The sequence below is a fragment of the Cribrihabitans pelagius genome (assembly GCF_048820915.1).
GTDB lineage: Bacteria > Pseudomonadota > Alphaproteobacteria > Rhodobacterales > Rhodobacteraceae > Cribrihabitans_A > Cribrihabitans_A pelagius.
Genome location: NZ_JBMERR010000016.1, coordinates 1 through 55,235, shown reverse-complemented (window position 1 = coordinate 55,235; position 55,235 = coordinate 1). Strand labels below are relative to the sequence as shown.

Here is a 55,235-nt window from a genome sequence, read left to right as displayed (position 1 = left end):
CATCCGCCGCGCCGCCAAACGCGTCGGCGTCGAGGTGGCCAAGGGCTATGACGTGATCGTCATCGTCTCTGCCATGTCCGGCAAGACCAATGAACTGGTCGGCTGGGTGGACGAAACCTCCCCCTTGTATGACGCGCGCGAATATGATGCTGTGGTGTCCTCGGGCGAGAATGTGACCGCCGGCCTTATGGCGCTGACCTTGCAGGAAATGGATGTTCCGGCGCGCAGCTGGCAGGGCTGGCAGGTGCCGCTCAAGACCAATTCGGCCCATAGCCAGGCCCGCATCGAAGAGATCCCGCCGGAGAACATCACCCAGAAGTTTGCCGAAGGCATGAGGGTTGCGGTTGTGGCCGGCTTCCAGGGCATCAGCCCCGAGGGCCGTATCACCACCCTGGGCCGGGGCGGATCGGACACCACCGCGGTGGCCTTCGCCGCCTCCTTCGGGGCCGAGCGATGTGATATCTACACCGATGTCGACGGCGTTTACACCACCGACCCGCGCATCTGCGACAAGGCCCGCAAGCTGGACCGGATCGCGTTCGAGGAAATGCTGGAGCTGGCCAGTCTGGGCGCCAAGGTGCTGCAGACCCGGTCGGTCGAGCTGGCGATGCGCTACAAGGTGAAGCTGCGCGTGCTGTCCAGTTTCGAGGAACAAACCGACGAGGCCGGAACCCTGGTCTGCGACGAGGAGGAAATCATGGAATCCAATGTTGTGGCCGGTGTGGCCTATTCCCGTGACGAAGCCAAACTGACGGTGCAATCGGTGGCCGACCGCCCCGGCATCGCGGCCACCATCTTCACCACGCTCAGCGATGCGGGCGTGAACGTGGACATGATCGTGCAGGACATCTCCGAAGAAGGCCGCACCGACATGACCTTCTCCTGCCCGACCGATCAGGTCGCCCGCGCCGAACAGGCGCTCTTGGCAATCAAGGACAAGGGCGAGCTGAACTATGCCGAGCTGCTGGCCGACAATCACGTCGCCAAGGTGTCGGTCGTGGGGATCGGCATGCGTTCGCAGTCGGGTGTGGCGGCCAAGATGTTCAAGGTGCTGTCGGATGAAGGCATCAACATCAAGGTGATCACCACCTCGGAAATCAAGATCTCGGTGCTGATCGACCGCAAGTACATGGAACTGGCAGTGCAGGCGCTGCACGACGCTTTCGAGCTGGAAAAAGCGGGCTGAGCGCGTCCGCGCCAATTGACAGGTAACAGAGCAAAGGCGCCGTGACGGCGCCTTTCTTTTGCGGTGCAGAAAGCAGCCGCGCGGTTTCTGCGCTGCGGCGGCGATATTCGCCCAAGCGGGCGGCAGGGTTGCAAAAAATCTTGGACTTTTCCCGCCGGGGTGGGACAAGTGGGTGGAGGAGAGATGGCCGGCGCACTACTTTGGGCGGAGCCCGCACAGGCACGGATTGTGCAACAGGGGCGGGAGTGCGGCAGCCGGGGAAAGGGTGGCAATGGCTGAAACGACGGAATCCGAAAGCAGGAAGCTTCTGGTTCGCCTGCGCGAGGCTATGGCGGGCGATGACGCCGGCCAGGCCCGGCTGGACAAGATCACCCATCTGATCGCGGACAGCATGGGTTCCGAAGTCTGCTCGGTGTATCTGTTCCGCGATGATGAAACGCTGGAGCTTTGCGCGACCGAGGGCCTGAACCTCGAATCGGTGCACCAGACCCGGATGCGAATCGGCGAAGGCCTGGTCGGCCGGGTGGCGCGGTTCGGCAAGGTCATCAACACGCCCGATGCGCCGCACGCCAAGGGCTTCCGCTACATGCCCGAAACCGGGGAGGAGCGCTATTCCTCCTTCCTCGGCGTGCCGATCCAGCGTCTGGGCGAGATGCTGGGCGTCCTGGTGGTGCAGTCCAAGCAGGCGCGCGAGTTCTCCTCGGATGCGGTCTACGCGCTCGAAGTGGTGGCGATGGTGATCGCCGAGATGACCGAGCTGGGCGCCTTCGTCGGTGAGGGCGCGGCGCTGTCACCGTTGCACCAGCAGGCAGTGATGATCCACGCCACCTCGGCGCAGGAAGGCGCGGCGGAGGGCCATGTATGGCTGCACGAGCCCCGTGTCATCGTAACCAACCCGATCGCCGACGACCCCCAGCGCGAACTGGAACGGCTTACCGCCGCGGTCGAGGAACTGCGCGTCGGCGTCGACAAGATGCTGGAAGTCTCCCGCTCGGGCGATTCCGAGCAGTTGCAGGTGCTCGAGGCCTACCGGATGTTTGCCAATTCCAAGGGCTGGATGCGGCGCATGGAGGAAGACATCTCCCGCGGCCTCAGCGCCGAGGCGGCGGTGGAGAAGGAACAGTCGCAGGCACGCTCGCGCATGGGGCAGGTGCAGGATGCCTACCTGCGCGAACGGCTGAGCGATCTCGACGACCTCTCCAACCGGCTGCTGCGCATTCTGACAGGGCAGGGCTCCAACACCGGCGCCGAGCTGCCCGACGATCCGATCCTGATTGCCCGCAACATCGGCCCCGGCGAGCTCTTGGAATACGGCCGCTCCTTGCGCGGTATCGTGCTGGAGGAGGGCTCGGTCGGCTCCCACGCCGCCATCGTGGCCCGTGCGCTGGCGATCCCGCTGGTCGTGAATGCCAAGCGCATCACCACCGAGGCGCTGAACGGCGATTACGTGATGGTGGATGGCGATCAGGGTGTCGTGCATCTGCGTCCCGAGGACACCGTTGTCAGCGCCTTTCGCGACAAGATCGCGATGCAGGCCAAGGCGCAGGAGCGCTACGCCTCGGTCCGCGACTGCCCGGCCGTCACCCGCGACGGCCAGCGCATCAACCTGATGATGAACGCCGGGCTGATGGCGGATCTGCCGTCGCTGGACGGCTCCGGTGCCGAAGGGGTGGGGCTGTTCCGCACTGAGCTGCAGTTCCTGGTCCGCAACCAGATGCCGAAACGCTCGGAGCTGGTGGCGCTCTACCAGCGGGTGCTGGATGCCGCCCACGGCAAGCCGGTGGTGTTCCGCACGCTGGACATCGGCTCCGACAAGGTGCTGCCCTACATGAAGCCCACGGACGAGCCGAACCCCGCCCTGGGCTGGCGCGCGATCCGGGTCGGGCTGGACAAGCCGGGCATCATGCGGATGCAGCTGCAGGCGCTGATCCGCGCTGCCGACGGGCGGCCCCTGACGGTGATGTTCCCATTTGTCGCGCAGTTCGAGGAATACCGCGCCGCCCGCGCCGAGGTCGAAAAAACGCTGGAGCGCGAACGCATCCTGGGCCACCCGCTGCCGTCGGAGCTGAAGGTGGGGGCGATGCTGGAAACGCCCTCGCTCGCCTTTGCGCCGCAGAAATTCTTTGACGAGGTCGCCTTCCTGTCGATCGGAGGCAATGACCTCAAGCAGTTCTTCTTTGCCGCCGACCGCGAGAACGAGCGGGTGCGGCGGCGCTATGACACGCTGAACGTCAGCTTCCTCAGCCTGATCGAGCGCATCGTGGAGCGCTGCGGCATCTCCGGCACCCCGCTCAGCTTCTGCGGCGAGGATGCCGGCCGCCCGATCGAAGCGGTCTGCCTCGCCGCCATGGGTATCCGCACGCTGTCGATGCGCCCGGCCTCCATCGGGCCGGTGAAATCGCTGCTGCTGCGGGTCGACCTGGGCGAATTGCGCAAGATCATCTCCGACGCGCGCCACCGCGGCGACCAGGCGGTGCGCCCGGCGGTGATGCAATACCTGCGCGAACTCTGACCTTTTGGCCCCGGCCCGTGCGATCAGGGGGGGCATGGCATTGCAAGCGAATAAGCCGGGCCGTGGCGCTGCCGCGGGCCCGTTTCCCGCGTGCCCCTGCCCGCACATCCCGGGGGCGGGCTGTTTTGTTTCAAGCATGAAATTTTAAGCTTGAAGTTTTTTCCGGCCGTCCTATCCTGATCCACAAGCGAATTGCGGATTGCAGAGAGGGAGTGCCATGAAAATCGCCTGTCTAGGGGGAGGGCCCGCCGGGCTGTATTTTGCGATTTCCATAAAATTGCGCCAGCCCGATGCCGAAGTCACGGTGATCGAGCGCAACAAGGCTGACGACACCTTCGGCTGGGGCGTGGTGCTGTCGGACGATGCGCTGGAGAACCTCAGCACCAACGACCCCGTCAGCGCCGCAGCGATCCGCGAGAGCTTTGCCTATTGGGACGACATCGCCGTGGTGCGCAACCACGAGCGCGTGGTTTCGGGCGGGCATGGCTTTGCCGGCATCGGCCGCAAGAAGATGCTGCTGATCCTGCAAGAGCGCGCCCGCGAACTGGGTGTGGATCTGCGCTTCGAGACCGAAGCCCGGCCTGCCGCGGACTACCAGAAGGACTATGACGTGGTGGTCGGCTGCGACGGGCTCAATTCCCGCGTGCGCACCGAGTTTGCCGAGCACTTCAAGCCCGACATCGACGTGCGCCCGTGCAAGTTCATCTGGCTGGGCACCCAGCAGAAATTCGACGACGCCTTCACCTTCATCTTCGAGAAGACCCAGCATGGCTGGATGTGGATCCACGCCTACCAGTTCGACGACGACACCGCGACAGTGATCGTGGAATGCTCGGCCGAAACCTGGGAGAAGTGGGGCTTTGAGGGCATGTCCAAGGAGGAGATCATCCGCACCTGCGAGGAGATCTTTGCCGATCACCTGGGCGGCCATGCGCTGATTTCCAACGCCGCCCACCTGCGCGGCGCCGCGGTATGGATCAACTTCCCCCGTGTGCTTTGCGAAAAGTGGCACCACGAAAATGTCGTGCTGCTGGGCGACGCCTCGGCCACGGCGCATTTTTCGATCGGCTCGGGCACCCGGCTGGCCTTTGACAGCGCCATTGCACTGGCCGAGTTCCTGACCACCGAGCCAACCCTGGAACGCGCCTTCGAACGCTACCAGGAGGAGCGCCGCCTGGATGTGCTGCGCCTGCAATCGGCGGCGCGCAACTCGCTGGAATGGTTCGAGGAGGTGGAACGCTATCTTGGCATGGACATGGCGCAGTTCAACTACTCTCTGCTCACCCGCTCGCAGCGGATCAGCCACGAAAACCTGCGCCTGCGCGATGCGGACTGGCTGAAATCGGCGGAAGGCTGGTTTCAGCAGCGCAGCGGCGCGCCCGCCGATGCTCCGGTGCGCCCGCCGATGTTCGCCCCCTTCAAGCTGCGCGGCATGGCGCTGAAGAACCGTATCGTGGTCTCGCCCATGGCGCAGTACAAGGCCAAGGACGGCAGCCCCACCGACTGGCACCTGGTGCATCTGGGCGAGCGCGCCAAGGGCGGCGCCGGGCTGGTCTATACCGAGATGACCTGCGTCAGCGCCGAGGGCCGGATCACGCCGGGCTGCCCCGGGCTCTACGCGCCCGAACATGAAGCCGCCTGGAAGCGCATCACCAGCTTCGTGCATGATGAAAGCGACGCGAAGATCTGCTGCCAGATCGGCCATTCGGGCCGCAAGGGCTCGACCAACCTGGGCTGGGAGGGCATGGACAAGCCGCTGAATTCGGGCAACTGGGAGATCATTTCGGCCTCCGCAATTCCGTGGTCGGCGGAGAACGCCACGCCGCGCGCGATGACGCGGCAGGACATGGACCAGGTGACGGACGACTTCGCCTCGGCCGCGCTGATGGCCGAACGCGCGGGTTTCGACATGATCGAGCTGCACGCAGCACACGGCTACCTGATTTCCTCCTTCATTTCGCCGGTGTCCAACACGCGGCAGGACGAATACGGCGGCAGCCTGGAAAACCGTCTGCGCTACCCGCTGGAGGTTTTCGCTGCCATGCGCGCGGTCTGGCCCGTGGGCAAGCCGATGTCGGTGCGGATCTCCGCCAACGACTGGGTCGGCGAGGATGGCGTGACGCCGGAGGACGCGGTGGAGATTGCCCGCGCCTTCACCGGGGCAGGAGCCGACATCATCGACGTCTCCGCCGGGCAGACCACGACCGAGGCTAAGCCGGTCTATGGGCGCATGTTCCAGACGCCTTTCTCGGACCGCATCCGCAACGAGGCGGGCATCGCCACCATGGCGGTGGGCAACATCTACGAGGCCGATCACGCCAACTCGATCCTGATGGCGGGTCGGGCCGATCTGGTTGCCATCGCGCGGCCCCATCTGGCCGATCCCTACTGGACCCTGCATGAGGCCACCCGCATCGGCGACCGGCACGCCAGCTGGCCGCTGCCCTATGAAGCGGGGCGCGATCAGGCCTGGCGCCTGGCCGACCGCGACGCCGAGGTGATCCGCGCATGAGCAGCAGTAGCGATATCGCGGGCCGGCATGTGGTGATCTCCGGCGGCGGCTCCGGCGTCGGGGCCGAGCTTGCGGCGCAGTTTGCTGAAGGCGGCGCCAAGGTCACCATCCTTGGCCGCCGGCTGGACGCGCTGGAGGAAGTCGCAGGCCAGACCGGCGCCCATGCGGAGGTTTGCGACGTCACCGACCGCGCGAGCCTTGATGCGGCCATCGCCAGCGCGGCGGAGGCGCAGGGGCCGGTGCAGATCGCCATTGCCAATGCCGGCGCCGCGCCGTCGAAGCCTTTCGAGCGGATGAGTACGCAGGATTTCGAAGCGGCGCTTGGCGTGAACCTGGTGGGCGTCTTCAACTTGTGGCAAGCCTGCCTGCCGGGCATGAAGGACGCAGGCTGGGGGCGGCTCATCGCCATTGCCTCCACTGCGGGGCTGAAAGGCTACCCTTATGTCTCGGGCTATTGCGCCGCCAAGCACGGCGTGGTCGGCCTGACCCGCGCGCTCGCGGTGGAGCTTGCCCGCACCGGCGTTACGGTCAACGCGATCTGCCCCGGCTTCATCGAAACTCCCTTGCTGGAACGCTCGATCCGCAACATCGTTGAGAAGACGGGCATGAGCGAGGAAAAGGCCGCCAAATCCCTGCGCGCGGGCAACCCGCAGGGCCGCTTCATCCAGCCGGGCGAGGTCGCCTCGGCGGCGCTGTGGCTGGCAAGCGAGGGCGCGGGCTCGGTCAATGGCAGCGCGCTGCCGGTTACCGGAGGTGAGATTTGAGCAATACATCCAAGGACAGGCTCCGGCTGTGGCTGAAGGTGCTGAAGGCAACCCGCGCGGTGGAAAGCGAGATCCGCGAGAACCTGCGCAAGGACTTCGCCACCACACTGCCGCGCTTTGACGTAATGGCGGCGCTGATGCAGCACGAAGACGGGCTGAAGATGAGCGAACTCTCGGGCGTGCTGAAGGTCTCCAACGGCAATGTCACGGGCATCGTCGAGCGGCTGGTGGAGGACGGCCACGTGCTGCGGGAGAAGGTGGCGGGCGACCGCCGCGCCAGCCGCGTGAAGCTGACCGGGCAGGGTCGGGCGGAATTCACCCGCCAGGCCGCCGCGCATGAGGCCTGGATCGACCGGATGTTCCAGGACGTGAGCCTTGAGGACGCGCAGCGGGTGGCCGCTGCATTGGATGCGGTCGCACGCCAGACCGGCAAGGGGGAAAAGGACAGATGAGCAACACCGGCACCAAGCATTTCCTGTGCAGCATCGAGGACGGCATCGCCACCGTCGCGCTGGACCGGCCCGAGCGCAAGAACCCGCTGACTTTCGACAGCTACGCCGAAATGCGCGACTGGTTCCGCGACCTGCATTACGACGACAGCGTGAAGGCGGTTGTGTTTTCATCGAACGGCGGCAATTTCTCCTCGGGCGGCGATGTGCATGACATTATCGGCCCGCTCACGAAGATGAGCATGAAGGAGCTTCTTGCCTTCACCCGCATGACCGGCGATCTGGTCAAGGCGATGGTAAATTGCGGCAAGCCTATCATCGCCGCCATCGACGGCATCTGCGTCGGCGCGGGCGCGATCATCGCGATGGCGTCGGATATCCGGATTGCGACGCCGGAAGCGAAAACCGCCTTCCTGTTCACCCGCGTTGGCCTTGCGGGCTGCGACATGGGGGCTTGCGCGATCCTGCCCCGCATCATCGGCCAGGGCCGCGCGGCGGAGCTGCTCTATACCGGCCGCGCGATGAGCGCCGAAGAAGGCGCCGCCTGGGGCTTTCACAACAAGCTGGTGCCCGCGGCCGATCTGGCGGGCGAGGCGCGGCAATGGGCCGAGCGCATCGCGGCCGGTCCGAACTTCGGCCACATGATGACCAAGACCATGTTGGCGCAGGAATGGTCGATGTCGATCGAACAAGCGATCGAGGCCGAGGCCCAGGCGCAGGCGATCTGCATGCAGACCGCGGATTTCGAACGCGCCTACCATGCCTTTGTGAAGAAGGAAAAACCGCTCTTCGAGGGCGACTGAGGCGTGACATAAAGGGCTTTCGCGCCGGAGGAGGGCGCGGGAGCCTCCGGCGGGGATATTTTAGGCCAGAAGAAGACCCGGACGGGTCGCCTGGCCGGAAGGGGAGGAAGACGACATGGCGGACAAGAGCTTTCTGAGCTGGCCGTTCTTTGAAGACCGCCACCGAGCGCTGGCGGCGGAGCTGGACGAATGGGCCGCGGGCGCGCTTGCGGGGATCGATCATTCCGACACCGATGCCGCCTGCCGGTCGCTGGTGGCGGCATTGGGCGAGGCTGGCTGGACCCGGCACAGCGGTGCGGAGGCGGGCGAGAGCCTGGATGTGCGCACGCTTTGCCTGATCCGTGAAACGCTGGCGCGCCATGACGGGCTCGCGGATTTTGCCTTTGCCATGCAGGGGCTGGGTACCGGCGCGATTTCACTGTTTGGCACGCCTGACCAGCAGGCCGAATGGCTGCCGCTCACCCGCGCGGGCAAGGCGATTTCCGCCTTTGCGCTGACCGAGCCGCAGTCGGGCTCGGATGTCGCGAACTCGACCATGACGGCAGAGCTGGATGGTGAGCACTACCTGCTGAACGGCGAGAAGACCTGGATCTCCAACGGCGGAATTGCCGATGTCTACACGCTGTTTGCCCGCACCGGGGAGGCACCGGGCGCGCGCGGGCTGTCGGCCTTCATCGTGCCTGCCGGGCTGCCGGGATTCGAAGTGGCGGAGCGCCAGCAGGTGATCGCGCCGCATCCCCTGGCGACGCTGCGCTTCACCGATTGCCGGATCCCGAAATCTGCGCTCCTGGGCCAGCCCGGCGCGGGATTCAAGATCGCAATGTCGGTGCTGGATGTGTTCCGCTCCACCGTGGCCGCCGCGGCGCTGGGCTTTGCCCGCCGCGCGCTGGACGAGGCGCTGTTGCGTGTTTCCAGCCGCCAGGTGCAGGGCGCGCCGCTGTTCGACTTGCAGATGGTGCAGGGGCATATCGCCGACATGGCGCTGGATGTGGATGCCGCAGCGCTCTTGGTCTACCGCGCCGCCTGGGCCAAGGACACGGGTGCCGCCCGCGTCACCCGCGAGGCGGCAATGGCCAAGCTGTTCTCCACCGACCAGGCGCAGCAGGTGATCGACAAGGCGGTGCAGCTGCATGGCGGCGATGGCGTGCGTTCGGGCCAGAAGGTGGAGGAGTTGTACCGCGACATCCGCGCCTTGCGCATCTACGAAGGCGCTTCCGACGTGCAGCGGGTGGTAATAGCCCGGCAGACGCTGGGCGCCTTTCAGGGAGGGCAATGAGATGCTGGGACCATCGGCCCATGTGGATACCTTCACCCGCGACAACCTGCCGCCTTCGGATCAGTGGCCGGAGTTCCTGCTCGAAGGCTTCGACTACCCCGAGCGCCTCAATGCCGCGGTGGAACTCACCGACGCGATGGTTGCCAAGGGGTTCGGCGACCATACCGCGCTGATCGGCAACGGCCGCCGCCGCACCTACAAGGAGCTGAGCGACTGGACCAACCGGCTGGCGCGCACGCTGAGCGAGGATCTGGGCGTGAAGCCCGGCAACCGGGTGCTGATCCGCTCGGCCAACAATCCGGCGATGGTGGCCTGCTGGCTGGCGGCGACCAAGGCGGGCGCAGTGGTGGTCAACACCATGCCGATGCTGCGCGCGGGCGAGCTGGCGAAAATCGTCGACAAGGCGCAAATCAGCCATGCCCTTTGCGATACCCGCCTGAAGGACGAGCTGGTCGCCTGTGCCAAGACCTCCAAGTTTCTGAAGACCGTGGTGGGCTTTGACGGCACGTCCAACCACGATGCCGAACTGGACAGGCTGGCGCTGCAGAAGCCGGTGACCTACGAGGCAGTGCCGACGGGGCGGGACGATGTGGCGCTTCTGGGCTTCACCTCCGGCACCACCGGATCGCCCAAGGCGACGATGCATTTCCATCGCGACCTGCTGATCATCGCTGATGGCTACGCCCGCGAGGTGCTGGACGTGCAGCCGGAGGATGTCTTTGTCGGCTCGCCGCCCCTGGCCTTCACCTTCGGGCTCGGCGGGCTCGCCATCTTCCCCTTGCGCTTCGGGGCTGCGGCCACGCTGCTGGAAAGCGCCACTCCTCCCAACCTCATCGAGATCATCGAGACCTACCGTGCCACGGTCTGCTTCACCGCGCCTACCGCCTACCGGGTGATGCTGCGGGCGATGGAGGAGGGAGCGGACCTGTCCTCGCTGCGCGCCGCGGTCTCGGCCGGGGAGACGCTGCCCGCGCCAGTCTACGAGGATTGGATCGCCAAGACCGGCAAGCCGATGCTGGACGGAATCGGCGCGACCGAGATGCTGCATATCTTCATTACCAACCGCTTTGACGACCACCGCCCCGCCTGTACCGGCAAGCCGGTCAGCGGCTACCGGGTGAAGGTGCTGGATGCGGACGGCAAGGAGGCGCCGCGCGGCGAGGTGGGGCGGCTTGCCGTGCAGGGGCCGACCGGCTGCCGTTACCTCGCGGACATGCGCCAGGGGGAATATGTCCAGGACGGCTGGAACGTCACCGGCGACAGTTTTGTGATGGATGCGGATGGCTATCTGCATTTTGCCGCCCGCAACGACGACATGATCGTTTCGGCCGGCTACAACATCGCCGGTCCGGAGGTCGAGGCGGCGCTGCTCGCGCATGAGGCTGTCGCGGAATGCGCGGTGATTGGTGCGCCGGACGAGGCGCGGGGCGAGATCGTCGAAGCGCATGTGGTTCTGGCAGAGGGGCACAGGGGCTCGGACACACTCGTCAAGCTGCTGCAGGATCACGTGAAGGCCACCATCGCACCCTACAAATACCCGCGCTCGGTGGTCTTTGCCGAAGCGCTGCCAAAGACCGAGACCGGCAAGATCCAGCGCTTCCGCCTCAAGCATTGACGTGGCGGCAAGGGGGCAAGGCGGCGTTATCTGAAAATTGAAAAGGGCAGCGCGCTGGCGCTGCCCTTCTGTTGTCAGCCGCGTTAGCGGACGATGTGAACCACGGTGCGGTTCTCCGCGTCGACCAGGACGGGGAGGGTGTTCACATAGACGTAGCGGTACTCGGAGTCCGGGATCTCCTGCAGCTCCACGGTTTCCGGCAGCTGCACGCCGGTCACGACTTCGCCGTCCAGGTAGACCGGCTCGACCTTGTTGGTGCGCACGTAGCTCACCACTTCTTCGGCCGGTTCGGCCAGCGCACCCGCGGTTCCGCCAATGATGGCGCCCGCCGCGGCGCCAACCGGGCCGCCAACCAGAGCGCCTGCGACCGCGCCGAAGGTGCCGCTGCCGGCCACTGCGCCTGCGTGGTCTTCGTTCTCATAGGTCACGGTGCCCGTCTCGATGGTGGACTGGCTCGACACGACCGGCACGAAGGTATTGACTTCGGCCTCAACCTCAGCCTCAGCTGCGGCGCCGCCCAGGTATTCGCCATAAGCCCAGCCGGTAGTCCCTTCATAGGTCACCTTGCACCAATTGCTGTCTTCCAGGCAGCCCTCGATGTCGGTGCTGGCGTCCTTGGCGATCACGCCGATCACCTCGTGCTGGGGGCCGGGGCCTGCGCGCAGGTTCAGGTCGGTCACGGCCGTGGCGGAGGTAGCGGCCAGGCCCTGGCCCGCAATGAGGGCAAGAGCGGATGCGGCGAGGGTAAGGATCGGTTTTTGCATTGGTATTCTCCATTGGACATGCTCGGGACGGCGATTGCTGCGCCGTTACCGGGAGACAACTGCTCAAGGCCGGGAGAGTTCCAAAAGATGTGCCCGGGGCTGAGGGCAATGGGCGGGAAACGCCGCGTTTCCGCTTACTGCAAGCGGTATGCCGCCGGTCCCCTGGCTCCTGCATTGTTTTACCGGGCGGTTCCGGCCGCCTTGGGTCTCTTGCAGGCGGACGCAGGGGCCTCAGGGGCCTCAGGGGCCTATGGCGGACAGTAAGCTCGCCACCCGGCTTTTACGACAGTCGTGGCGCGGCGCAGGCGTGCGGGCGGGAGGCCGGGCGGCGAAGGCAGAACGCTGCGAAGCTGCGGCGGGTGGAAATACCGTGGGCCAGCCCGCAATTCAGCAGATGGCCTGGCCCGTGCGGGCGCCGGAAGGCGGGAAGCGGCTTGCCATTTCACGCATGAAGAAGGGACGGGCTTCGCCGGCCGGGCTGCGCCAAGGGCGCAGGCTGCGCGAGCTTAGGCCGGAGCCTGATGTGCGGCGTGGCGCACCACCCCGAGGATCGCGCGCGCGGTCAGCACCAGGAGGCCAAGCACCGCCAGCACCGTGACCGGCGCGTTGCTGCCGGCGCCCGCCTGACCTGCCAGGACGCCAAACAGTGCCCAGCAGACCGCCGCCGGATAGGTCCAGGCCACCGGCCGCAGCGTCTGCACGCTCAGCGCCACCGCCAGCACCAGGGCGAGGCACAGGATGGCAGCGGCCTCCGCGCTCAGCAGTCCGAAGCCGGACAGCACGATGCTGAGCGACACGCCCGAGGCCGCCGTCAGCCAGCCGGCATAAAGCCCCACCGGTCCGCGTTTCCAGACCCTGTCGCGGATGTCTGCCCGCAGCACCGCGGCAATCGCGCCCGCGGCCATCAGGAGGATCATCACCGTTGCAGGCACCGGCGCGGCATTGGCAACCGGCAGCCAGAACACCCCGAGCGCCAGGCTGACCGCCAAAGGCTGCCGCATGGCGTGCCAGTTGCTGCCGCGCGGTGCCTTCCATGCGCCGTAGCCTGCGCCGAGAACCAGCCAGAGGTAGATCAGCCCCCAGATCGAAAACGCCCAGCCGGCCGGCTGGATCGGCGGGTCGGGCTGCGGGTTGGGGAGCTTTTCGGTGGTGTAGCCAGTAAAGCCGCCGGTGAAGTAGGGCGCAAGCGCAAAGGCCAGCGCCAGCAAGAGAACGCCATAGGACAGGATCTTTCGCTTCATTGCCGTTCCTCTGCATGAGTGATTTCGCGCGCCGTCAGCTCTTTGCGTCCGAGCCTAGGCACGGTTTCCTAAAGCAATTCTTTCAGTTCAGCCAAAGTGCCGGCCTCGGCCGCGGGTTTATCGCTGCGTATACGGTTGATGCGGGGGAACCGCATGGCAACGCCGCTCTTGTGGCGGGAAGAGCGGTTCAGCCCCTCGAAAGCCACCTCCAGCACCAGCTCGGGCTTTACCGCGCGCACTGGGCCGAACCGGTCAGTGGTGTTGTTGCGCACGAAGCGGTCGAGCTCCTTCAGCTCGGCGTCGGTGAAGCCGAAATAGGCCTTGCCCACCGGCACCAGCGCCTCGCCGTCCCAGACCCCAAAGGTGAAATCCGAGTAATAGCCCGAGCGTTTGCCATGCCCGCGCTGCGCATAGAGCATCACCGCGTCGACCAGCATCGGGTCGCGCTTCCACTTGTACCAGTAGCCGCGCTTGCGCCCCGCAAGGTAAGTGCTGTCCCGGCGCTTGAGCATCACGCCTTCGATCACGGGAGCGGGCGGCGCGGCGCGCAAAGCTGCAAGGTCCCGCCAGCTGGCAAACTCCAGCGGCGGGGAAACATCGATGCGGGGGGTCTCCAGCTCCGCCACGCAGGCGTTGAGCGCTTCCTGCCGCGCCTTCAGCGGCTGGCCGCGCAGATCCTCGCCGTTCCAGAGCAGGAGGTCATAAGCCCGGAGCGCCGCCGGGTGGCTTTCCAGCAGCGCCTTGCCCACGCGCTTGCGGCCCAGCCGTTTCTGCAACTCGCCAAAAGCCGCGACCTCGCCGCCGCGCTTCACCAGCAATTCGCCGTCCAGTGTGCCGGAGAACTCCAGCGCCTCCAGGATGTCGGGGAAGGCGGCCGAGATATCCTCGCCCGTGCGGGTGTAGATCCGCCGCACGCCACCGTCGCATGTCGCCTGCACCCGGATGCCGTCCCACTTCCATTCCGCGGTGAACTCCGCAGGTTCCAGCGCCGTGAGCTCATCTTCGGTGACGGGGGTAGAGAGCATCACCGACCGGAATGGCGCGGCAGCGAGGCTCACGGGTTTTTCGCCGCCGTCGAGCCAGCCGAACAGCGGCCGGTAGGGCGGGGTGAGGGCGTGCCACAGCTCCTCGATCTCCTCCACCGCGACATTGCCGTAATCCGCCAGCGCCGTCCGAGCCAGCCGCCCCGAGACACCCACCCGCAACCCGCCGGTTGCCAGCTTCAGGTAGGCGTAGCGTTCGGTGGAGGGCATCGCGTCGAGCCGCTTCGTGATAAGTGAGGGCAGGGCGGCTTTGGGCGATGCCGACAGTTCCGCCACAGCCTTCGGAAGCGGCAGCGGCTCCAGTGTTCCCTGCTGCGGCCAGATCAGCGCGACGGTCTCGGCCAGGTCGCCGACAAATTCGTAAGACAGCCGGAACAGCTCAGGGTCGGTGCGCTCCGCCACCAGCGTGCGCAAGAGCGAGGGCGTCACCTGGCGCAGGTTCAGATCACCCGTGAAGGCCGCCAGCGCGTAACCCCGCGCCGGGTCGCCCATGGCGGAAAAGGCCGTCTTCAGATGCGCGATCTTGCCATTGCGCGAGGGCGTGAAGGCGAGCTGTTCCAGAAGGCGGGCGAAGTCCTGCATCACTCGGCCTCGTCCTCGTAGCCGACCAGCCGCAGGGGCCGGGCGGCAATCTGGTTCAGCCCGCACCAATGCACCAGCGCGTCCTCGCGCCCGTGGGTGACCCAGACCTCGCGCGGGGCGAGCTCCCTGATGGTGCGGGTGAGGCCGGTCCAGTCTGCGTGATCGCTCAGCACCAGGGGCAGTTCAACACCGCGCTGGCGGGCGCGGGCGCGCACCTGCATCCAGCCGCTGGCGAAGCAGACGACCGGGTCGGGGAAGCGCTGCGCCCAGGCGGCGGCAAAGGCCGAGGGCGGGCCAAGGATGATCTGGCCTTTGAAGGCGTCCTTGCCGGTCTCCGTCGTGGCCGGGCGCAGCTCGCCCAGCTCGATCCCTTGGGAGATGTAGTAATCGCACAAGCGTTGCAGCGCGCCATGCAGGTAGATCGGCCTGTCCCAGCCCGCCTTGCGCAACAGCGCGATCACCCGTTGCGCCTTGCCAAGCGCATAGGCGCCGACGAGATGGCAGCGCTCCGGCTGGGCTGCAACCGAAGCCAGGAGCTTGGCGGTTTCCGCCATCGGGTCGGGGTGATCGAAGACCGGCAGGCCAAAGGTCGCCTCGGTCACGAAGACATCGCAAGGGGCGGGCTCAAAGGGCGCGCAGGAGGGGTTGGCGTCGCGCGCATAGTCGCCCGACACGGTGATCCGCGTCGCACCGTCGTTCACCGTGATCTGGCAGGAGCCGAGCACATGGCCTGCGGGCGTGAACGCCGCGGTGACCCCGTTCACCTGCACCGGGTCCTCGACCGCGATCGTCTCCTCGCAGAATGCCTCGCCATAGCGGATCGCCATAATGCCGAGCGTCTGGCGGCTGGCCCAGACGGTGCCATGGCCCGCGCGGGCGTGGTCGGCGTGGCCATGGGTGATCATCGCCCGCGGCACCGGGCGCACCGGGTCGATGTAGAAATCACCGGGCGGGCAATAGAGCCCGGCGGGCCGGGGGTACAGCAGCGCTGCCGGATCTGACGGAGTTCCCCGTGCTGGGCCTGACTGGGCCAAGTTGCCTCCCTTCCCGGATGTGCGGCCGGTGCACCGGTGCGGCGCGGCGGGCCTGCCATGAGGAAACGCCGCAACGCTGCGCAGGTTCCCGCCTTGCGGTGCGCGGGCCGATTGCTATTCCTTGCGCTGGAACATATAGAGAACACCATGGCACGTCAAACCTTGCAACAGAAGCTAGAGATTCTTGCGGACGCGGCGAAATACGACGCCTCCTGCGCGTCCTCGGGCACGGAAAAGCGCGACAGCCGCGGCGGCGGGCTCGGCTCCAGCGGCGGCGCGGGCATCTGCCACGCCTATGCGCCGGACGGGCGCTGCATCAGCCTCTTGAAGATCCTGATGACGAACTTCTGTATCTACGATTGCTCCTACTGCATTAACCGGGTGTCCTCGGACGTGACCCGGGCGCGGTTCAGCGTCGACGAGGTCGTGAAGCTCACCATCGAGTTCTACCGCCGCAACTATATCGAGGGGCTGTTCCTCTCCTCCGGCATCATCCGCTCGCCCGATGACACGATGGCGGACATGGTGCGCATCGCCCGCAAGCTGCGGGAGGAGGAAAACTTCCGCGGCTACATCCACCTCAAAACCATCCCCGACGCCGCACCCGAGCTGATCGCGGAAGCAGGCCGCCTGGCCGACCGGCTGTCGATCAACGTGGAACTGCCCACCGATGATGCCGTGCGCCGCCACGCGCCGGAGAAGAACCCGGCGCAGATCCGCAAGGCGATGGGTGACGTGCGCCTGCGCCGCGAAGGCGCCAAGGACACGAGCCACCGCGGCAAGCGGCCGCCGCGGTTTGCGCCCGCCGGGCAGTCGACGCAGATGATCATCGGCGCGGATGGCTCCAACGATGCGGCGGTGCTGGGGCAATCGGTGCGGCTTTACTCCAGTTACAAGCTGAAGCGGGTGTATTATTCCGCCTTCTCGCCGATCCCCGGCAGCTCGGCCCGGCTGCCGCTGGTGCGCCCGCCCTTGGTACGCGAGCACCGGCTGTATCAGGCTGACTGGCTGCTGCGCTTCTACGGTTTCGGGCTGGAAGAGATCACCTCCGCCGCGCCGGGCGGCAACCTGGACCTGAACCTCGACCCCAAGCTGGCCTGGGCGCTGGCGAACCGGGCGGTGTTTCCGCTGGATGTGAACCGCGCCGGCCGGGCGCTGTTGCTGCGGGTGCCGGGCTTTGGCGTGAAGACGGTGGAGCGCATCCTCGCCACCCGCCGCCACCGCAGCCTGCGGTATGAGGACATCGCCCGCATGGGGGCGTCGATGAAGAAGGCCCGCGCCTTCATCACCGCGGGCGGCTGGACGCCCGGCGGGCTGACCGACAGCGCCGACCTGCGCGCGCGCTTCGCGCCGCCGCCGCAACAGCTAAGCCTCTTGTGATGCAGCGCGCGGAGCTGCCCAGGATCGGCACCGCGGAGGCCTGGCGCGACGCCGCGCGCGGGTTCCTCGCGGCGGGCATTCCGCCCTCAGGCATCCTTTGGCGCAGCGGGGCGGGGGAGGGGGAGGCGTCCGGCGCCGCAGCCGCGGGGGACTTGTTTGCCGATGCCGCTCCTGCGGGTCCGCCCGCGGGGCAGGGCGCGGTGAGCGTGCCGCGCAGTTTCCTGGCGCTTGCGAACAGCGTGGTCTGGCACCGCGACCCGGAGCGGTTTGCGCGCCTTTATGCGTTCCTGTGGCGCCTGCGGGAGGCGCCTTGGCTGATGGGCGACCGCGGCGATCCCGGCCTTGCCCTGCTGCGGCGGATGGAGAAGGGCGTGCACCGCTGCCAGCACAAGATGAAGGCCTTCGTGCGCTTTCGCGAGATCGGCCACCATGAGGCACCGCGCCGTTCATTTGCTGCCTGGTTCGAGCCCGAGCACCACACGGTAGAGCCCACGGCCGCCTTCTTTGCCCGCCGTTTCGGCGATATGGACTGGCGCATTCTGACCCCGGACATCTGCGCCAGTTTTGAATCGGGCAAACTGCGGTTCGAACCGGGCCAGCCGCGCCCCGGTCTGCCTGAGGATGCAAGCGAGACGCTGTGGCTCACCTACTTCCGCAGCACCTTCAACCCGGCGCGGCTGAACCTCAGGGCGATGCAGTCGGAAATGCCGAAGAAATACTGGAAGAACATGCCCGAGGCGGCGGCGATTCCCGAACTGGCGGCCTCGGCCGCTGCAAGGGTGCAGGCGATGGCGGCGGCAGCCCCGGTGCCGGTGCCTGCGCGCGCCGCCCGCATCCAGGCGCATATGCCACCGGAACAGCCCGCCTGGCAAGGCAGCGGCGGGGAACTCGCCGAGGCGATCCGCGGCTGCACCCGTTGCCCGCTCCATCGCAGCGCGACACAGGCGGTGCCGGGGCAGGGGCCTGCAAACGCGCGCCTGATGATCGTCGGCGAACAGCCCGGCGATCAGGAAGACCTGAGCGGCCTGCCCTTCACCGGGCCCTCGGGAGAGCTGCTGGATCAGGTGGCGGCGAGCGCCGGGCTGGACCGCAAGGCTGCTTACGTTACCAACGCAGTGAAACACTTCAAGTTCAAGCCCCGCGGCAAGCGGCGGCTGCACCAGCGCCCGGATGCCTCCGAGGTGGCGCATTGCAAATGGTGGCTGGAGGCCGAGCTTGCGCAGGTGCAGCCCCGGCTGGCGCTCGCGCTGGGCGCCACGGCGGCGGGTGCGCTTTTGGGAGAGGGCGGCGGCGTGACCGCGCGGCGCGGCACTGTGGAGCATACTGCCGCGGGCCTGCCGGTGCTGATCACCCTGCACCCGGCTTTCCTGCTGCGCCAGCAGTCCCCTGGGGAACGCGACGCGGCTGAGGCGCTGTTCGAGTCCGACCTGCGGCTGGCCGCGCGGATGCTGGCCGGGGCCGGCAACGCCGCCTAGCCGCCCCGGCGGCGCGCGCCCTCCTCTTTCCAGACGTAGCCCTGCGACCAGGCCGCCAGCGCATCCAGGAACTCCGCATCGGTCCCGCAGTCCGTGGCGTCGAAATTTGGCAGCCCGCTCAGGATCACCCGCAGCCCGGTGAGGGTGCCGCGTTCGGCATGCCAGGCGCGGGCATAGCGCAGCAGCCCCTCGGGCAGGCGGCGCTCAGGGTCGGCGGTGGAGAAATAAAGCGCATGCGGCTGGCTGTGCAGGTTGGCGGTCAGCTGCGCCAGAGTGTCCAGCGCGCCGCTGCGGTCCTGCCCCAGCTCGGCCCGCGCCTCCGCCGCAGCGAGAAAGGCCCGGCCCAGCGTCACCGACTGCGTGGTGTTCAGCACAAAGCTCACTGACAGCGTCAGCACCACCATGCCATTGACGCCTACCACCACGGTAATCAGCTCCCACATGGTCCCGCCCGCCTGTGCCATGCCGCCGCCAAGGGTCGACAGCGCCTTGCCGGCAAAGGCGAGGTCCAGAGCCGGGCCTGCGGGCAGCTTGCTGTCGGTCAGGAGCACCGCCTCTGCCGAGGCCTGGAACACCAGGAGCCAGCCAAGCGCCACCATGACAATCCAGAATACCGCGATCGACGTCATCACCAGCGGCCCGATCGCAGTGCGGCTCCAGCCCGCCGAGGGCAAGAGCCGCGCCAGCCCTTTCCAGACCGCCGCCGCCACCCAGCGCGACGGCAGTTTGCGGTCGGTAATGCCGGTGGTCGTCAGCAGGAAGTCGAGCCCGGCAAAGAGCAGCACGGCGAGCCCAGCCAGCGCAAAGATCATTGTGTCTCCCTTCACGGGTCCAATGTGGCATCCCGGCGGGAAACCGCGCAGGCACCGGCCAAACTGTGCAACCCAAGGAACTCTCGCCCAGGATGATCGTTATTTCAATGCAAACAACGGCCGGAGGGTATCCCCGGCAGAAAAGGAGACAGCCATGAATTGGGATGAAGTCAAAGGCAAATGGAAAGAAATGAAGGGCAACGTGCGCTCCAAATGGGGTGAGTTGACCGATGATGAGGTCGAAGAAGTTGCCGGCGACCGCGAGGTGCTGGAAGGCAAGATCCAGCACAAATACGGCCGCACCAAGGAAGAGGCGCGCCGCGAGGTGGACGATTTCATCCGCACGCTCTGAACGCGGCGGACAGGAGCAGACGGGCGGCCCCAGCGGGCCGCCCGTTTTCCGATTCCAAGCGCTTTGCGGGGCAGGGCGGCAGCCAGCTTCCGGCAGGCGGCAGGGGACAAGCGCGGCGCGGCTTGCTAGGCTCGGCGGGGATTGCCCGGGACATCCGATTGCGGAGGATCAATGGACGCGCATTCCTTTTTCAGCTTGTCTCCCTACCACATTCTGATGGCGGGTGTCGGGGCGGTGATCATCCTCGCCCATTGGGTGCCGCGGTTCTTCTCCACGCGTGAACCCGTGGCGGCGCCGCTGCTGATACTTCTGGGCATGGGGCTGTATTTCCTGGTGCCGCAGTTTCCGGCGCTGCCCGACCCTCGCGAGACCCCGAAACCCTGGGAGGTGGTCAGCGAGCTGACGGTTCTGGTGGCGCTCTTTGCCTCTGGCCTAAGGCTGGATGATCTGCGGCCCTGGAAGAAATGGGGGCCGACGGTGCGGCTTTTGCTGGTGGGCATGCCGATCACCATCTTGTCCGCGGCGCTGTTGGGGCTGGGGTTGGCGGGCATGACGGTGGCGGGCGCGCTTCTGGTCGGGGCGGTGCTGTCGCCGACCGATCCGGTGCTGGCGGGCGACGTGCAGGTCGGCCCGCCGCAGGAAGGTGACGAGCACCCCGTGCGCTTCACCCTCACCACCGAAGCGGCACTGAACGACGGTCTGGCCTTTCCCTTTGTTTACCTGGGCCTGCTGGTGGCGGCACAAGGGCTGAACCCGGCGGGCTGGCTTAGCGAATGGCTGCTGGTGGATGTTGCCTACCGGATCGGCATCGGCACGGTCATGGGGATGGGCGGCGGCTGGGTTCTGGCGCAGATTCTTTTTGTGATCCCGCGGCAGTCAGCGCTTGCCGATACCGGATCCGGGGTGGTGGCGCTGGCCGGGGTTCTCTTGTGCTACGGCTCCACCGAGATGGCGGAGGGTTATGGCTTCATCTCGGTCGCAGTCATGGGGCTGACCATGCGGCGGGTGGAGAGCGGGCACAGGTTTCATCGCCGCCTGCACGACTTCTGCGAAACCATCGAACATGCGCTCACTGCGATCTTGCTGGTGGGGCTGGGTTGCGTTTTGCCGGTGCTTTTCAGCGAGCTGACGCCGGGGCTGGTGCTGTTTTCAGTGCTGATGATCGTGGTGGTGCGGCCGCTGGCGGGCTGGCTTTCGCTGGCCGGCTGCCGTCTGGAGCGGAGCGACCGGCTGGTGGTCTCGGTCTACGGAGTGCGGGGGATCGGCTCGATCTACTACCTGTGCTATGCCGGTCTGCACATGGAGTTCGTGAACGAGCCGCAGATCTGGGCGCTGATCGGGCTGACCATCCTGCTGTCGACCATGCTGCACGGGTTTTCGGTGACCCACGCGCTGAAATACACGTCTCAGCCGCCGCCCTAGCGGGCGGGGACCTGCCGCTCCAGCCGCCGGAAGGCCAGCGAGATCAGCCCGGCCACCGCCATGTAGAAGACCGCGAGCAGCAACAGCGGCTCGTAGACCACGAAGGTATCGGCCCGGACCCGGGAGGAGACTGAGTAGATCTCAATCACCGTGATGGTGGCAACCAGCGGCGTGGCCTTGAGCTGCAGGATGGTCTCGCCGCCCAGCGTCGGCAGCACGTTGCGCACCGCCTGCGGCAGCCAGATCCGCCGGAACAGGGTGAAGCGCGGCATGCCGAAGGATTTTGCCGCCTCCAGCTGGCCCTTGGCGACATTGGAGAAGGCGCCCCGCATCACCTCGCCTTCATAGCCGGCGTAAGAAAGCGTCAGTGCCAGCACCGCATAGGGCCAGGCCTGCCGGAGGTAGGGCCAAAGCTCCGAGGAGCGGATCCAGGGAAATTGCGGAAACAGCGACCCCAGCCCGTAATACAGCAGCCAGATCTGCAACAGCAGCGGCGTGCCCCGGATCACCGTGCAGAAGGCCCGCGCAGGTGCCGCCAGGTACCAGGGCCCCACCGCCTGCGCGAGACCCAGGGGCACCGCCAGCAGGAAGCCCAGCACCGTGGTCACCGCCAGGATCCAGACGGTGCGCCACATGCCCTCCAGGATCAGCGGCGCATATTCCGGGATCCAGTCCCAGCGCAGCGAGACGGCGCACCAGATGACCAACAGCGCAAACAGCGCCAAGAGCGCGATCCGGTGCGGTTGAAAAAGGTCGCGCAGCCCGCTCATCCGCGCGCCTCCTTCAGCGAGGGCTGGCCGCGGCGTGCCCATTTCTCGATCCGGGCAAAAACCGCGCCGGAACAGAGCGTGACCAGCAGGTAGAGCGCGCCCGCTGCAAGGAAGAAGGTGAAATAGGCCCGCGTGCTGCTCGCGGCCTGGCGGGTTTCCAGTGTCAGCTCGGAAAAGCCCACGATGGCCAGCAGCGCGGTATCCTTGGTGGCGATCAGCCAGAGATTCGCCAGCCCCGGTGTGGCAAAGGCCATCATCGCGGGGATGGTGACCCGGCGCATGATCATGAAACCGGGCATGCCGTAGGCCCGTGCTGCCTCGATCTGGCCCGCGGGCACCGCCTGAATCGCGCCGCGCAGCACTTCGGTCGCATAGGCGCCCTGAACGACACCCAGGACCCCGATCCCCGCGGCAACGCCGCTGATCTCCACCCGGCCGCCGCCCATCGCGGCGGACAGCTTGTTGATGAGGTCGCTGCCCACGTAATAGAGGATCAGGATCAGCACCAGTTCGGGCACCGCCCGGATCACGGTGGTGTAAATGGCGAGAAGGTCGCGCGTGACCTTCCCGCCATATAGCTTGCCATAGGCCCCCAACAGCCCGATCACCAGCCCCATCCCGAAGGCGCCAAAGGCGATTTGCAGGGAATTCGCCAGCCCGCGCAGCAGGTTGGCCCCCCAGCCGGGCGGGGAGAGCGACAGCAGCTCTGCGCTCTGCGCCAGGCCGAGCATGTCGAGGACAGTATTCACGCCAGCGCCTTAGTAGATGCTGGTGGTGAAGTATTTGGCGGTGATCGCCTCATGGGTGCCATCGGCCAAGATCGCCGCGATACCCTTGTTCAGCGCTTCGCGCAGCGCGTCGTCGCCCTTGCGCACACCGGCGCCCACGCCGCGGCCGAGGATCGCCGGGTCATCTGCGACGGCACCCTTGATCTCGCAGCAGCCGCCCGCGTCGGAGGCGACGAAATCGGCCATCGCGATGCTGTCCGCCTGGGTGGCGTCGATGCGGCCCGCAAACAGGTCCTGGTTGGCCTCGTCCTGGGTCTGGTAGACGCGCAGCTCGGCGTCCTTGAAGTATTCCTGCGCATAGGCCTGATGGATGGTGGCGGCCTGGATGCCGACGATCCTGCCCGCCAGAGAGGCCGGGGTGGGCACGATCTCAAGCGACTTGTCAGCGACAATTACTGCCGGAGTGTTGTAGTAGGGTTCGCTGAAATCGATGGTCTTCATCCGCTCCTCGGTGATCGACATGGAGGCCATGATCGCGTCGATCTGCTGGCCGGTGAGCGAGGGGATGATGCCGTCCCAGGCGACGGGAGTAATCACGCAGTCCAGCGCGGCGGCCGCGCAAACCGCGCCGATCACCTCGATCTCCCAGCCGGTCCAATTGCCCGCGGAGTCGGGCGAGGCGAAGGGCGGGTAGGGCTCGGCGGCGATGCCGATCTTCACTTGTTCGGCGGCCGCCGCGCCCGCGGTCAGTGCCGCCGCGGCAGCGGCTGCGCTCAAAAGTGCCTTGAGTTCCATCTTTTCTCTCCCTGTTGTATGGTCTTGCTTGTTATCGATTTTTTGCTTTTCGTGCCGTTCCCGGCACCGGTTCCGGCTCCTGTCTCAGTGCACGGATGCCAGGAACTTGCGCAGCCGCTCCGACTGCGGGTTGCCAAAGACATCCTCCGGCGCGCCCTGCTCCTCGATCCGGCCCTGGTGCAGGAACACCACGTGGTCCGCGACTTCGCAGGCAAACTTCATCTCATGCGTGACCAGCAGCATGGTGCGCCCCTCGGACGCAAGGCCGCGGATCACTTGCAGCACCTCGCCCACCAGTTCCGGGTCCAGCGCCGAAGTCGGCTCGTCAAACAGCATCGCCGAAGGGTCCACCGCCAGCGCCCGCGCGATCGCCGCGCGCTGCTGCTGGCCGCCCGAGAGATAGGCCGGGAAGCTCTCCGCCTTGCCCTCCAGCCCGACGCGGGCAAGCAGGGTGCGGGCGCGCTCGATGGCTTCGGCGCGGGGCATCTTCAGCACATGCACCGGCACCTCGATCACGTTTTCCAGAAGCGTGCGGTGGGTCCAAAGGTTGAACTGCTGGAATACCATCGCCAGCCGGGTGCGGATGCGCTCGATCTGGCGCCGGTCCGAGGGCGCGCCATCGGAGCGCATTGCCACCTCCTCGCCGCCGATCACAATGCGGCCCGCGCTGGGCGTTTCCAGGAAGTTGATGCAGCGCAGCATCGTCGACTTGCCCGAGCCGCTGCCGCCAATCACCGCCACCACATCGCCCTTCTGCGCCGTGAGTGACACGCCCTTCAGCACTTCCAGGGTTCCGAAGGACTTGTGGAGCCCCTCCACCCGGATTGCCTCTTCACGCGGGGCGGGGTCGGTAACAGGCTCTGACAGCGGCGCGGCTCTGGCGGCGGTGGGCATCTTCCGGCTTCCTCACTTTTCGGCTTGTAGTAAGGCCGAACCCCAGTAATTATGCAAGTGTATAATTTCCACGGCCCGCGAAAGGATCCGCCCGTGAGCGAAGACCGCCGCAAATTCAGGCGCGAGACGCCGGAGCAGCGCAAGCTGGCGCTGATCGAGGCGGCGCTGGCGCTGGTGGCGGAGAAGGGCGTGCGCGGCGCCACCGTGCGCGCCATTGCCGAGCGGGCAGAGGTCACACAGGGGCTGATCCGGCATTATTTCTCCTCCAAGGAGGAGCTGATCGCCGCGGCCTACGAGCATCACATGACCTTCATGACCGATCTCACCGCGGCACCCGCGGCGGGCGATGAGCGTCCGGCCCGGGAGCGGCTCACGGCCTTCGTGGTGGCTTCTCTGACGGCGCCGGTGGTGGACCCGCGCTCGATCGCGCTCTGGGCCAGCTTCCTCAACAAGGTGCAGCGCGACCCGCAGATGCGGGCCACCCACGCGCGCACCTATGCCGACTTCCGCGACCGGCTCGAAGACTTGATCCGCGCGGCGCTGGAGGAGGCGGGGCAGCCGGCAGCGCCAGCCCAGGCGCGCCGCCTCGCCACGGCCTGCAACGCGGTGATCGACGGGCTGTGGCTGGAGGGCGGCGCCCTGCCGGAGGCGTTTGAGCCGGGCGAGCTGCCGGACATCGGACTTGATTCGATCGGCGCAATTATTGGACTCGACTTGCAACAGAAGGCGGAACGGCCATGAGAACGACTGCGATAACCGAACGCCTGGCGGGGCTGGGCGGCGACAAGTGGGAAGTGCACCTGAAGGCGCGCGCGATGGCCGCCGCAGGCGCCGACCTGATCGAGATGACCATTGGCGAGCCGGATGTGCCGACGCCGCCCGCGCTGATGCAGGCGGCCGTGCAGGCGATGCAGGCCGGGCGCACCGGCTATTCCGACGGCCGCGGCGAGATCGGCCTGCGCCGCGCGCTGGCGGAGTATTACACCCGCACCCGCTGCCGTGCTTTCGGGCCCGGCAACGTGCTTTGCTTCCCCGGCACCCAGACCGCGCTTTATGCGGTGATGGCAGGTGTCGCGGGCCCCGGTGACGAGGTGCTGGTGGGCGATCCGATGTATGCGACCTACGAGGGCGTGGTGCGGGCCTCGGGTGCCGCCATGGTACCGGTGCCGCTGCGCCCCGAGGCGGGCTTCCGGATGCAGGCCGAGGACCTTGCCGCCCGCATCACCCCACGCAGCCGCGCGATCCTGCTGACCACGCCGCATAACCCCACAGGCGCGATTCTGACGCCGCAGGACATCGCCGGAATTGGCGCGCTGGCCCGCAAGCATGACCTCTGGATCATCTCGGACGAAGTCTATGAGCAGCTGATCTTCGAGGGCGCCGCCTTCACCTCGCCGCTTGCCGATCCAGACCTGGCGGAGCGGGTGATCGCGGTCTCCTCGATTTCCAAATCCCACGCCGCGCCGGGCTTCCGCAGCGGCTGGTGTATTGCGTCCGAGGCCTTTTGCAACGCGCTGCTGCCGGTGTCGGAGACGATGCTCTTCGGCAACCAGCCCTTCATCGCGGACATGACCGAACGGGCGGTGCGCGACGGCTCGCCTGTGGCGCCGGGGATGAGCGCGCGTTTTGCCGCCCGCGCAGCATTGCTCGCCGAACGGCTGCAGCGGGATACCGGTTTCACTGTGCACCGCCCCGACGCGGGGATGTTCGCGATGGTCGATGTGGCCTGCACCGGCCTCACAGGCGAGGCCTACGCGCTCGACCTTCTGGAGAACGGCGGCGTTGCGGTGATGCCCGGCGCCTCCTTCGGGGAGAGCCTGCCAACCTGGGTCCGGGTGGCGCTGACAATTGATGACGGGAAATTCGACGCAGCGATCGATCGCATCGTGGCCCATGCAGACGAGTTGAAAAGGAACGCGGCATGACCAGCACCGGCGAAGCATTGGTGGCCGCGCTGAAAGCGCGCGGCGCGGACACCGTCTTTGGTATTCCGGGCGTCCATACGGTGGAGCTCTACCGCGGGCTGGCGCAGTCCGGGCTGCGGCATGTGACGCCGCGCCACGAACAGGGTGCGGGCTTCATGGCGGATGGCTATGCGCGGGTTTCGGGCAAGCCGGGGGTGGCCTTTGTGATCACCGGGCCAGGGCTGACCAACACGCTCACGGCGATGGCGCAGGCGCGCGCCGATTCGGTGCCGATGCTGGTGGTCTCCGGCGTGAACCGGCAGGCGAGCATCGGCCGCGGGCTTGGCCATCTGCACGAACTGCCGGACCAGCACGCGCTGGCCTCCACCGTGGCGCTGGTGTCCGAGCATGTGGCGGCGCCTGGCGATCTGCTGCCCGCGCTGGAGCGCGCCTTTGCGCCCTTTGCGGACGGCCGGCCCGGCCCGGCGCATATCCAGATACCGCTGGATGTTGCGGGGGAGGCACATCACGCAGCCCTAGTCGACAGCCGGCCGGCCCGGCCCGGCCCCGGCCCCGCCTTGCTGGAACAGGCCGCCGCGCGGCTCGCCCGGGCGGAGCGGCCGGTGATCCTCGCAGGCGGCGGCGCCCGGCGCGACGGCGCGGCGCTGCGGGCGCTGGCCGAGCGGCTGGACGCCCCGGTGGTGCAGACCGTGAACGCCCGCGGCGTGATGTTCGGCCATCCGCTGGGCGTCCCCGCAAGCCCTAGCCTCGAAGCGGTGCGCAACCTTATTGCCGGGGCCGACGCGGTTCTGGCGCTGGGCACCGAGCTCGGGCCCACCGATTACGACATGTACGGCACCGGCCGCATGCCGCCGCTGGGCGCGCTGATCCGCGTGGATGTCTGTCCCGCGCAGCTGGCCCGCCACCCGGCGGAAATCGCGATCGAGGCGACGGCCGCGACGGTGCTGGAGGCGCTCCTGGGTCTGCTGCCGCAGAACCCTGCAAACCACGGCGGCGCCGCCCGTGCCGCCCGGACCCGCGACGCCGCGCTGGCGGAGATTGGCCCGGACTACCGCGCGCTGGCCGCCACCCTGGAGGCGATGCGCGATGCGGTGCCTGGCGCGCTGATTGTGGGGGATTCCACCCAGCCGATCTATGCGGGCAACCTCTATTACGATCACGACCGCGCGGGGGGCTGGTTCAACGCCGCCACCGGCTACGGTGCGCTGGGCTATGCGATCCCGGCAGCCATCGGCGCCTCTATTGCGGACCCCAAGGCGCGGGTGATCTGCCTGGCAGGCGACGGCGGCGCCCAGTTCTCCCTGCCTGAGGTGATGGCCGCGGTGGACGAAAAATTGCCCATCACCTTCGTGATCTGGAACAACAGCGGCTACCGCGAGATCGCCACGGCGATGCAGGATGCGGGCGTCACTGTTGTGGGCTGCGATCCGGCCCCGCCGGATTTCCAGGCCGCCGCCGCCTCCTTCGGCATCCCCTACAGCCGCTGCGACGCCACGCCGGAAGCGGCCGCCGGAGCACTGGCTGCCGCCGCCCGGCACGACGGCCCCAGTCTGGTGGAAGTCGCCGCGCCGCAGTTCATACCCGCAAAGGATTGACCACAAATGACAAACCCCGCAATTGACTTCACCCGCGCCATCATCCGCCGCCCCGCGCCTTCAATCGTCGAGGGCCTTCGCGCCGAGGACACCGGCACCCCGGACCTCACAACCATGCTGAAGGCGCATGAGACCTACGCCGCCGCGCTGAAAAGCACCGGGGCCGAGGTGATCGAACTGCCGCCTCTCGCGGATTTCCCCGATTCGGTCTTTGTTGAGGATACCGCGCTCTGCCTGCCCGAAGGCGCGGTGCTGATGCGCCCCGGCGCGCCCTCGCGCATGGGAGAGGTGGCGGAGATGGCCCCCGCGATCCGCCGTTGCTTTGACGACGTGCGCGCAATCCGCGGCCCCGGTCATATCGAGGGCGGCGACATCCTGTTCACCGGCCGCGAGGTGCTGGTCGGCCGCTCTGCCCGCACCGATGCTGCGGGCGTGGCCGAGCTCGCCGAGATCTGCGCCGAATGGGGCCGCCCCCTGCGCGAGGTGTTCACGCCGGAGGGTGTCCTGCACTTCAAGACCGATTGCTCGCTGATGGATGACGAGACCATTCTGGCCACCAAGCGGCTCGATGCCTCGGGCTGTTTTGAAGGCTACCGGGTGCTGCGCACCCCCGAGGGCGAGGAGGCCGCGGCCAACGCGATCCGCTTCAACAACCTGGTGCTGATGGCGGCGGGCTTTCCGCGCACGGCGGAGATGCTGACACGCGAAGGCTACGAGGTGGTGGAGATCGACAACACCGATTGCGCCAAGCTAGACGGCGGCATGTCCTGCCTGTCGCTGAGGTTCTGAGGCCCCCGGCGCCCGTTCAGGCCAACAGCCTACCGAATTCCGGCTGCCGGTCTTCCACACCCGCCAGCCGCAGCATGTGCCAGGCCAGTGCCTGGTTGCTGGTCAGCACCGGCAGGCCGGTCTGCGCCTCGATTTGCGGGATCACGTCCAGGCAGCGCAGGCTGGTGCAGGAGATCACCAGCGCGTCGCAAGGTGCGGCCTCCGCGACCTGGATTGCGCCGGCGGCGATGGCCTCCGGCGTGATCCGGCCTACCACGCGGTCGTCCTCGGCCTCGAAGGAGCCGAAGGCGGCGATCTCGAACCCGGCCTCCGCCAGCCGCTCCCGCAGCCGCAGCGAGACTTGCGCCGCGTAGGGGCTGAGAAACCCGAGCCGCCGCACCCCGAGGTGCCGTCCGGCTGCGATCAGTGCGGCCAACGGGTCGGTCACGCGGGCCTCGGGACAGGTGGTGCGGATGGCGCGGGCGACGTTTTCCGAGCCGATCACCGCCGCCGCCGAGGTGCAGCCATAGCCGATCACCCCGCGCGCGGCCGGCCCGGGCAAAAGCCCCGCCGCTGCGGGCAGATCGGCGGCCATGCGGGTCAGCGTCTCCGGGCTCACCACCGGCGCCATCGGGATGCGGCTGTGATAGAGCGCAACGCCGGGCAGCCGGGTCAGCCGGGCGCTCTCCGCCTCCAGCGTTTCATCCGCTGCCAGCACGATCAGCCCCAGCGCCGCGCGCGCGCCCAGCCCTGCATCCGTCTCATAGTCCAGCCGCATCCGCCGCCTCCCGCCTGGCTCCGCCCCGCTTGTGCCGGGCCTGCTGCAACAATACCGGACATTCAGGCGGCGGGGTGGTAGGATACCGGCGCCGCGCGACAAAATTCATCGCCGGGCAGGACGCGTGCGAGGAGGAACGGATTTTGGACGCCAAGGACGAGGAGATCCTGCAACTGGTGCAGCACAACGCCCGCCTCACCGCCGAGACCATCGGCCAGGATGTCGGCCTATCGCCCGCAGCGGTCCAGAAGCGGCTGCAGAAACTGCGCAACAGCGGCGTGATCGAGCGCGAGATCGCGGTGCTGAACCCCGCCAAGCTGGGCCGGGAAATGACCGTGATCGTCGAAGTGGTGCTGGAGCGCGAAAGCCGCGCGCATCTGGACGCTTTCAAGCGCCGGATGCGCCAGGCCCCGGCCGTGCAGCAATGCTACTACACCACGGGGGAGGCGGACTTCCTGCTGATCCTGACGGTCGCGGACATCAAGGAATACGAAGCCTTCACACAGGAGTATTTCTTTGATGAATCCAACATCAGCCGCTTCAATACCTCCGTGGTGATGGACCGGGTGAAGGCGACGCTGAACGTGCTCTGAAGCGCCGGGTCAGTCGCGCAGGCCCCGCTCCAGGCTGCGGGCAAAGCGCAACAGCCGCGAGTCCGATCCGCGCGGGCCCGCGATATGCAGCCCCGCCGGCATGCCGTCGCGCGAGGTGCCGCAGGGGATCGAGAGGCTGGGCAGCTCCAGCGGCGGCGTAAGCGTCACGGTGCGCCAGTCCTCCGGCAGGCCGCTGTCCGCAGCCGGGCCACATGCAGCGCATCAAAGCCCGGCACGTGGTGCTCGAACGATCTCGACCCCCAGGTGGTGCGCAGGCCCCGGGTCTCGAAGATGTCCTTGACCGCCACCGGCAGCCCGTGCAGCGGGCCTGCGAAGCTGCCCCGCGCTGCCATCGCGTCCAGCTCATCGGCGTGCGCCCCGGCCGCTGCCCAGCCCAGCGTGATAAAGGCGTTGATGCCGCCGTTCACTTCCTCGGTGCGGGCGCGGTGGGCGTCCAGCAGGGCGCGCGTGGAGAGGGTGCCTGCGCGCAGGCGGGTGGCCATCTCAAGGGCGCTGAGGCGGGTGAGTTCGCTCATGTCTCACGGTCTGAGGAAGGGGCAGGGGCAGACGGCGCAAGGGGAGGTTGGCCGGTGAGGTGAGCCTGTAGCTGAGCCACCCCTGCGCTGCGCCTCAAATACGGCGCCGGAATTGTCCTTGAGCGACCTGCCGCCGGGGAAAGTCCGGGGAAAGTCCCTGAGAGGGGCGGGATCAGCCTTGCAGCCAGCGGTGCACCGCGGATTTGGCGGCGCGGCAGGCCTCCGGCAGCGGCGCGCCTTTCGCCAGATAGCAGGCAATCGCGGTGGCGAGGCTGCATCCCGTTCCGCGCCGCGACACCGCCAGCCGCGGTGCGGCAAAGGCGTGTTCCGCGCCAGCGGCGGTGAACAGAAGGTCGGTGCTTTCGCGGCCGAAGGCGTGACCGCCCTTGACCAGCACCGCCTGCGCGCCGGCCGCCAGCAATGCAGCCGCCTGCGCCTCAACGCAGCCGCTACGGCCGGACAGCGCTGCCAGCTCCGGCAGGTTCGGCGTGATCAGCATGGCCCTGTGCAAAAGCCCGCCAAAGCCGTCCGCCAGCATCAGCGCCCCGCCGGAACTTGACTTCAGCACCGGGTCCAGCACCAGCGGAAGCTCCGTTGGCAATACCTCCGCGAGGGTTGCGGCCAGCCCGGGCGCGCCGATCATGCCAAGCTTCACCGCCCCCGGCACGGGTGATGTGGCGAGCGCCGCATAGACCTGCGCGGTCACTTCTTCGGGGGCGGCCGGATAGACGGCCTCCACGGCCTGATCCGTTTGCGCCGTCACGGCGGTGACCACCGGGCGCAGGGTGACATCCAGCGCTGCAGCCATCGCCGCATCCCGGGTGAGCCCGGCGCCGCCGCTGGAATCGGTGCCCCCTGCCGCCAGGATCGCCGTCATGCGCCGGCCCCGGCGGCCAGCAGGGCGAGGCTGTCATAGCCCGCCGCCCGCAGCTCCGCTGCCGCACCCCAGGCGCGCAGGCCCGAGTGGCAGCACAGCACGATACGCCGGTCCCGGGGCAGTGCAGCGGTGGACAGCGCCTCCCGCGGCAGCCGCAGCGCGCCGGGCACCGCGGGCAGCGGCGCCTCAACGGTATCGCGCAGCTCCACCGCCAGATCCTCCGGCGTGAGCAGCGCCGCGGCAGTGAAGGGCAGGGGGCGGGCCGGCTCGGTGGCCTCATCGAAGCGAAACCCCCCCAGCTCCAGCGACCCAAGCCGCAGGGTGAACATCTGTCCCAGCGGCGAGGGCATCTGGCCCAAAAGCACCTGAAGCGCCATCTGCGCCTGCAGCGCGCCGATCATGCCCACTGCAGGCCCCATCACCCCGGCGCTGGCACAGGTCGCGGCCTGCGCGGGCAGATCCGGGAACACCGCCCTGAGCGACGGCGCGCCGCCGCAGAAGCCCCCGGCATAGCCGCTTTGTCCCAGGACCGAAGCCGAGATCAGCGGCTTGCCCTGCGCAAAGCATTCGTCCGACAGGATATAGGAGACCGCAAAACTGTCCGCGGCATCCACCACCAGATCGGCGTGGCGCACCGCCTGGCCGGCGTTGGCTGCGTCGAGCGCTCGGGCGTGCGGATGCAGCCGTACCCCTGGGTTGGCGGCCAGCAGGCGGCGGCGGGCGGCCTCGGCCTTGTACTGGCCGACGTCCTCCATTGTGTAGAGCGGCTGGCGGTGCAGGTTGCTTTCCTCCACAACATCCGGGTCCATCACGGTGATCTCGCCGATGCCTGCGCCGGCCAGATATTGCAGCACCGGGCAGCCTAGCCCTCCAGCCCCCGCCACCAGCACATGCGCGCGGGCAAGCCGCGCCTGGCCCTCGGGGCCCACCTCGGGCAGCGCCATCTGCCGCGCGTAGCGGCTCATGCCCGGCAGGCCCCGACCCAGAGCCGCGTGCGCGCCTCGGGGTCTCCGGCGGTCTGGATATCGGTCACCACCGCGGCGCTGTCGGCCCCCGCGGCAAAGACCCCCGGCAGCCGCTCCGGCGTAAGCCCGCCAATCGCGACCAGCGGCGTCTTCCCCGCCATTTGCTTCCAGCGCGAAACCCGCTCCAGCCCCTGCGGCGCCCATTTCATCTGCTTCAGCAGGGTCCGGTAGACCGGCCCCAGCGCGACGTAATCCGGACTGGCCGAGAGCGCCCGCTCCAGCTCCGCCTCGTCATGGGTGGAGAGGCCAAGCCGCACGCCCTTGCGGCGCAGCGCGCCCAAGTCGGCGCTGTCCATGTCCTCCTGGCCGAGGTGCACAAAGCCGCAGTTCAGATCCAGCGCCGCCTGCCAATGATCGTTCACCACCAGTTGGCAATCGTGGACCGCGCAGAAGTCGCGGGCGCGGGCGATTTGGCGGCGGACCTCGGACTCGGGCTGATCCTTGATCCGCAGCTGCACGAGCTTCACGCCATGCGGCACCAGCAGTTCCAGCCGGCCGACATGGCCCGCGATCAGGTAGAAACGCTCCATCATGCCAGCTCCGCCAGGCCCAGCACCGGGGTCGAAGGCACCGCCATGTCGCGCCGCTCCATTGGATCGGCCTCGAAGCCCGCGCGCCCCGCCTGAACCGCCTGCGCCATCGCCTCCGCCATGCGCACCGGGTCGCCCGCCTTGGCCACAGCGGTGTTGAGCAGCACAGCGTCCATTCCCAGTTCCATCGCCTCAGCCGCATCCGAGGGCCGCCCGATCCCTGCGTCGACGACCAGCGGCACGCCGGGGAAATGCGCCCGCATCGCGCGCAGCCCGTCCGGGTTGCGCAGGCCCTGGCCCGAGCCGATCGGGGCGCCCCAGGGCATCAGCACTTCGCAACCCGCTTCCAGCAGCTTCTCGCCCGCCACCAGATCGTCGGTGGTATAGGGGAAGACCTGAAAGCCGTCCTCGCTGAGGATGCGCGCGGCCTCCACCAGGCCATAAACATCCGGCTGCAGCGTGTCGGCATGGCCGATCACCTCCAGCTTTATCCAAGGTGTGGCGAACAGGTCGCGGGCCATGTGGGCAGTGGTCACCGCCTCCTGAACGGAATGGCAGCCCGCGGTGTTGGGCAGGATGCGGCAGCCGGTGTCCTTCAGCAGGTCCCAGAACCCCGCGCCCGAACCGCCCGCGGTCTCCCGCCGGAGCGAGACGGTAACAACGCCTGTGCCGCTGGCTGCGATCGCAGCGGAGAGCGTGGCGGGGGAGGGGTATTGCGCCGTACCGAGGAGCAGGCGTGAAGTTAATTCTTGTCCGTACAGCAGCATCTCAGCCTCCTTGCATCGGGGCCAGAACCTCCAGCCGGTCGCCTTCGGCCAGCGGTGTTTCCTCCCGGTCCTCATAGGCCACAAACCGCCCGTTGTGCGCGGTTGCGGTGGCGGAGCTGGCAAAGCCCAGCTCGTCCAGCGCCGCGGCCAGGGTGGCGGCGGCGATTTCACAGGGTTGCGCGTTCACGAATATCTTCATCGCAGATCTCCGGTATCAGGCGGTCCGCCACCTGGGCGGCCATGGCGGGCGCCAGCAGGAAGCCGTGCCGGTAAAGCCCGTTGAGGTAGAGCGTGCCGTCTTTCTCCAGCACCATCGGGAGGTTGCCGGGGAAGGCGGGGCGCAGGCCGGCACCGGTCTCCACCACCGCGGCTTCGGCAAGGCCAGGGTGCAGGGCAAAAGCGGCGCTGAGGAGTTCGCTGAGCGAACGCAGGCTCACCGGCCGGTCCGAGCTGCTTTCGATCATGGTGGCGCCGATCATGTAGCGGCCGCCGCCGCGCGGCACGAGATAGAGCGGCATCCGCGGATGCAGAAGCCTCAGCGTGCGGGTGAACTCCACGTCCGGGCAGTGCAGCACCGCCATCTCGCCGCGCACCGGGCGTAACGATGGGAGCCCCGCCGCCATGCCGGTGCAGTCGAGCGTCACACCTTGGGGTGCGGGGGTGGCGAGGCGGATATCCACCCCCATTTCCTGCACCTTGGCCGCTAGATCGCTGAGTGCGCGGCGCGGGTCGAGATGCGCTTCCTCCGCGAAGTGCAGCCCGGTGGCGAACCGCCCTGCCAGCGCCGGTTCCAGTGCGGCTATCTGCGGCGCGCGCAGCAGCTGGAAATTGGCGGTACGGCGGGCAAAACGGGTGAGCTCGGCACGGTCGCGGGCAGGCGCCACCACCAGCGTGCCGCGCCTGTGCACCGGGGTGATCCTGGCCCACCAGCCGAAGGCGCGGCTGCCGAGGGTGACAACCTCCGCTTCCGCGCTTTCACGTTCGCACCAGGGGGCGAGCATGCCGCCGGCAAAGCGGGAAACGCTTTCTGCACCGATGCTCGTTGCGCGCTCATAGACGGTAACCGCCACCCCCCTCTGCGCCAGCTCGTAAGCGCAGGCAAGGCCGGCCAGGCCGCCCCCGGCGATAGTGATCATTCGGCCGGCTCCGCAGGTTCGGGCGCGGGTACGTATAATTCGCCGCCCTCGCGGAACTTGGCGGCCATCGCCTCCATGCCCTCCTTCTGCGCCTCGGCGCGGATGTCGTGGCTGATCCGCATGGAGCAGAACTTCGGCCCGCACATGGAGCAGAAATGCGCGACCTTGTGGGCTTCCTTGGGCAGGGTCTGGTCGTGGAACTCCCGCGCGGTCTCGGGGTCGAGGGAGAGGTTGAACTGATCCTCCCAGCGGAATTCGAAGCGCGCGCGGCTGAGCGCATCGTCGCGGCGCTGGGCGCCCGGCAGCCCCTTGGCGAGGTCCGCCGCATGGGCGGCGATCTTGTAGGTGATCACCCCGGTCTTTACGTCGTCGCGGTCCGGCAGGCCCAGGTGTTCCTTGGGGGTCACGTAACACAGCATCGCGCAGCCGAACCAGCCGATCATCGCCGCCCCGATGCCGCTGGTGATGTGGTCATAGCCCGGCGCGATGTCGGTGGTCAGGGGCCCGAGCGTGTAGAAGGGCGCCTCGTGGCAGCACTCCAGCTGCTTGTCCATGTTCTCCTTGATCTTGTGCATGGCGACATGGCCCGGGCCTTCGATCATCACCTGGCAGTCCTTGGCCCAGGCGATCTTGGTCAGCTCGCCCAGGGTTTCCAGCTCCGCAAACTGGGCTTCGTCATTGGCGTCGGCAATGGAGCCGGGACGCAGGCCGTCGCCCAGCGAGAAGCTGACATCATACTGGCGGCAGATGTCGCAGATCTCCTCGAAATGCTCGTAGAGGAAGCTTTCCTTGTGGTGATGCAGGCACCATTTCGCCATGATCGAGCCGCCGCGCGACACGATCCCCGTCACACGGTTTACCGTCAACGGCACCATGTGCAGCCGCACGCCGGCATGGATGGTGAAGTAGTCGACGCCCTGTTCCGCCTGTTCGATCAGCGTGTCGCGGAACACTTCCCACGTGAGGTCCTCGGCAATGCCGCTCACCTTTTCCAGCGCCTGGTAAATCGGCACCGTGCCGATCGGCACCGGCGAGTTGCGCACGATCCATTCGCGGGTGTTGTGGATGTTGCGGCCGGTGGAGAGGTCCATCACCGTGTCGGCGCCCCAGCGAATCGCCCAGACCAGCTTGTCCACTTCCTCCTCCATCGAGGAGGTGACGGCCGAGGTGCCCATATTGGCGTTGATCTTCACCAGGAAGTTGCGGCCGATGATCATCGGCTCGATTTCCGGGTGGTTGATGTTGGCAGGGATGATGGCGCGGCCCGCGGCGATTTCCGAGCGCACGAATTCCGGCGTCACGTAGTCGGGGATATTGGCGCCCCAGTCGTGGCCGTCCCGGTCCTGCTTGCCGTGACAAGGCGATAGCTCGCGCAGCTGGTTTTCGCGGATCGCCACGAACTCCATCTCGGGCGTGATGACGCCGGCACGGGCATAGGCCAGCTGCGTCGGAGCCTTGCCGTCCGTGCCGCGCAACGGCGCGGGTTTCACCGGGAACTCCGCGACCAGCCGCGCGCCTTCGGCAAAGCCGTTGTCCTCGGGCTTCACCTCCCGGCCGCGGTATTCCTCCACATCGCCGCGGGCGAGGATCCAGTCGCGGCGCAGCGCGGGCAGGCCCTTGGCAATCGCGATTTCCGCCTCAGGGTCGCTGTAGGGGCCGGAGCTGTCATAGACCGGCAGCGGCGCTTCGCCTGCGGTCGGGTGGGTCGAGATCTCGCGCATCGGCACGCGGATATCGGGGTGCAGCTGGCCTGCGACATGGATCTTGCGCGAGGCGGGCAGCGGTCCGGTGGTAATCTGCGGGGCAGGCGTGCTGCTCTCGGTTCGGATGGTCATGATGGTGCTCCTCAAGCCGTTCACTCAAAAAGACACCAGGTGAGATGTGGCTGGGAAACCTGCGGGCCGGGCACGTGCGCCGGGGGCCTGCGAGACGGTCCGCACCTGCTTTGAAGCGGCCCCAAGGCGTGGGCGGTGCGGTCCTAGCTTCCTACGCCAGTGTCAACTGGGTCAGGTTCTAAGGGTCGCGCCACCGGCCGGGTAAAGCCCCCGTGCCCATGCGCCTCTCAGTCCCTGCGGCGGGACTCCCCTGCGTGGCTTTAGGCCTAGGGGAGGAGGGGTGCAGGCGTCAACATCTATTTTTGTAGATAGTTTTTACCGTTTAAAATGTCGTACTTAACAGATTTTCGGCGCCGTTGCCCTGTGCTGCGATTTGGCTGCTTGCATGGGGTGGCGGAAATTATCTATAAAAATCCAAACCCAAGGTGCCGCGCTCAACGCGGTGTTCACGACAGGAGCCACCATGCTGGACGCAGCCCCCATTCGAACCGACTGGACCCGCGAAGAGGCGGAGAAGATCTACAACCAGCCGCTGATGGATCTGCTGTTCCAGGCGCAAAGTGTGCACCGCCAGCACTTCGATCCGAACCAGGTCCAGAAATCCAAGCTCCTCAGCATCAAGACCGGCGGCTGCGCCGAGGATTGCGCCTATTGCTCGCAATCCGCCCGCAACGGCGCCAAGCTCTCCGCCTCCAAGCTGATCGAGGTGGAGCGGGTGATTGCCGAGGCGCGCAAGGCCAAGGAAGGCGGCGCCACGCGGTATTGCATGGGGGCGGCCTGGCGCTCGCCCAAGGACCGCGACATGGCGGCGCTGGAGGCCATGGTGCAGGGTGTGAAAGACCTTGGCATGGAGACCTGCATGACGCTGGGCATGCTGGAGGACGACCAGGTGTTCCGCCTGCGCGACGCAGGCCTTGATTACTACAACCACAACATCGACACCTCGGAGCGCTACTATTCCGAGATCATCACCACCCGCACTTTCGCCGACCGGATCGAGACGCTGAACCGGGTGCGCGAGGCGGGCATCAAGGTCTGCGCGGGCGGCATCGTCGGCATGGGCGAGCAGCAGATGGACCGCATCGACATGCTGCTGGCACTGGCAACGCTGGAAGAGCACCCGGATTCGGTGCCGGTGAACATGCTGATCCCGATCGCCGACACGCCGCTGGCCGACGTCGCCAAGCTGGACCCGATCGAGTTTGTCCGCACCGTGGCGCTGGCCCGCATCCTGATGCCGAAGTCCCACGTGCGCCTGTCCGCAGGCCGCACTGATATGTCGGACGAGATGCAGGCGATGTGCTTCTTTGCCGGTGCCAACTCGATTTTCGTGGGCGACACGCTCTTGACCGCGGACAACCCCGAAGAGGACAAGGACCAGCAGCTGTTCGACCGGCTGGGCATCACCGCGATGGCCGTCGGATGTGACGGCAGCCGCTGATGGCGAGCGCGTTCCCGAGGCATGAACGCGGACTAGAGGCGCTGCGCAGTCGCGGGCGCTACCGGCAGCTGATGCCGCGGGAGGGGTTGGATTTTGCCTCCAACGACTACCTTGGTCTTGCGGGCAGCGATGTGCTGCGCCGCGCTGCCGCTGATGCGCTGGCCCGCGGGGTGCCGGTTGGGGCGGGCGGATCGCGTCTGCTGCGCGGCAACGACAGTGAACACCAGCGCCTGGAAGCCGAGGCCGCGGAGTTTTTCGGCGCCGAAGCCGCGCTGTTCATGGGCGGCGGCTTCAACGCCAACCTGGCAATCTTCTCCACCCTGCCGCAGCAGGGCGATCTGGTGCTGCATGACGCGCTGATCCACGCCAGCAGCCACGACGGCATGCGGCTGGGCCGGGCGGAGACCCTCAGTTTTGCTCATAACGACGCGGCAGGCGCGGCCGCGGTGCTGCGCGATTGGCGCGCGGGGGGCGGCGAGGGCCAGGTCTGGATCGCGGTCGAGGCGGTCTATTCCATGGACGGCGACCTTGCCCCGCTGGCGGCGCTCCATGCGCTGGCACAGGCGGAGGGCGCGGTGCTGGTGGTCGACGAAGCCCATGCCACCGGCGTCTTTGGCGATGAGGGCCGGGGGCTGGCCCATGCCATCGCGCATCAGCCCCGGGTGCTGAGCTTGCATACCTGCGGCAAGGCGCTGGGCGCCTCCGGCGCGCTGATCTGCGGGGCCGCGGCGCTGATCGAGACACTGATCAACAAGGCGCGCGGCTTCATCTACGCCACTGCGCCTTCGCCGCTGAACGCCGCACTTGTGCGGGCGGCGCTGAAGGAGCTGGCGGGCAATCCTGGCCTGCAGTCGCGTGCCTGGGACAATATCCGCCATGCCCACGGCGAGGCGCAGCGGCTTTGCGGTCAGAGTGGTTTTCAAAGCCAAATTCTCCCCGTTCGCATCGGGGACGACAAACGTACCATGGCGTTGGCCGCCGCGATGCAGGCGGCAGGCTGCGACATCCGCGGCATCCGCCCGCCCACGGTGCCCCGCGGCACCGCGCGGCTGCGCCTGCCGATTACCCTGAACGTCACCCCGGCGGAGATCACCGCCATGTTCGAAACCCTCGCCCGCCAGATGGAGGCCGCCGCATGAGCGCAGTGATCGTCACCGGAACCGATACCGGCATCGGCAAGACCGTATTCTCCGCCGGCCTCGTGCAGGCGCTGGGCGCGACCTACTGGAAGCCGGTGCAATCGGGGCTGGAGGAGGAGACAGACAGCCAGATCGTCCGCCGTCTCTCGGGCCGCCCGGCGCTGACCGAGGAATACCTGCTGCAGCTGCCCGCCTCGCCGCATCTGTCGGCCGAGGCCGAGGGGGTGGAGATCGACACCGCGAACCTGCGCCTGCCTGAAATCGACGGTCCTCTGGTGGTTGAGGGCGCGGGCGGGGTGATGGTGCCCCTGAACCGGCGCGAACTGTTTTGTGACCTTTTTGCCGCCTGGGGCGCGCCGGTGATCCTCTGCGCCAGCACCCGGCTTGGCACCATCAACCATTCGCTGCTGTCCCTGATGGCGCTGCAGGATCTCGGCTGCCCGGTCATCGGGGTGGCTTTCATCGGCGATGCGGCGCCGGAGGTGGAGGAAACCATATGCCAGTTCGGCGACGTGCCGCACCTGGGGCGGCTGCCGTTCATTGAAGAGCTGAGGCCGGACGCGGCCCGGCCCGAAGGCCGGTCTGGGCCGGATGCTCTGGCCAGGGCCTTTGCTGAAAACATCAAGCTGGAGCTGATCCGGGAGATGCTGGCATGAGTGCGTCCGCCCTCAGCCCGCTGGAGTTTGACCAGAAACACCTCTGGCACCCTTACACCAACGTGGAAAAGCCTGGCCCCGCCTTCGTGGTGAAGGAGAGCGAGGGGCTGCACCTGACGCTGGACGACGGCTCCCGGCTGATCGATGCGATGTCGTCGTGGTGGTGCATGATGCACGGCCACCGCCACCCGGCCATCACCGACGCCATCCATGCCCAGCTCGACACCCTGCCGCATGTGATGTTCGGCGGGCTGACCCATGACCCGGCCATCGACCTGGGCCGCAAGCTTTTGCAGGTCACGCCCGAAAGCCTCACCCGCATCTTTTATTGCGACTCCGGCTCGGTTTCGGTCGAAGTGGCGATGAAAATGGCGGTGCAATACCAGCACGCGAAAGGCCGCCCGGGGCGCAGCCAGTTCGCCACCATCCGCTCGGGCTACCACGGCGACACCTGGAAGGCGATGAGCGTCTGCGATCCGGACACCGGTATGCACCACCTGTTCCAGGGCGCGCTGAGCGTGCAGCATTTCGTCTCCCGCCCGCCCGTCCGTATCCACGAGGAATGGGTTGATGATCCCGAAAGGAACGGCCTGGGCGAGCTGCGCGCGGTGCTGGAAGCGAACGCCGAAAAGATCGCCGCCTTCATCCTGGAGCCCGTGGTGCAGGGCACCGGCGGCATGTATTTCTACCACCCCGAATACCTCAACCAGGCGCGCGCGCTGTGTGATGAATTCGGTATCCTGCTGATCTTCGACGAGATCGCCACCGGCTTTGGCCGCACCGGCGAGCTGTTCGCCACCGGCTTTTGCGCGGTGGAGCCGGATATCATCTGCCTCGGCAAAGGGCTCACCGGCGGGCATATCTCTTTTGCCTGCACCATGACCAATGACCGTGTGGCTGAGGGTATCGGCGGCGGCAACCCCGGCATCTTCATGCATGGGCCGACCTATATGGCGAACCCGCTCGCCTGTGCCGCGGCCATGGCATCGCTGAACCTTCTGACCGGACAGGACTGGCGCGGCACGGTGGCGGCGATTGCCGAGCAGATGGCGGCAGAGCTTGCGCCCGCGCGCGATCTGCCGGGCGTGGCCGATGTGCGGGTGCTGGGCGCAATCGGCGTCATCGAGATGGAGCACCGCGTCTCCGCCGATGAAGCCCACGCGCGGGCCAAAGAAATGGGCGTCTACCTGCGGCCCTTCGGGCACAACATCTATTGCATGCCGCCGTTCGTCACCGGGCCTGAGGCGCTGAGCAAGATCACCGCAGGGATGCTGCGCCTGGCGCGGGAGTTGTAGATGGAGTTCCGCTGGCTCAAACAGGAGAGTGCGGACGAAGCCATCGTGGTCTTCGGCGGCTGGGCCATCGGGCCGGAGGTCTTTGCGCATCTCGAAGGCCCGGAAGACATCCTCTTCGCCAGCGACTATCGCGACCTGCGGGCGGGCCTGCCCGATCTGTCCGGCTACCAGCGGGTGCGGTTGCTGGCCTGGTCCTTCGGGGTTGCGTCTTATGCGCACTGGCAGCAGGGCAGGGCGGATCCTTTTGCCGCCAAGGTGGCGGTGAACGGCAGCCTGCAACCGGTCAGCCGCGCTGCGGGAATTCCGCCGGTCACCTTTCGCAGGACCGCCGAGACCCTCAGCCTCAACAGCTACCAGCAGTTCCTCAGCCATGCCTTTGGCGCCCCCCAGCCCGCGCAGATGCTGGACGTGGAGGCGCGCCGGGCCGAGCTGCTGGCGGTGGAACAGCGCGGAGACGCCCCGCGGCTGCGGCTTGATCGCATCTGGATAAGCGGGGCGGACCGGATCTTTCCGCCCGCCAGCCTCGCCCGCGCCTGGGCCGGCCAGCCCGTGCGCCGCATCGAGGCGCCGCATGTGCCCTTCGTCCAATTCACCGCCTGGGAGGAGCTGTTTCAATGAGAGACGTCCCCGCCCAGCAAGAAGGTGCCCCCCATCCCGCCAGCCGCGCGCGGCCCGGCTTGGATCAGTCCCGCGTGCGGCAGAGCTTCAAGCGCGGGTTGGGGAACTATCACCGCCACGCCACTGTGCAGGCCGAAATCGCCATCCGACTTGCCGCGCTGCTGGCGGATCTGGGCGCTCCCCGCAGTCTGAACGCGGCGCTGGAGTTCGGTTGCGGTACCGGTCATCTCACGACCGCGCTGACTGAGCGGCTCGATATCGGGCGGCTCACCCTCAACGACCTGGTGCCCGAGGCTGCCGCCGCAGCGGCCCATGCCGCGCGGCCGCACTGCGGTGTGCTCGACATCTTGCCCGGCCCGGTGGAGACGCTGCCGCTGCCCGGAGGGCAGGACCTGATCACCTCTGCCTCGACCGTGCAATGGGTGGACGACCTGCCTGCGCTCATGGCCCGGCTTGCGGAGCATCTGCGCCCCGGCGGCTGGCTGGCGCTTTCCGGCTTCGGGCGCTGCCAGTTCCGCGAGCTGGCCGAGCTCGGCTCCAGGGCGGCGGCGCCCAGTTATATGGACGCGCAGGAATGGCCTGCGATCCTGCCGGAGGGGCTGCAGCTCGTGGCGCTGGAACAGCGCCCGATGGTGCTGGAGTTTGGCAATATCGCCACCCTGCTGCGCCACCTCAGGCTGACAGGCGTCAACGGCAATGCTCGCCAGGGTTGGGGCCGCGCCAGGCTGCGCGCGTTTGAGGCTGCTTATCAGGCCCGCTTCGGGCGCGGCGGGCGGCTGCCTCTGAGCTACGACCCGGTCTGGCTGGTGGCGCGCAAGAACGCTTGAAGCCGCCGTCTTTTGCGGCAGCTTCGTAAAATCCGGCATTGTCTGGCGGATCTGCGCCATATTCCGTTGCGTCCGGTTATCCTTTGTCAACTTCGCCCGGCTAGGGTTCCAGCAAGCGCGCGCGCCGCTTTGGCCGCGGCTGTCATCTGGTACTACGGGAGAGACGTTGATGAATTTTAAGGGGTTTGCGCTGGCTCTGGCGGCGGCGGTGCTGGCATTGCCCGCGGCGGCGGCGGATCTGGGCGATGTGAAGACGCCGATCCGCCTGGCCCTCAACAATTGGACCGGGCAGCAGATTTCCAGCTACATCGTGGGCGGAATGCTGGAACATGCCGGGTATACAGTCGAATATATCGAGGCCGATTCCAACGGCATGTTCGCGGACATGGCCACCGGCGGTCTGCACGCCGCGGTGGAGGTCTGGACCACCAGCTCGCCCGAGGCCTACTACGCCGCGCTGGAGGAAGGCAACGTGGTGTCGCTCGGCGACATGGGGCTGGAGGCGCGCAACGGCATCGTCTACCCGGCCTTCGTGTCGCAGATGTGCCCCGGCCTGCCCAAGTGGGAGGCGCTGCGGGACTGCGCGCATATCTTCTCCAAGGACGGCAAGGGCCCGAAAGGGCGCTACCTTGGCTATCCGGCCACCTGGGGCTCGCCCGGGGCGGACCGGATGCGCGCGCTGGAGCTGCCCTTCGAGTATGAGGTCGCCGACTCCGAGGCCGCGATGATCGAGGAGTTCCGCGCCGCAATGGTCGAGAAGCGCCCGGTCATCGCCACCTTCTGGCAGCCGCATTGGGCGATGTCCTCCTACGCGCTGCAATTCGTGCGCCTGCCCAAGCCCGAGCCTGCCTGCCACAGCGACCCTGCCTGGGGGCCCAACCCGAAGGCCACCGGCGATTGCGATATTGTGCGCGGCGGCGTGGTGAAGGCCGGATGGATCGGCTTGAAGGACAAGTTTCCGGCCGCGCATGAGATCCTCAGCAGCTTCACTCTCAGCATCTGGGACCAGCAGCCGCTGCTTGGCATGGTCGATGTGAAGGGTGAAACCCACGCGGGCGCTGCAGCGGGCTGGCTGGCTGTGAACCGCGCCAAGTGGGAACCACTGGTCGACAGGGCGACCGGCAAATCCGGCTCCTGACCCTCGCGCCGCACGTCAAGGACCGGTGGCCCGGCCGCCGGCCTGGCGCAGCTGAGGGCTGCATCGGGCCGCTGCGCGGCTGGACCTCGCATTCCTGCGGCCCGCTCCGCGCGGCTGCTGTTGCCCCTGAAGGCGGCACATCGCGCAACCGCGACCAACAATAGGCGAAACCGCTTCCCGGGAGGGAAGCGGCTTTTCGTGCATCTCCGCCCAAACGCTGCCGGCCGGCGGGCTGGCATGGGCGGGGCAGCGGCATCCTTGCGGGCGCATTCTTGGCCCGGCGGCCCAATATTTGAAGCACCCGTCAGAAAATCTGTGCGAGGGTGCCGTTTTTCGCTGGCAAACTGCCGCAAATCGGTCAAAAACTTGAGCAGGCCGCAGCCACAGTTGGCAGGCGGACTGAGCAAGTGGCGCAAGGCCGGAACAAGACACACAGCCGCCAGGGCAGGGCCACGGGGTCTTTGGAGGCTGCGGGACAGCAAGCTCTGGCCGCCCGCGCGAGACAAGGCCGCGCCGCAAGAGCGGCCGCAACAGGGCTGTAAGGCTGGCCGCAACACAGGGAGAGAATTGATGAAATTAAACGTATTTGCCGCCGCGCTGGGCGCCACCGCGCTAAGCGCCGCCGCGAGCCTCGCCGCTGCGGCGGAGCTGGGCGACACCGGCACGCCGATCAAGCTGGCGCTGAACGAATGGACCGGCCAGCATGTCACCACCCATATCGCGGCCGGGATGCTTGAGGCGGCAGGCTACGACGTGGAGTATGTCTCCGCCGGGATGTTGAACCAGTTCCAAGCCATCGCCGATGGCGACATCCACGCGACGCTGGAAATCTGGTCCTCCAACGTTTCCGACGAATACGCCAAGAAGGTGGACGAAGGCACCGTGGTGGAGCTCGGCGATCTCGAGCTCGACGCCAAGGAGGGCATCGCCTATCCGGCCCATGTCGCCGAGCTTTGCCCCGGACTGCCCGCCTGGGAGGCGCTGAAAGACTGCGCCCAGCAATTTGCCACGGCCGAAACCCTGCCGCAGGGCCGCCTGGTGGATTACCCGGCCGACTGGGGCACGCCCGGCGCCGACCGCATGACCGGGCTGGACCTGCCCTTCAAGGCGGTGCCCGCAGGCTCTGAAGCGGCGCTCATCGTCGAGCTTCGCGCCGCCACCGAACGCAAGACGCCGCTGCTCATCACCTTCTGGCAGCCGCATTGGGCGATGTCGGCCTATGACGTGAAATTCGTCGAGCTGCCCCCGGGCGAAGAGGCCTGCTTCTCCGATCCCGCCTGGGGCCCGAACCCCGACGCGGTGAACGACTGCGACTTCTCCCCGTCGCGCATCTTCAAGGCGGCCTGGGCCGGCATGGAAGAGAAATGGCCCGCGGCATACGAGATTCTGTCGAGCTACACGCTCGCGGTCGAGGATCAGCAGCCGATGATGGGCGCGGTCGACGTGGACGGCAACAAGGTCGAGGACGTGGTCGCCGGGTGGATGGCCGCGAACGAAGACAAGTGGCGCCCGGTGGTCGAGGCCGCAACCCAGTGAGCGCCGCCCAGTGACCGGCGCAAATACCCCCGCCATCACCTGCCGGAATGTCTGGCAGGTTTTTGGCCCCAGCGCGGACAGCGCCCTGAAGGCGGCGCTGTCCCGGCAGGAGACCCCCGCCGCCGCCGCGGAGGAGCTGCGCGGCAAGGGGCTGGTCCCGGCGGTGCAGGATATCTCCTTTGACGTGAAGGAGGGCGAGCTTTTCGTGATCATGGGGCTGTCGGGCTCCGGCAAATCCACCCTGATCCGCTGCATCTCGCACCTCTTGCACGCAACCGGCGGGGAGATCCGCATCGACGGCGAGAACATCGTCGAGGCCAGCCCCAAGCGGCTGATCGAGCTGCGCCGCAAGAAGCTGGGCATGGTGTTCCAGCACTTCGGCCTGTTCCCGCATATGACGGTCGCCGACAATGTAGCCTATCCGCTGAAGGTGCAGGGCGTGCGCCGCAAGGCGCGGCTCGCGAAGGCACAGGAGGTGATCGACCTCGTTGGCCTTGGCGGGCGCGAGGGCAACTACCCGCGCGAGCTTTCCGGCGGCCAGCGCCAGCGGGTCGGCATCGCGCGCTCGCTGGTGGCGGATTGCTCGGTCTGGTTCCTGGATGAGCCGTTCTCGGCGCTGGATCCGCTGATCCGGCGGCAGTTGCAGGACGAGTTTCTGGAAATCCAGGCCAAGCTGAAGACCACCATCGTCTTCATCACCCATGACATCAACGAGGCGTTGAAGCTGGCCGACCGCATCGCCATCATGCGCGACGGCAAGATCGTGCAGATCGGCACCCCCGCCGATATCGTGCTGCGCCCGGCGGATGAATACGTGCGCGAATTTTCCAAAGATGTGGCCAAGGGCCGCCATGCCCGCGTCGCTTCCGTCATGCAGGCGGGGGAGGGGCTGGCGCATGGGGCGGACGACCCGGGCCTGCGCCAGGACATGACGCTGGATGCGGCCTTGGCGCGCTGTATGGAGCTTTACGAGCCGGTGCCGGTGCGCGGCGCTGACGGGCGGCTGGTCGGGGTGGTGAACCCCGCCGACCTCGCCGCCGCCTTGCAGGTGGAGCAAGGGTAATGGCCGGGCTGACCAAGGGTGCATGGGCGGCGCTGCTGGCCGTGACTGCGGGCGCGCTCTGCCTGGCGCTTGAGGGCGTGGCGCCCTGGCTGTGGAAATTTCCCGCGGCCTGGGTGCTGCCCGCGACCGATTGGGTGGGGGCGGGCCTGGAATGGTTCCTGGCGCTGATCAAACCCGCCGCGCGCGCCTTCTCGGCGCTGATGTTCTATCCGATGGACTGGGCCAATGCACTGCTGAGCCACACGCCCTGGCCGCTCCTGATCGCCGCCACCGCCGCGCTCGGCTGGATCCTGGGCGGCCTGCCGATGGTAATTATGGCCGTTGCCGGGCTGGGCTTCGTGCTGGCCTCCGGCTATTGGCCTGAAAGTATGAACACGCTGGCGCTGGTCGCCGTCTCGGTGCCGCTGGCGCTGGTCCTGGGCGGCGGCATTGGCATCCTCGCGAATGAAATGCCGCGCCTGCGCAAGCCGGTGCAGGCGATGCTCGACGTGATGCAGACGGTGCCGACTTTCGCTTACCTCACGCCGTTGCTGGTGCTGTTCGGATTTGGCCCGGTGGTGGGGCTCATCGCCTCCGCCATCTATGCCGCGCCGCCGATGGCGCGCAATGTGCTGCTGGGCCTGGAGCGGGTCGAGCCGGAGATCAAGGAGGCCGCCGTCATGGCCGGCGGCACCCGCTTCCAGCAGCTGTTCCAGTGCGAGATCCCCTCGGCCGGGCAGCAGATCATGGTCGGTGTGAACCAGTGCCTGATGGCGGCGCTGTCGATGGTGATCATTGCCGCGGTCATCGGCGGCTTTGACGACATCGGCTGGGAAGTCTTGCTGACCATGCGCAAGGCGCAGTTCGGTCAAAGCCTGCTGGCAGGTCTGGTGATCGTGGTCTTTGCCATCCTGATCGACCGGATGAGCGGCACGCTGACCGAGGACCGCCGCACGCGCCATGACCGCCGGGTGGCCTGGGTGATCCTTGGAGCAGGTCTGCTGGCGGCGCTGGCGCTGTGGGACAGCGTCCAGGCGCCGGGCCGCTATGCGTTGTTCGATCCTGTGGCGGACAACGTGGACGCCGGGCTGTCGGCCTGGACCAGCGCCAATGCCGCCACGCTCACGGCGGTGAAGAACAGCGTGATGTTCTATGTGCTTCTGCCGCTCCGCATTGGGCTTGATCAGTCGGTCCTGCCCTTCACCTGGGGGTTCTCCTGGACGCCCGCGATGAGCCTTGCCCTGTTTGCGGCCGGGGGCCTGGCCGCTGTGGTGCTGGCCTGGCGGGGGCATTTGACGCTGGGGCTTTTGCTGCTGATCGCGGCGGGGGTGCTGGAGACCGGCATCTCGCAGCTGCCCTGGCCCTTCGTGCTGGCGGGCGCGGGGGCGCTGGCCTGGGTTGCGGGCGGGCGCGGCCTGGCGGTGATGACGGTGCTCCTGCTCGGCTCCATCCTGGTCTCTGGCCTGTGGGAGCGGGCGCTGCTGTCGCTGTATCTGTCGGGCGCTGCGGTTTTTGCCTGCGCGGTGCTGGGCGGTGGTATCGGGCTTCTGTCCGCGGTGTCTCCCATGGCCTGGCGCATCGTGCGGCCGGTCTGCGACATGCTGCAGACGATCCCGCTGTTCGTTTTCCTGATCCCGGTGCTGATGGTGTTCCAGATCGGCGAGTTCTCGGCCTTCCTCGCGATCATCGCCTATGCCATCGTGCCGATGATCCGCTACACACGGCACGGGCTGACCGCCACGCCCGAGGAAATGATCGAGGCTGCCACTGCCGCGGGTGCTACCAAATGGCAGATGCTGAAGGACGTTCGCGCGCCTTATGCGGCGCCGTCCATCCTGCTGGGGCTCAACCAGACCATCCTTTATGCCTTTGCGATGCTGGTGATCGCGGCGCTGATCGGCACCACTGGTCTCGGCCAATCGATCTATCTCGCGCTTGGGCAGGCGGATGTGGGGCTGGGTATCTCGGCCGGAGCGGCGATGGCGATCCTGGCGCTGATCGCAGACCGCATGGTGCAGGGCTTCGCCGAGGAGCGGCGCAAGGCCCTGGGGCTGTAGGGTCCCAAAGGCCTGCCAGTGAAAAGGGCGCCCCCGCGGCGCCCTTTTTTGATCTGGGGCAAAGTTCCCTGCCAGGGAGCCGCTATAGCTGAATCTGAGACCGAGCAATTGGCAGGAGGCCCCGCATGGGCGGCTGGTTCGAATTCACCGCAGCCTTGCTGCTGTTTCTGGCAAGCCACGCCTTCCCCGTGCGCCCGCCGCTGCGCCCGTGGCTGATGGCGCGGCTGGGGCGCGGGGGCTATTTCCTTGGCTACAGCCTGCTGTCGCTGGCGGTTCTGGCCTGGCTGATCGGGGCCGCGGCGCGGGCGCCTTATGCGGGTGTTCTGCCGCCGTGGGAGGCCTTTCGCTGGGTGCCGCTTCTAGTGATGCCCTTTGCCTGCCTGTTTGCGGTGGCAGGCCTTACGGGGCGGAACCCGCTCAGCTTCGGTGGCACAGGCCCGCGCAGCTTTGGCCCGGCCCGGCCCGGGATGCTGGCTGCGAGCCGCCACCCGCTGCTCGCAGCCATGGCACTTTGGGCCGGGGCGCATCTTCTGGCCAATGGCGATCTGGCGCATGTGCTGCTGTTCGGTATTTTTGCGGCCTTCGCACTGGCTGGCATGGCGATGATAGACCGGCGCAGGCAACGCGAAATGGGGCAGGCGGAGTGGCAGCGCCTCAGCCGCAATACCGCGCGGTTCCACCCCGCCCGCCTGCGCCCCACGGGCCTGCAGGCGGCGTTGGCGGCAGGGCTTTTCCTGGTGCTGCTGGCGCTGCATACTCCGGTGATTGGCCTCGCACCTCTGCCCTGAAATGGGCAGGGGGGATTGACCCCGGCGCCGTTTTGCCGGCCAATGGCACACCCCGCTCAAACCCTCCCGGCGGGCGCGATGACTACAGGAGAGACGACCCATGCACCTGTCCTATGTGATAACCGAAGCGCGCGGCGCCACCGACCGGCTGCTGAGCGATGTGGCAGCTGAACTGCAATCGCGCGGCGTGCGCCTGGCGGGCATCGTGCAGACCAACACCGAATGCCGTGACGACGCGCTCTGCGACATGGATGTGCGGGTGCTGCCAGGGCAGGAGAACATCCGCATTTCGCAATCGCTCGGCCCCGGCGCGCGAGGCTGCCGGCTGAACCCGGAGGCGCTGGAACAGGCGGTGGCGCAGGTGACTGCCTCGCTGCACGAGAGCCCGCCGCCACAGCTGCTGATCGTCAACAAGTTCGGCAAGCACGAGGCCGCAGGACGGGGCCTGAGACCGGTGATCGGCGAGGCGCTGGCGCTGGGAATCCCGGTGATCTCCGGCGTCAACAAGCTGAACCTGGAGGCGTTTCAGGAATTTGCAGACGGCATGGCCAAGGCCGCGCCCGTCGAACTGGAGGCGCTGGCCGCCTGGGCGGAGAGAGCTGTCGCAGAAACCGCCTGAGCCAGAAAAATATTTGGAAACAATGGTCTGGCCCGCATTCCTATGCGGGCCTTGGCCGCGCGCGCAGCGTCAGCGCATGTGACAGCCCTGCGGCTCAACCACCAGCATCCAACCATCATAAAAGGGGAAGATGGTGGGCGACCTTGGAATCGAACCAAGCGTGCGTCTCCGCGAGGGAGTTACAGTCCCCTGCCACACCTTGCGGCCTGTCGCCCACTGTCAGTTGCGTGTTGCACCTGATGTGGAGGCGTGATTACTAGCAGCCCAAACGGGCGTCAACCGGAAAATCGCAAGTTTTTTCCCTCGCCCCTGAATTCTTTCTGCCGGAGAGCGCAATGCCGAAAAAACCCAAGTGGGTCGTCGAAAAGGAACAGGCCCGCAAGACCGCATCAGCCGAAACCGTGTGGCTGTTCGGGCTGCATGCGGTGCGCGATGCGCTGGTCAACCCGCGGCGCGAAAAACTGCGCCTGATGGTGACGATGAACGCCGAGGCCAAGCTTGCCGACGCCATTGCTCAGGCCGGTATCGAGGCCGAGGTCATCGACCCGCGCAAGTTCAATCCGCCGATCGATCCGCAGTCCGTGCATCAGGGCGCGGCGCTGGAAGTGAAGCCCTTGAACTGGGGCGGGCTGGCCGAGAACTGCATTGGCGCCGAAGCGCCGCGGGTGCTGCTCCTGGACCGGGTGACCGACCCGCATAACGTCGGCGCCATCCTGCGCTCGGCCGAGGTGCTGGGCGCCAGCGCGGTGATCGGCACCCGCCATCATTCTGCCCCCGAAACCGGCGCGCTTGCCAAAACCGCCAGCGGCGCGCTGGAGCGCCAGCCCTACCTGCGCATGCGCAACCTGGCCGATACCATCACCGAGCTGCAGGCCATGGGCTTCCTGGTGCTGGGCCTGGACGGCGAAGCCGAGGACACCATCGAAAGCGCCGTGGAGGGCCGCAAGGACCGGCCCGTCGCGCTGGTGCTCGGCGCCGAGGGACCGGGGCTCAGGCAGAAGACCAAGGAGACCGTGGACCGGCTCGTCAGGATTGATGCGGCAGGCGGTTTCGGCTCGCTCAATGTCTCCAACGCCGCCGCAATCGCGCTCTACGCTTCCCGCGCGCGCTGAGGGTAACTGCGCAGGCTCGCGGCCCGTCACGGCAGGTTCACATCTGCGTATGCGGCCTTTGCATTGCTCGGGGCTTGCGGCACATTTGTCTGGCTTGACGATGATGTGACGGAGAAAGACGTGATCCTGCGCCCGCTGCTGCTGGCTTTTGCCCTGATAGGACTTGCCGTTCCGGAGCGTTCCGGGGCGGAGGCCGATTTGGTTCCGGTGTATTCCGCGCGCGAAGGCGTGGCGATCGGCGGCTATGACGCGGTGGCCTTCTTCGAGCGCGGCGAGGCCCGGCCCGGCCGCCGCCTTCATGCGGTGATGTGGAAGGGCGTGGTCTGGCGCTTCTCCTCTGCGCGCAACCAGGCGTTGTTCGAGGCCAACCCCCGCGCCTACGCCCCGGCCTTTGGCGGGTATTGCGCCTATTCCTTGTCGCAAGGCCATTTGCGGCGCGGCGACCCGCAGGTCTGGTCCATCGTCGGCGGCGAGCTGTATCTATTGAACAACCCTGCCGCCGCCAGCCGCTGGCGTGGGAATACCGCGCCGCTGATCGCCGAGGCAGCAGCGTATTGGCCTGCGATTCTGCGGAAATGAGGTGCTGACCGGCACGTCACCTCACATTCTCGTGAGGGGGGCTTTTATTTTCTCAACTGTGGCGCATATTCAATAGTGACTGCGGTATGGAACCACCGCAGATCTTTTTCACTGTCCCTCGTTCCATAACTTGCGCCCGGCTTAATGCCCGGGCGCATTTTTCTTTGTGGCGGCCGGTCTTCCCGCTTTGCCAGCCCGCACGGCGCGGCTAGGCTCTCGCCCATGACGGATTACAGCGACGATCTTCTGAAATCGATCCTCCAGCGCACCCGCACGGTGGCGGTGGTTGGCGTGTCAATGAACCCGGTGCGGCCCAGCTATTATGTGGCGCGCTACCTGAGCCTCAAGGGGTTCCGGGTGATCCCGGTCAACCCCGGCCACGCGGGCAAGCCGCTGTTTGGCGAAACCGTGCGCGCAAGCCTCTCGGAGATCGAGGGGCCGGTCGGCATGGTCGACATCTTCCGCCGCTCCGAAGCCGTGCCCGCCATCGTCGATGAAGCGCTCGAGGTCTTCCCGGAGCTGCAGACCATCTGGATGCAGATCGGGGTGGAACACGCCGAAGCCGCCGCCAAGGCCAAGGCGCGTGGCGTCACGGTGATCCAGAACCGCTGCCCCAAGATCGAATACCAGCGCCTGTTCGGAGAATTGCGCATGGGCGGTTTCGCCACCGGCATCATCTCCTCAAAACTCTGAAGCGCGGGGAGGGAAGCACTCCCGCCCTCGCGGCGCCCTCCCGGCGGAGGACCTTCCCGGTCGGGCCGGGCGCCGCTGCGCGGCGGGAGGGAAATTGCTGAGAGGCGCTTGAGGGGCAGGTGTGCCCGAAAGCGCTGTGTCCATTGTGTCTTGAAGGATGCGCGTCAAGGGCAAGCCGCGCCTGAGGCGCGGAGGCTGCGCCTTCCTTGACGCGCGGGTTGCAGGGCGCCCGCTGCGCGTTTCGCGCGGCGCCGGGCCCAACGCGGCCGCGGATGTGGCTGCCGCAGGCAGACGCATTGCGCCGGGGCGGGAGCGCGCCCGCCGTATCGGGGGAGGTGGCGAAGGCTGGCCGGCCATTGCGGGGGGCAGCAGCCCAGGAGGCGGTCAGCCCTTGCTGCGGGCAGCTTTCTCTGCGATGCCGCTCAGGCCCTGGCGCTCGGCCAGAACGGCGAGCACGTCCGCAAGCGCCACATCGCGTGCGGCCAGCATCACTAGGAAATGATACAGCACGTCAGCGCCTTCGGAGGCGAGCTTCTCCCGGTCGCCCTTCACCGCTTCGATGATCGCTTCCACCGCTTCCTCGCCGAATTTCTCGGCGCATTTCTCGGGGCCCTTGGCGAGCAGCTTGGCTGTCCAGCTGCTCCCGGGATCGGCGCCCTTGCGGGACAGGATGGTGGCTTCCAATTGCTCCAGCACGCTCATTGCAGCCTCATCGGGATGCCGGCCGCGGCCATGTGCTGTTTGGCTTCCTGGATGCTGTATTCGCCGAAGTGGAAAATTGACGCTGCCAGCACCGCGCTGGCGCCGCCTTCGGTCACGCCCTCGACCAGGTGATCCAGCGTGCCGACCCCGCCGGAGGCAATCACCGGCACGTCCACCGTGTCCGAGATCGCCCGGGTGAGCGGCAGGTTGAAGCCCGATTTGGTGCCGTCCCGGTCCATCGAGGTGAGCAGGATCTCCCCGGCGCCCTTGGCCGCAACCAGCCGCGCGAACTCCACCGCGTCGATGCCGGTGGGCTTGCGGCCGCCATGGGTGAAAATCTCCCACTTGCCGGGGGAGACCGTCTTGGCGTCAATGGCGCAGACAATGCACTGGCTGCCGAACTGTGCCGCGGCTTCGGCAATGACTTCCGGGTTGGCGACCGCGGCGGAGTTGAACGAGACCTTGTCGGCCCCAGCCAGCAACAGCGCGCGCACGTCTTCCTTGCTGCGCACCCCGCCGCCCACGGTCAACGGCACGAAGCATTGCTCGGCAGTGCGGCGCACCACGTCGAACATGGTGCCGCGGTTTTCATGGGTGGCGTGGATGTCGAGAAAGCAGATCTCGTCCGCGCCCGCGGCGTCATAGGCCTTGGCGGATTCTACCGGGTCACCGGCATCGCGCAGGCCGACAAAATTGACGCCCTTGACCACGCGGCCATCGGCGACATCGAGACAGGGAATGATACGGGTCTTCAGCATGCAAGCCTTATGGCGGGATTTTTGCCCGCAGGAAAGAGGGCTTTGCGGTGCTGGGTCGCGGCGGTGGGCGCCGCGGCAGAAACGGGGGCTTTGCCCCCTCGCGCCTTCGGCGCTCACCCCCAGGGTATTTCGAGTCAGAAAGTAGCGGAGGGAGGCCGGGGCAGCGGGTGCGGGTGCTGCCCGGTGACTGCGCAGGGCGCGGGATTGGAGGAAGGCCGTTCGCATGTGAGGCGCGGGTTCCACTCCGAGCCGGTTCAGCACCGTGGCCGCGATGCGCGGCTGGCTCGGCTCCTGCTCGGGATGCGGCGCCTTGGCTTGGCCGAAATAGGAGAATGGCACCTCGCGGATGACCCACTCCATGCCGCCGCGGCGGCATTCCGCGTTCGTGCCGTGACCGGCTGCCACTACCACCTCGTAGTCCAGCCGCAGCCAGGCGGGCCTCGCGAGCGACAGCGCACTGACGATCATCCAGGTCTGGCAGCGGTACCCGGCGCAGTCGCCGCCATGGGTGTGGACCTGGGTATCGGCCGTGCTGGATCGCGGAGGCCTGGTGCTCGTGTTCGATGAAGCGCAGCCGGAGCCAGGGCTGGCCTCTGTAGTGCCGTTAAATTACCCCCGCGCTGGCCTGCGGCTGAGAAGCTGCGGGTCGTGGAAGAGACCTAGTATGGGGGAGAGCATTTCCGCCGTTGCGCGTCGCAATGGCGTGGCGGCCAATCTGCTGTATCGCTGGCGCAAACTGATGCTCGAAGGGGGCAGTATCGCCGTGACGGGAGACGACAGTGTCACCCGCAGACCGGCAGGCGATTTGGCAAAGCCAAATCTGCCGAGAGGGGCCAACAAGACGGTGCGGGATATGGAGGCGCGCATCCGGGAGCTTGAACACCCGCTCCGGCGCAAGACGCTTGAAGTGGAGATCCTGAAGGAAGCGCTCGACAAGTCACGGTCAAAAGAAACGGCCTTGCTTGCGCAGTCGCTGAAACGGGACAATTTGCCATGAAAGCCGTCGCCGAAACTCTGGGCGCGTCCCGCTCGATCCTGCACGAACGGCTGAGTGGGAGCGCGAAGCCGCGCCGGAGCTATCATAAAGCTCAAGACGCGGCGGTGTTGCCGCGCATCGGACGGCTGGCGGCAAAGCGCCCGACCCATGGCTGCCGCCGGATCACGGCAGTTCTGAACCGGGAACTCAGGACCGCAGGGCGCGCGCCTTTGAACCATAAGCGCTCTCTGTTTGCGGGATCGTCAAGTGCGGGTTCTATTGCCGTTCGGGGTCCTGGTTCTCTACGAAGTCGGTGTTTCCGCTTCCTGATGGCGTCCGGGAGCTGACCAGCCAGAATGTTCTCTGTTTGCGGGATCGTCAAGTGCGGGTTCTATTGCCGTTCGGGGTCCTGGTTCTCTACGAAGTCGGTGTTTCCGCTTCCTGATGGCGTCCGGGAGCTGACCAGCCAGAATGTCATTCGCGAA

At 67.2% G+C, this 55,235-nt stretch carries 53 protein-coding genes, 1 tRNA gene and 1 pseudogene (1 of these 55 running past the window's edge); 33 read left to right on the top strand and 22 right to left on the bottom strand.

The window, feature by feature from the left end:
- From ACOHX0_RS14835 to ACOHX0_RS14800, 8 genes are all read left to right on the top strand, one after another.
- Positions 1-1,186, top strand: the 3' portion of a protein-coding gene (locus ACOHX0_RS14835) for an aspartate kinase (protein WP_420677752.1). Its footprint begins 53 nt before the window's first position; 1,186 of the gene's 1,239 nt are visible here — the last part of the coding sequence; its start codon lies off the left edge, out of view; the stop codon is at positions 1,184-1,186.
- 271 nt (positions 1,187-1,457) lie between these two features.
- Positions 1,458-3,698 (top strand): phosphoenolpyruvate--protein phosphotransferase, encoded by a 2,241-nt coding sequence (ptsP, locus tag ACOHX0_RS14830; RefSeq protein WP_420677750.1) that lies wholly within the window; start codon positions 1,458-1,460, stop codon positions 3,696-3,698.
- 217 nt (positions 3,699-3,915) lie between these two features.
- Positions 3,916-6,210 (top strand): bifunctional salicylyl-CoA 5-hydroxylase/oxidoreductase, encoded by a 2,295-nt coding sequence (locus ACOHX0_RS14825; RefSeq protein ID WP_420677749.1) that lies wholly within the window; start codon positions 3,916-3,918, stop codon positions 6,208-6,210.
- Positions 6,207-6,974, top strand: coding sequence for an SDR family NAD(P)-dependent oxidoreductase (locus tag ACOHX0_RS14820; protein ID WP_420677747.1), 768 nt, complete (start codon positions 6,207-6,209; stop codon positions 6,972-6,974). Before ACOHX0_RS14825 ends, ACOHX0_RS14820 begins: the two co-directional genes overlap by 4 nt.
- Positions 6,971-7,426, top strand: coding sequence for a MarR family winged helix-turn-helix transcriptional regulator (locus tag ACOHX0_RS14815; protein WP_420677746.1), 456 nt, complete (start codon positions 6,971-6,973; stop codon positions 7,424-7,426). Before ACOHX0_RS14820 ends, ACOHX0_RS14815 begins: the two co-directional genes overlap by 4 nt.
- Positions 7,423-8,226: an enoyl-CoA hydratase family protein gene (locus tag ACOHX0_RS14810; protein ID WP_420677745.1), complete on the top strand. Its 804-nt coding sequence runs from the start codon at positions 7,423-7,425 to the stop codon at positions 8,224-8,226. The genes ACOHX0_RS14815 and ACOHX0_RS14810 overlap by 4 nt, the downstream gene beginning before the upstream one ends.
- A 115-nt stretch (positions 8,227-8,341) precedes the next feature.
- Entirely contained in the window at positions 8,342-9,502 is a 1,161-nt protein-coding gene (locus ACOHX0_RS14805; protein WP_420677744.1) for an acyl-CoA dehydrogenase family protein, read from the top strand.
- Between the two features lies 1 nt (position 9,503).
- On the top strand, positions 9,504-11,117 hold the full coding sequence (locus ACOHX0_RS14800) for an AMP-binding protein (RefSeq protein ID WP_420677742.1): 1,614 nt from the start codon (positions 9,504-9,506) through the stop codon (positions 11,115-11,117).
- Between the two features lie 83 nt (positions 11,118-11,200).
- Here the strand turns inward: ACOHX0_RS14800 and ACOHX0_RS14795 are convergent, their stop codons facing one another.
- The 4 genes from ACOHX0_RS14795 to ACOHX0_RS14780 all read right to left on the bottom strand — a co-directional run bounded on the left by ACOHX0_RS14795 (position 11,201) and on the right by ACOHX0_RS14780 (position 15,781).
- Positions 11,201-11,881, bottom strand: a complete 681-nt coding sequence (locus ACOHX0_RS14795) for a DUF1236 domain-containing protein (RefSeq protein WP_420677741.1) — start codon at positions 11,879-11,881, stop codon at positions 11,201-11,203.
- A 506-nt stretch (positions 11,882-12,387) separates the two neighbouring features.
- Positions 12,388-13,122 (bottom strand): tryptophan-rich sensory protein, encoded by a 735-nt coding sequence (locus ACOHX0_RS14790; protein ID WP_420677739.1) that lies wholly within the window; start codon positions 13,120-13,122, stop codon positions 12,388-12,390.
- 68 nt (positions 13,123-13,190) lie between these two features.
- Positions 13,191-14,747 carry a cisplatin damage response ATP-dependent DNA ligase gene (locus ACOHX0_RS14785; RefSeq protein ID WP_420677737.1) on the bottom strand — a complete coding sequence of 519 codons (1,557 nt, stop codon included), beginning with the start codon at positions 14,745-14,747 and terminating at the stop codon, positions 13,191-13,193.
- A complete protein-coding gene (locus ACOHX0_RS14780) occupies positions 14,747-15,781 on the bottom strand; it encodes a ligase-associated DNA damage response exonuclease (RefSeq protein WP_420677736.1) in 1,035 nt (344 codons plus the stop codon). The genes ACOHX0_RS14785 and ACOHX0_RS14780 overlap by 1 nt, the downstream gene beginning before the upstream one ends.
- Positions 15,782-15,928: 147 nt before the next feature.
- On the opposite strand from ACOHX0_RS14780, the gene ACOHX0_RS14775 reads away from it, so the two are divergent.
- Together ACOHX0_RS14775 and ACOHX0_RS14770 are read left to right on the top strand one after the other, a co-directional pair.
- On the top strand, positions 15,929-17,161 hold the full coding sequence (locus tag ACOHX0_RS14775) for a putative DNA modification/repair radical SAM protein (RefSeq protein ID WP_420677735.1): 1,233 nt from the start codon (positions 15,929-15,931) through the stop codon (positions 17,159-17,161).
- Positions 17,161-18,636 (top strand): UdgX family uracil-DNA binding protein, encoded by a 1,476-nt coding sequence (locus ACOHX0_RS14770; RefSeq protein WP_420677733.1) that lies wholly within the window; start codon positions 17,161-17,163, stop codon positions 18,634-18,636. Before ACOHX0_RS14775 ends, ACOHX0_RS14770 begins: the two co-directional genes overlap by 1 nt.
- On the opposite strand, the gene ACOHX0_RS14765 is transcribed toward ACOHX0_RS14770, so the two are convergent.
- Positions 18,633-19,448 (bottom strand): hypothetical protein, encoded by an 816-nt coding sequence (locus tag ACOHX0_RS14765; RefSeq protein WP_420677731.1) that lies wholly within the window; start codon positions 19,446-19,448, stop codon positions 18,633-18,635. The genes ACOHX0_RS14770 and ACOHX0_RS14765 overlap by 4 nt on opposite strands.
- Before the next feature lie 154 nt (positions 19,449-19,602).
- Here ACOHX0_RS14765 and ACOHX0_RS14760 point away from each other — a divergent pair, with 154 nt between their 5' ends.
- Together ACOHX0_RS14760 and ACOHX0_RS14755 are read left to right on the top strand one after the other, a co-directional pair.
- Positions 19,603-19,800, top strand: coding sequence for a CsbD family protein (locus ACOHX0_RS14760; protein WP_420677730.1), 198 nt, complete (start codon positions 19,603-19,605; stop codon positions 19,798-19,800).
- Positions 19,801-19,971: 171 nt separating this feature from the next.
- Positions 19,972-21,222 (top strand): cation:proton antiporter, encoded by a 1,251-nt coding sequence (locus ACOHX0_RS14755; RefSeq protein WP_420677729.1) that lies wholly within the window; start codon positions 19,972-19,974, stop codon positions 21,220-21,222.
- On the opposite strand, the gene ACOHX0_RS14750 is transcribed toward ACOHX0_RS14755, so the two are convergent.
- From ACOHX0_RS14750 to ACOHX0_RS14735, 4 genes are all read right to left on the bottom strand, one after another.
- On the bottom strand, positions 21,219-21,992 hold the full coding sequence (locus ACOHX0_RS14750; RefSeq protein ID WP_420677728.1) for an ABC transporter permease: 774 nt from the start codon (positions 21,990-21,992) through the stop codon (positions 21,219-21,221). The two genes, ACOHX0_RS14755 and ACOHX0_RS14750, sit on opposite strands and share 4 nt — an antisense overlap.
- Positions 21,989-22,723: an ABC transporter permease gene (locus ACOHX0_RS14745; RefSeq protein ID WP_420677847.1), complete on the bottom strand. Its 735-nt coding sequence runs from the start codon at positions 22,721-22,723 to the stop codon at positions 21,989-21,991. The genes ACOHX0_RS14750 and ACOHX0_RS14745 overlap by 4 nt, the downstream gene beginning before the upstream one ends.
- A gap of 27 nt (positions 22,724-22,750) precedes the next feature.
- The gene (locus tag ACOHX0_RS14740; RefSeq protein ID WP_420677726.1) at positions 22,751-23,515 is read right to left on the bottom strand and encodes a transporter substrate-binding domain-containing protein; all 765 of its coding nucleotides are present in this window, start codon (positions 23,513-23,515) and stop codon (positions 22,751-22,753) included.
- An 84-nt stretch (positions 23,516-23,599) separates the two neighbouring features.
- Positions 23,600-24,409: an ABC transporter ATP-binding protein gene (locus tag ACOHX0_RS14735; RefSeq protein ID WP_420677724.1), complete on the bottom strand. Its 810-nt coding sequence runs from the start codon at positions 24,407-24,409 to the stop codon at positions 23,600-23,602.
- A gap of 93 nt (positions 24,410-24,502) precedes the next feature.
- Between ACOHX0_RS14735 and ACOHX0_RS14730 the strand changes: the two genes are divergently transcribed.
- Genes ACOHX0_RS14730 through ACOHX0_RS14715 form a run of 4 tightly spaced genes read left to right on the top strand, consistent with a single transcriptional unit; the run spans position 24,503 to position 28,718 of the window.
- On the top strand, positions 24,503-25,150 hold the full coding sequence (locus tag ACOHX0_RS14730; protein ID WP_420677722.1) for a TetR/AcrR family transcriptional regulator: 648 nt from the start codon (positions 24,503-24,505) through the stop codon (positions 25,148-25,150).
- Positions 25,147-26,334 carry a pyridoxal phosphate-dependent aminotransferase gene (locus ACOHX0_RS14725; RefSeq protein ID WP_420677721.1) on the top strand — a complete coding sequence of 396 codons (1,188 nt, stop codon included), beginning with the start codon at positions 25,147-25,149 and terminating at the stop codon, positions 26,332-26,334. The genes ACOHX0_RS14730 and ACOHX0_RS14725 overlap by 4 nt, the downstream gene beginning before the upstream one ends.
- Entirely contained in the window at positions 26,331-27,929 is a 1,599-nt protein-coding gene (locus tag ACOHX0_RS14720; protein WP_420677720.1) for a 5-guanidino-2-oxopentanoate decarboxylase, read from the top strand. The genes ACOHX0_RS14725 and ACOHX0_RS14720 overlap by 4 nt, the downstream gene beginning before the upstream one ends.
- A 6-nt stretch (positions 27,930-27,935) precedes the next feature.
- A complete protein-coding gene (locus ACOHX0_RS14715; RefSeq protein WP_420677719.1) occupies positions 27,936-28,718 on the top strand; it encodes a dimethylarginine dimethylaminohydrolase family protein in 783 nt (260 codons plus the stop codon).
- A gap of 16 nt (positions 28,719-28,734) precedes the next feature.
- Here ACOHX0_RS14715 and ACOHX0_RS14710 read toward each other — a convergent pair whose 3' ends face one another.
- Entirely contained in the window at positions 28,735-29,475 is a 741-nt protein-coding gene (locus ACOHX0_RS14710; RefSeq protein ID WP_420677717.1) for a maleate cis-trans isomerase family protein, read from the bottom strand.
- Between the two features lie 143 nt (positions 29,476-29,618).
- On the opposite strand from ACOHX0_RS14710, the gene ACOHX0_RS14705 reads away from it, so the two are divergent.
- Positions 29,619-30,068 (top strand): Lrp/AsnC family transcriptional regulator, encoded by a 450-nt coding sequence (locus ACOHX0_RS14705; protein ID WP_420677715.1) that lies wholly within the window; start codon positions 29,619-29,621, stop codon positions 30,066-30,068.
- 9 nt (positions 30,069-30,077) lie between these two features.
- On the opposite strand, the gene ACOHX0_RS14700 is transcribed toward ACOHX0_RS14705, so the two are convergent.
- The 9 genes from ACOHX0_RS14700 to thiC all read right to left on the bottom strand — a co-directional run bounded on the left by ACOHX0_RS14700 (position 30,078) and on the right by thiC (position 36,774).
- Positions 30,078-30,236, bottom strand: a complete 159-nt coding sequence (locus tag ACOHX0_RS14700; protein ID WP_420677713.1) for a hypothetical protein — start codon at positions 30,234-30,236, stop codon at positions 30,078-30,080.
- The gene (locus ACOHX0_RS14695) at positions 30,233-30,604 is read right to left on the bottom strand and encodes an amidase family protein (protein ID WP_420677712.1); all 372 of its coding nucleotides are present in this window, start codon (positions 30,602-30,604) and stop codon (positions 30,233-30,235) included. The genes ACOHX0_RS14700 and ACOHX0_RS14695 overlap by 4 nt, the downstream gene beginning before the upstream one ends.
- 172 nt (positions 30,605-30,776) lie before the next feature.
- Positions 30,777-31,481, bottom strand: a complete 705-nt coding sequence (locus ACOHX0_RS14690) for a hydroxymethylpyrimidine/phosphomethylpyrimidine kinase (protein ID WP_420677710.1) — start codon at positions 31,479-31,481, stop codon at positions 30,777-30,779.
- Positions 31,478-32,446 carry a ThiF family adenylyltransferase gene (locus ACOHX0_RS14685; RefSeq protein ID WP_420677708.1) on the bottom strand — a complete coding sequence of 323 codons (969 nt, stop codon included), beginning with the start codon at positions 32,444-32,446 and terminating at the stop codon, positions 31,478-31,480. The genes ACOHX0_RS14690 and ACOHX0_RS14685 overlap by 4 nt, the downstream gene beginning before the upstream one ends.
- Positions 32,443-33,036 (bottom strand): thiamine phosphate synthase, encoded by a 594-nt coding sequence (locus ACOHX0_RS14680; RefSeq protein WP_420677845.1) that lies wholly within the window; start codon positions 33,034-33,036, stop codon positions 32,443-32,445. Before ACOHX0_RS14680 ends, ACOHX0_RS14685 begins: the two co-directional genes overlap by 4 nt.
- Positions 33,036-33,803, bottom strand: coding sequence for a thiazole synthase (locus tag ACOHX0_RS14675; protein ID WP_420677707.1), 768 nt, complete (start codon positions 33,801-33,803; stop codon positions 33,036-33,038). The genes ACOHX0_RS14680 and ACOHX0_RS14675 overlap by 1 nt, the downstream gene beginning before the upstream one ends.
- Before the next feature lies 1 nt (position 33,804).
- Positions 33,805-34,002 (bottom strand): sulfur carrier protein ThiS, encoded by a 198-nt coding sequence (gene thiS, locus ACOHX0_RS14670; protein WP_420677706.1) that lies wholly within the window; start codon positions 34,000-34,002, stop codon positions 33,805-33,807.
- On the bottom strand, positions 33,971-34,939 hold the full coding sequence (locus tag ACOHX0_RS14665) for an FAD-dependent oxidoreductase (protein ID WP_420677705.1): 969 nt from the start codon (positions 34,937-34,939) through the stop codon (positions 33,971-33,973). The genes thiS and ACOHX0_RS14665 overlap by 32 nt, the downstream gene beginning before the upstream one ends.
- On the bottom strand, positions 34,936-36,774 hold the full coding sequence (gene thiC / locus ACOHX0_RS14660) for a phosphomethylpyrimidine synthase ThiC (protein WP_420677704.1): 1,839 nt from the start codon (positions 36,772-36,774) through the stop codon (positions 34,936-34,938). The genes ACOHX0_RS14665 and thiC overlap by 4 nt, the downstream gene beginning before the upstream one ends.
- A 463-nt stretch (positions 36,775-37,237) precedes the next feature.
- Between thiC and bioB the strand changes: the two genes are divergently transcribed.
- The 12 genes from bioB (at position 37,238) to ACOHX0_RS14600 (ending at position 49,930) form a co-directional block, all read left to right on the top strand.
- Positions 37,238-38,215 (top strand): biotin synthase BioB, encoded by a 978-nt coding sequence (gene bioB / locus ACOHX0_RS14655; RefSeq protein ID WP_420677703.1) that lies wholly within the window; start codon positions 37,238-37,240, stop codon positions 38,213-38,215.
- On the top strand, positions 38,215-39,354 hold the full coding sequence (locus ACOHX0_RS14650; protein ID WP_420677702.1) for an 8-amino-7-oxononanoate synthase: 1,140 nt from the start codon (positions 38,215-38,217) through the stop codon (positions 39,352-39,354). The genes bioB and ACOHX0_RS14650 overlap by 1 nt, the downstream gene beginning before the upstream one ends.
- On the top strand, positions 39,351-40,010 hold the full coding sequence (gene bioD / locus ACOHX0_RS14645) for a dethiobiotin synthase (protein ID WP_420677701.1): 660 nt from the start codon (positions 39,351-39,353) through the stop codon (positions 40,008-40,010). Before ACOHX0_RS14650 ends, bioD begins: the two co-directional genes overlap by 4 nt.
- A complete protein-coding gene (bioA, locus tag ACOHX0_RS14640) occupies positions 40,007-41,305 on the top strand; it encodes an adenosylmethionine--8-amino-7-oxononanoate transaminase (RefSeq protein ID WP_420677700.1) in 1,299 nt (432 codons plus the stop codon). Before bioD ends, bioA begins: the two co-directional genes overlap by 4 nt.
- Entirely contained in the window at positions 41,306-41,923 is a 618-nt protein-coding gene (locus tag ACOHX0_RS14635) for a pimeloyl-ACP methyl esterase BioG family protein (RefSeq protein WP_420677699.1), read from the top strand. It begins immediately after the preceding gene.
- Positions 41,920-42,750: a methyltransferase domain-containing protein gene (locus ACOHX0_RS14630; RefSeq protein ID WP_420677698.1), complete on the top strand. Its 831-nt coding sequence runs from the start codon at positions 41,920-41,922 to the stop codon at positions 42,748-42,750. Before ACOHX0_RS14635 ends, ACOHX0_RS14630 begins: the two co-directional genes overlap by 4 nt.
- A 169-nt stretch (positions 42,751-42,919) precedes the next feature.
- Complete coding sequence (locus ACOHX0_RS14625; RefSeq protein WP_420677696.1) at positions 42,920-43,888, top strand: ABC transporter substrate-binding protein; 969 nt, start codon at positions 42,920-42,922, stop codon at positions 43,886-43,888.
- A 570-nt stretch (positions 43,889-44,458) separates the two neighbouring features.
- Positions 44,459-45,424, top strand: a complete 966-nt coding sequence (locus ACOHX0_RS14620) for an ABC transporter substrate-binding protein (RefSeq protein WP_420677695.1) — start codon at positions 44,459-44,461, stop codon at positions 45,422-45,424.
- A gap of 10 nt (positions 45,425-45,434) precedes the next feature.
- Positions 45,435-46,487 carry a quaternary amine ABC transporter ATP-binding protein gene (locus ACOHX0_RS14615; RefSeq protein ID WP_420677693.1) on the top strand — a complete coding sequence of 351 codons (1,053 nt, stop codon included), beginning with the start codon at positions 45,435-45,437 and terminating at the stop codon, positions 46,485-46,487.
- On the top strand, positions 46,487-48,523 hold the full coding sequence (locus tag ACOHX0_RS14610) for an ABC transporter permease (RefSeq protein ID WP_420677691.1): 2,037 nt from the start codon (positions 46,487-46,489) through the stop codon (positions 48,521-48,523). Before ACOHX0_RS14615 ends, ACOHX0_RS14610 begins: the two co-directional genes overlap by 1 nt.
- A gap of 125 nt (positions 48,524-48,648) precedes the next feature.
- Entirely contained in the window at positions 48,649-49,311 is a 663-nt protein-coding gene (locus ACOHX0_RS14605) for an NnrU family protein (protein ID WP_420677688.1), read from the top strand.
- 100 nt (positions 49,312-49,411) lie between these two features.
- Positions 49,412-49,930, top strand: coding sequence for a DUF2478 domain-containing protein (locus tag ACOHX0_RS14600; RefSeq protein WP_420677687.1), 519 nt, complete (start codon positions 49,412-49,414; stop codon positions 49,928-49,930).
- Between the two features lie 131 nt (positions 49,931-50,061).
- Here ACOHX0_RS14600 and ACOHX0_RS14595 read toward each other — a convergent pair.
- Positions 50,062-50,145, bottom strand: a tRNA-Tyr gene (locus tag ACOHX0_RS14595).
- A gap of 120 nt (positions 50,146-50,265) precedes the next feature.
- Between ACOHX0_RS14595 and rlmB the strand changes: the two genes are divergently transcribed.
- The 3 genes from rlmB to ACOHX0_RS14580 all read left to right on the top strand — a co-directional run bounded on the left by rlmB (position 50,266) and on the right by ACOHX0_RS14580 (position 52,314).
- On the top strand, positions 50,266-51,042 hold the full coding sequence (gene rlmB, locus ACOHX0_RS14590; RefSeq protein WP_420677686.1) for a 23S rRNA (guanosine(2251)-2'-O)-methyltransferase RlmB: 777 nt from the start codon (positions 50,266-50,268) through the stop codon (positions 51,040-51,042).
- 105 nt (positions 51,043-51,147) lie between these two features.
- Positions 51,148-51,621, top strand: a complete 474-nt coding sequence (locus tag ACOHX0_RS14585) for a YHS domain-containing (seleno)protein (RefSeq protein WP_420677685.1) — start codon at positions 51,148-51,150, stop codon at positions 51,619-51,621.
- Between the two features lie 222 nt (positions 51,622-51,843).
- The gene (locus ACOHX0_RS14580) at positions 51,844-52,314 is read left to right on the top strand and encodes a CoA-binding protein (RefSeq protein ID WP_420677684.1); all 471 of its coding nucleotides are present in this window, start codon (positions 51,844-51,846) and stop codon (positions 52,312-52,314) included.
- Positions 52,315-52,698: 384 nt separating this feature from the next.
- Here ACOHX0_RS14580 and ACOHX0_RS14575 read toward each other — a convergent pair whose 3' ends face one another.
- Both ACOHX0_RS14575 and hisF read right to left on the bottom strand, forming a co-directional pair.
- Positions 52,699-53,016, bottom strand: coding sequence for a phosphoribosyl-ATP diphosphatase (locus tag ACOHX0_RS14575; RefSeq protein ID WP_420677683.1), 318 nt, complete (start codon positions 53,014-53,016; stop codon positions 52,699-52,701).
- The gene (hisF, locus tag ACOHX0_RS14570) at positions 53,013-53,774 is read right to left on the bottom strand and encodes an imidazole glycerol phosphate synthase subunit HisF (RefSeq protein ID WP_420677844.1); all 762 of its coding nucleotides are present in this window, start codon (positions 53,772-53,774) and stop codon (positions 53,013-53,015) included. The genes ACOHX0_RS14575 and hisF overlap by 4 nt, the downstream gene beginning before the upstream one ends.
- A 618-nt stretch (positions 53,775-54,392) precedes the next feature.
- On the opposite strand from hisF, the pseudogene ACOHX0_RS14565 reads away from it, so the two are divergent.
- Positions 54,393-54,995 (top strand): annotated as a pseudogene (locus tag ACOHX0_RS14565) (transposase); the annotation flags it as partial.
- Positions 54,996-55,235: the final 240 nt, after the last annotated feature.

Coding starts and splice junctions, on each gene's coding strand:
- bioB (WP_420677703.1), top strand. CDS start 37,238: ATGCTGGACGCAGCCCCCATTCGAACCGACTGGACCCGCGAAGAGGCG.
- ACOHX0_RS14745 (WP_420677847.1), bottom strand. CDS start 22,723: ATGCTCGGCCTGGCGCAGAGCGCAGAGCTGCTGTCGCTCTCCCCGCCC.
- ACOHX0_RS14665 (WP_420677705.1), bottom strand. CDS start 34,939: ATGATCACTATCGCCGGGGGCGGCCTGGCCGGCCTTGCCTGCGCTTAC.
- ptsP (WP_420677750.1), top strand. CDS start 1,458: ATGGCTGAAACGACGGAATCCGAAAGCAGGAAGCTTCTGGTTCGCCTG.
- ACOHX0_RS14630 (WP_420677698.1), top strand. CDS start 41,920: ATGAGAGACGTCCCCGCCCAGCAAGAAGGTGCCCCCCATCCCGCCAGC.
- ACOHX0_RS14715 (WP_420677719.1), top strand. CDS start 27,936: ATGACAAACCCCGCAATTGACTTCACCCGCGCCATCATCCGCCGCCCC.
- ACOHX0_RS14580 (WP_420677684.1), top strand. CDS start 51,844: ATGACGGATTACAGCGACGATCTTCTGAAATCGATCCTCCAGCGCACC.
- ACOHX0_RS14785 (WP_420677737.1), bottom strand. CDS start 14,747: ATGCAGGACTTCGCCCGCCTTCTGGAACAGCTCGCCTTCACGCCCTCG.
- ACOHX0_RS14725 (WP_420677721.1), top strand. CDS start 25,147: ATGAGAACGACTGCGATAACCGAACGCCTGGCGGGGCTGGGCGGCGAC.
- ACOHX0_RS14600 (WP_420677687.1), top strand. CDS start 49,412: ATGCACCTGTCCTATGTGATAACCGAAGCGCGCGGCGCCACCGACCGG.
- ACOHX0_RS14680 (WP_420677845.1), bottom strand. CDS start 33,036: ATGGAGCGTTTCTACCTGATCGCGGGCCATGTCGGCCGGCTGGAACTG.
- ACOHX0_RS14740 (WP_420677726.1), bottom strand. CDS start 23,515: ATGGAACTCAAGGCACTTTTGAGCGCAGCCGCTGCCGCGGCGGCACTG.
- ACOHX0_RS14810 (WP_420677745.1), top strand. CDS start 7,423: ATGAGCAACACCGGCACCAAGCATTTCCTGTGCAGCATCGAGGACGGC.
- ACOHX0_RS14605 (WP_420677688.1), top strand. CDS start 48,649: ATGGGCGGCTGGTTCGAATTCACCGCAGCCTTGCTGCTGTTTCTGGCA.
- ACOHX0_RS14625 (WP_420677696.1), top strand. CDS start 42,920: ATGAATTTTAAGGGGTTTGCGCTGGCTCTGGCGGCGGCGGTGCTGGCA.
- ACOHX0_RS14750 (WP_420677728.1), bottom strand. CDS start 21,992: ATGAGCGGGCTGCGCGACCTTTTTCAACCGCACCGGATCGCGCTCTTG.
- ACOHX0_RS14620 (WP_420677695.1), top strand. CDS start 44,459: ATGAAATTAAACGTATTTGCCGCCGCGCTGGGCGCCACCGCGCTAAGC.
- ACOHX0_RS14675 (WP_420677707.1), bottom strand. CDS start 33,803: ATGCTGCTGTACGGACAAGAATTAACTTCACGCCTGCTCCTCGGTACG.
- ACOHX0_RS14720 (WP_420677720.1), top strand. CDS start 26,331: ATGACCAGCACCGGCGAAGCATTGGTGGCCGCGCTGAAAGCGCGCGGC.
- thiS (WP_420677706.1), bottom strand. CDS start 34,002: ATGAAGATATTCGTGAACGCGCAACCCTGTGAAATCGCCGCCGCCACC.
- ACOHX0_RS14635 (WP_420677699.1), top strand. CDS start 41,306: ATGGAGTTCCGCTGGCTCAAACAGGAGAGTGCGGACGAAGCCATCGTG.
- ACOHX0_RS14805 (WP_420677744.1), top strand. CDS start 8,342: ATGGCGGACAAGAGCTTTCTGAGCTGGCCGTTCTTTGAAGACCGCCAC.
- ACOHX0_RS14575 (WP_420677683.1), bottom strand. CDS start 53,016: ATGAGCGTGCTGGAGCAATTGGAAGCCACCATCCTGTCCCGCAAGGGC.
- rlmB (WP_420677686.1), top strand. CDS start 50,266: ATGCCGAAAAAACCCAAGTGGGTCGTCGAAAAGGAACAGGCCCGCAAG.
- ACOHX0_RS14710 (WP_420677717.1), bottom strand. CDS start 29,475: ATGCGGCTGGACTATGAGACGGATGCAGGGCTGGGCGCGCGCGCGGCG.
- bioD (WP_420677701.1), top strand. CDS start 39,351: ATGAGCGCAGTGATCGTCACCGGAACCGATACCGGCATCGGCAAGACC.
- ACOHX0_RS14825 (WP_420677749.1), top strand. CDS start 3,916: ATGAAAATCGCCTGTCTAGGGGGAGGGCCCGCCGGGCTGTATTTTGCG.
- thiC (WP_420677704.1), bottom strand. CDS start 36,774: ATGACCATCCGAACCGAGAGCAGCACGCCTGCCCCGCAGATTACCACC.
- ACOHX0_RS14735 (WP_420677724.1), bottom strand. CDS start 24,409: ATGCCCACCGCCGCCAGAGCCGCGCCGCTGTCAGAGCCTGTTACCGAC.
- ACOHX0_RS14795 (WP_420677741.1), bottom strand. CDS start 11,881: ATGCAAAAACCGATCCTTACCCTCGCCGCATCCGCTCTTGCCCTCATT.
- ACOHX0_RS14755 (WP_420677729.1), top strand. CDS start 19,972: ATGGACGCGCATTCCTTTTTCAGCTTGTCTCCCTACCACATTCTGATG.
- ACOHX0_RS14800 (WP_420677742.1), top strand. CDS start 9,504: ATGCTGGGACCATCGGCCCATGTGGATACCTTCACCCGCGACAACCTG.
- ACOHX0_RS14820 (WP_420677747.1), top strand. CDS start 6,207: ATGAGCAGCAGTAGCGATATCGCGGGCCGGCATGTGGTGATCTCCGGC.
- ACOHX0_RS14770 (WP_420677733.1), top strand. CDS start 17,161: ATGCAGCGCGCGGAGCTGCCCAGGATCGGCACCGCGGAGGCCTGGCGC.
- ACOHX0_RS14790 (WP_420677739.1), bottom strand. CDS start 13,122: ATGAAGCGAAAGATCCTGTCCTATGGCGTTCTCTTGCTGGCGCTGGCC.
- ACOHX0_RS14775 (WP_420677735.1), top strand. CDS start 15,929: ATGGCACGTCAAACCTTGCAACAGAAGCTAGAGATTCTTGCGGACGCG.
- ACOHX0_RS14685 (WP_420677708.1), bottom strand. CDS start 32,446: ATGAGCCGCTACGCGCGGCAGATGGCGCTGCCCGAGGTGGGCCCCGAG.
- ACOHX0_RS14695 (WP_420677712.1), bottom strand. CDS start 30,604: ATGAGCGAACTCACCCGCCTCAGCGCCCTTGAGATGGCCACCCGCCTG.
- hisF (WP_420677844.1), bottom strand. CDS start 53,774: ATGCTGAAGACCCGTATCATTCCCTGTCTCGATGTCGCCGATGGCCGC.
- ACOHX0_RS14765 (WP_420677731.1), bottom strand. CDS start 19,448: ATGATCTTTGCGCTGGCTGGGCTCGCCGTGCTGCTCTTTGCCGGGCTC.
- bioA (WP_420677700.1), top strand. CDS start 40,007: ATGAGTGCGTCCGCCCTCAGCCCGCTGGAGTTTGACCAGAAACACCTC.
- ACOHX0_RS14650 (WP_420677702.1), top strand. CDS start 38,215: ATGGCGAGCGCGTTCCCGAGGCATGAACGCGGACTAGAGGCGCTGCGC.
- ACOHX0_RS14610 (WP_420677691.1), top strand. CDS start 46,487: ATGGCCGGGCTGACCAAGGGTGCATGGGCGGCGCTGCTGGCCGTGACT.
- ACOHX0_RS14760 (WP_420677730.1), top strand. CDS start 19,603: ATGAATTGGGATGAAGTCAAAGGCAAATGGAAAGAAATGAAGGGCAAC.
- ACOHX0_RS14690 (WP_420677710.1), bottom strand. CDS start 31,481: ATGACGGCGATCCTGGCGGCAGGGGGCACCGATTCCAGCGGCGGCGCC.